The 55,282-nt window shown below is 53.8% G+C and carries 61 protein-coding genes, 3 tRNA genes and 2 pseudogenes (2 of these 66 only partly in view); 32 read left to right on the forward strand and 34 right to left on the reverse strand.

Going from position 1 to position 55,282, the window contains the following annotated elements; genetic code table 11:
* From fliR to fliF, 13 genes and pseudogenes are all read right to left on the reverse strand, one after another.
* A pseudogene (gene fliR, locus AC0TOY_RS09650) lies at positions 1–658 on the reverse strand (flagellar biosynthetic protein FliR) (its annotated part extends 135 nt beyond the left edge of the window); the annotation flags it as partial.
* 7 nt (positions 659–665) lie between these two features.
* Positions 666–935, reverse strand: coding sequence for a flagellar biosynthesis protein FliQ (gene fliQ / locus AC0TOY_RS09655; protein WP_008500315.1), 270 nt, complete (start codon positions 933–935; stop codon positions 666–668).
* Between the two features lie 9 nt (positions 936–944).
* The gene (gene fliP, locus AC0TOY_RS09660) at positions 945–1,682 is read right to left on the reverse strand and encodes a flagellar type III secretion system pore protein FliP (RefSeq protein ID WP_024909733.1); all 738 of its coding nucleotides are present in this window, start codon (positions 1,680–1,682) and stop codon (positions 945–947) included.
* Entirely contained in the window at positions 1,682–2,056 is a 375-nt protein-coding gene (gene fliO, locus AC0TOY_RS09665) for a flagellar biosynthetic protein FliO (protein ID WP_032641435.1), read from the reverse strand. The genes fliP and fliO overlap by 1 nt, the downstream gene beginning before the upstream one ends.
* A gap of 2 nt (positions 2,057–2,058) precedes the next feature.
* A complete protein-coding gene (fliN, locus tag AC0TOY_RS09670; RefSeq protein ID WP_008500318.1) occupies positions 2,059–2,472 on the reverse strand; it encodes a flagellar motor switch protein FliN in 414 nt (137 codons plus the stop codon).
* On the reverse strand, positions 2,469–3,473 hold the full coding sequence (gene fliM, locus AC0TOY_RS09675) for a flagellar motor switch protein FliM (protein ID WP_023336184.1): 1,005 nt from the start codon (positions 3,471–3,473) through the stop codon (positions 2,469–2,471). Before fliM ends, fliN begins: the two co-directional genes overlap by 4 nt.
* Positions 3,474–3,477: 4 nt before the next feature.
* Positions 3,478–3,948 carry a flagellar basal body-associated protein FliL gene (fliL, locus tag AC0TOY_RS09680; protein ID WP_048990615.1) on the reverse strand — a complete coding sequence of 157 codons (471 nt, stop codon included), beginning with the start codon at positions 3,946–3,948 and terminating at the stop codon, positions 3,478–3,480.
* 106 nt (positions 3,949–4,054) lie between these two features.
* The gene (gene fliK / locus AC0TOY_RS09685) at positions 4,055–5,287 is read right to left on the reverse strand and encodes a flagellar hook length control protein FliK (protein ID WP_473721777.1); all 1,233 of its coding nucleotides are present in this window, start codon (positions 5,285–5,287) and stop codon (positions 4,055–4,057) included.
* Positions 5,284–5,727, reverse strand: coding sequence for a flagellar export protein FliJ (gene fliJ / locus AC0TOY_RS09690; protein WP_023312304.1), 444 nt, complete (start codon positions 5,725–5,727; stop codon positions 5,284–5,286). The genes fliK and fliJ overlap by 4 nt, the downstream gene beginning before the upstream one ends.
* Positions 5,728–5,748: 21 nt before the next feature.
* Positions 5,749–7,119, reverse strand: coding sequence for a flagellar protein export ATPase FliI (gene fliI / locus AC0TOY_RS09695; protein WP_008500325.1), 1,371 nt, complete (start codon positions 7,117–7,119; stop codon positions 5,749–5,751).
* Positions 7,119–7,826 carry a flagellar assembly protein FliH gene (gene fliH, locus AC0TOY_RS09700; RefSeq protein WP_024909763.1) on the reverse strand — a complete coding sequence of 236 codons (708 nt, stop codon included), beginning with the start codon at positions 7,824–7,826 and terminating at the stop codon, positions 7,119–7,121. Before fliH ends, fliI begins: the two co-directional genes overlap by 1 nt.
* Complete coding sequence (fliG, locus tag AC0TOY_RS09705; RefSeq protein ID WP_023312301.1) at positions 7,819–8,817, reverse strand: flagellar motor switch protein FliG; 999 nt, start codon at positions 8,815–8,817, stop codon at positions 7,819–7,821. Before fliG ends, fliH begins: the two co-directional genes overlap by 8 nt.
* A complete protein-coding gene (fliF, locus tag AC0TOY_RS09710; protein ID WP_024909764.1) occupies positions 8,810–10,489 on the reverse strand; it encodes a flagellar basal-body MS-ring/collar protein FliF in 1,680 nt (559 codons plus the stop codon). The genes fliG and fliF overlap by 8 nt, the downstream gene beginning before the upstream one ends.
* Positions 10,490–10,717: 228 nt before the next feature.
* On the opposite strand from fliF, the gene fliE reads away from it, so the two are divergent.
* A complete protein-coding gene (fliE, locus tag AC0TOY_RS09715; protein WP_008500329.1) occupies positions 10,718–11,032 on the forward strand; it encodes a flagellar hook-basal body complex protein FliE in 315 nt (104 codons plus the stop codon).
* 74 nt (positions 11,033–11,106) lie between these two features.
* Positions 11,107–11,520, forward strand: coding sequence for a lipoprotein YedD (gene yedD, locus AC0TOY_RS09720; RefSeq protein WP_024909765.1), 414 nt, complete (start codon positions 11,107–11,109; stop codon positions 11,518–11,520).
* A gap of 102 nt (positions 11,521–11,622) precedes the next feature.
* Here yedD and amyA read toward each other — a convergent pair whose 3' ends face one another.
* From amyA to fliD, 4 genes are read right to left on the reverse strand one after another with little or no spacing between them, the layout of a single operon-like run.
* Positions 11,623–13,110: an alpha-amylase gene (gene amyA / locus AC0TOY_RS09725; RefSeq protein ID WP_473721810.1), complete on the reverse strand. Its 1,488-nt coding sequence runs from the start codon at positions 13,108–13,110 to the stop codon at positions 11,623–11,625.
* A gap of 52 nt (positions 13,111–13,162) precedes the next feature.
* Entirely contained in the window at positions 13,163–13,537 is a 375-nt protein-coding gene (fliT, locus tag AC0TOY_RS09730) for a flagella biosynthesis regulatory protein FliT (RefSeq protein WP_024909767.1), read from the reverse strand.
* Between the two features lie 6 nt (positions 13,538–13,543).
* A complete protein-coding gene (fliS, locus tag AC0TOY_RS09735) occupies positions 13,544–13,948 on the reverse strand; it encodes a flagellar export chaperone FliS (RefSeq protein ID WP_023312296.1) in 405 nt (134 codons plus the stop codon).
* 21 nt (positions 13,949–13,969) lie between these two features.
* Positions 13,970–15,394 carry a flagellar filament capping protein FliD gene (fliD, locus tag AC0TOY_RS09740; protein WP_024909768.1) on the reverse strand — a complete coding sequence of 475 codons (1,425 nt, stop codon included), beginning with the start codon at positions 15,392–15,394 and terminating at the stop codon, positions 13,970–13,972.
* Positions 15,395–15,795: 401 nt separating this feature from the next.
* Between fliD and AC0TOY_RS09745 the strand changes: the two genes are divergently transcribed.
* The 9 genes from AC0TOY_RS09745 (at position 15,796) to sdiA (ending at position 23,706) form a co-directional block, all read left to right on the forward strand.
* The gene (locus AC0TOY_RS09745; RefSeq protein WP_023312294.1) at positions 15,796–16,620 is read left to right on the forward strand and encodes a flagellin N-terminal helical domain-containing protein; all 825 of its coding nucleotides are present in this window, start codon (positions 15,796–15,798) and stop codon (positions 16,618–16,620) included.
* 62 nt (positions 16,621–16,682) lie between these two features.
* Positions 16,683–17,888 carry a flagellin lysine-N-methylase gene (fliB, locus tag AC0TOY_RS09750; protein WP_032646306.1) on the forward strand — a complete coding sequence of 402 codons (1,206 nt, stop codon included), beginning with the start codon at positions 16,683–16,685 and terminating at the stop codon, positions 17,886–17,888.
* A 129-nt stretch (positions 17,889–18,017) separates the two neighbouring features.
* Entirely contained in the window at positions 18,018–18,737 is a 720-nt protein-coding gene (locus tag AC0TOY_RS09755; protein WP_014170714.1) for an RNA polymerase sigma factor FliA, read from the forward strand.
* Positions 18,738–18,791: 54 nt separating this feature from the next.
* On the forward strand, positions 18,792–19,343 hold the full coding sequence (gene fliZ / locus AC0TOY_RS09760) for a flagella biosynthesis regulatory protein FliZ (RefSeq protein ID WP_008500339.1): 552 nt from the start codon (positions 18,792–18,794) through the stop codon (positions 19,341–19,343).
* An 86-nt stretch (positions 19,344–19,429) separates the two neighbouring features.
* Positions 19,430–20,230, forward strand: a complete 801-nt coding sequence (gene tcyJ / locus AC0TOY_RS09765; RefSeq protein WP_473721778.1) for a cystine ABC transporter substrate-binding protein — start codon at positions 19,430–19,432, stop codon at positions 20,228–20,230.
* A gap of 106 nt (positions 20,231–20,336) precedes the next feature.
* Positions 20,337–21,323, forward strand: coding sequence for a D-cysteine desulfhydrase (dcyD, locus tag AC0TOY_RS09770; protein ID WP_032646305.1), 987 nt, complete (start codon positions 20,337–20,339; stop codon positions 21,321–21,323).
* Between the two features lie 21 nt (positions 21,324–21,344).
* Positions 21,345–22,013: a cystine ABC transporter permease gene (gene tcyL / locus AC0TOY_RS09775; RefSeq protein WP_014884380.1), complete on the forward strand. Its 669-nt coding sequence runs from the start codon at positions 21,345–21,347 to the stop codon at positions 22,011–22,013.
* Entirely contained in the window at positions 22,010–22,762 is a 753-nt protein-coding gene (tcyN, locus tag AC0TOY_RS09780) for an L-cystine ABC transporter ATP-binding protein TcyN (protein ID WP_008500343.1), read from the forward strand. The genes tcyL and tcyN overlap by 4 nt, the downstream gene beginning before the upstream one ends.
* Before the next feature lie 221 nt (positions 22,763–22,983).
* On the forward strand, positions 22,984–23,706 hold the full coding sequence (gene sdiA / locus AC0TOY_RS09785) for a transcriptional regulator SdiA (RefSeq protein ID WP_417927563.1): 723 nt from the start codon (positions 22,984–22,986) through the stop codon (positions 23,704–23,706).
* A 66-nt stretch (positions 23,707–23,772) separates the two neighbouring features.
* On the opposite strand, the gene AC0TOY_RS09790 is transcribed toward sdiA, so the two are convergent.
* Both AC0TOY_RS09790 and AC0TOY_RS09795 read right to left on the reverse strand, forming a co-directional pair.
* Complete coding sequence (locus AC0TOY_RS09790; RefSeq protein ID WP_008500345.1) at positions 23,773–23,997, reverse strand: DUF2594 family protein; 225 nt, start codon at positions 23,995–23,997, stop codon at positions 23,773–23,775.
* A 25-nt stretch (positions 23,998–24,022) separates the two neighbouring features.
* A pseudogene (locus AC0TOY_RS09795) lies at positions 24,023–24,091 on the reverse strand (hypothetical protein); the annotation flags it as partial.
* A 373-nt stretch (positions 24,092–24,464) separates the two neighbouring features.
* Here AC0TOY_RS09795 and uvrY point away from each other — a divergent pair.
* From uvrY to AC0TOY_RS09825, 6 genes are all read left to right on the forward strand, one after another.
* Positions 24,465–25,121 (forward strand): UvrY/SirA/GacA family response regulator transcription factor, encoded by a 657-nt coding sequence (gene uvrY / locus AC0TOY_RS09800; RefSeq protein WP_013096026.1) that lies wholly within the window; start codon positions 24,465–24,467, stop codon positions 25,119–25,121.
* Positions 25,118–26,950 (forward strand): excinuclease ABC subunit UvrC, encoded by a 1,833-nt coding sequence (uvrC, locus tag AC0TOY_RS09805; protein ID WP_048990602.1) that lies wholly within the window; start codon positions 25,118–25,120, stop codon positions 26,948–26,950. Before uvrY ends, uvrC begins: the two co-directional genes overlap by 4 nt.
* A gap of 56 nt (positions 26,951–27,006) precedes the next feature.
* Complete coding sequence (gene pgsA, locus AC0TOY_RS09810; RefSeq protein ID WP_023336158.1) at positions 27,007–27,555, forward strand: CDP-diacylglycerol--glycerol-3-phosphate 3-phosphatidyltransferase; 549 nt, start codon at positions 27,007–27,009, stop codon at positions 27,553–27,555.
* A gap of 152 nt (positions 27,556–27,707) precedes the next feature.
* A tRNA-Gly gene (locus AC0TOY_RS09815) sits at positions 27,708–27,783 on the forward strand.
* A gap of 46 nt (positions 27,784–27,829) precedes the next feature.
* Positions 27,830–27,903: transfer RNA gene (locus tag AC0TOY_RS09820), tRNA-Cys, on the forward strand.
* 11 nt (positions 27,904–27,914) lie between these two features.
* Positions 27,915–28,001 (forward strand) — tRNA-Leu (locus tag AC0TOY_RS09825).
* Positions 28,002–28,497: 496 nt separating this feature from the next.
* Here AC0TOY_RS09825 and AC0TOY_RS09830 read toward each other — a convergent pair.
* Positions 28,498–29,127, reverse strand: a complete 630-nt coding sequence (locus AC0TOY_RS09830) for a hypothetical protein (protein WP_290093312.1) — start codon at positions 29,125–29,127, stop codon at positions 28,498–28,500.
* A 377-nt stretch (positions 29,128–29,504) separates the two neighbouring features.
* On the opposite strand from AC0TOY_RS09830, the gene AC0TOY_RS09835 reads away from it, so the two are divergent.
* Positions 29,505–30,182, forward strand: a complete 678-nt coding sequence (locus AC0TOY_RS09835) for a DUF2076 domain-containing protein (RefSeq protein WP_090419729.1) — start codon at positions 29,505–29,507, stop codon at positions 30,180–30,182.
* A gap of 118 nt (positions 30,183–30,300) precedes the next feature.
* On the opposite strand, the gene AC0TOY_RS09840 is transcribed toward AC0TOY_RS09835, so the two are convergent.
* From AC0TOY_RS09840 to AC0TOY_RS09875, 8 genes are all read right to left on the reverse strand, one after another.
* Positions 30,301–30,540 carry a hypothetical protein gene (locus AC0TOY_RS09840; RefSeq protein ID WP_024909775.1) on the reverse strand — a complete coding sequence of 80 codons (240 nt, stop codon included), beginning with the start codon at positions 30,538–30,540 and terminating at the stop codon, positions 30,301–30,303.
* Positions 30,537–31,016 carry a DUF2778 domain-containing protein gene (locus AC0TOY_RS09845; protein WP_473721779.1) on the reverse strand — a complete coding sequence of 160 codons (480 nt, stop codon included), beginning with the start codon at positions 31,014–31,016 and terminating at the stop codon, positions 30,537–30,539. Before AC0TOY_RS09845 ends, AC0TOY_RS09840 begins: the two co-directional genes overlap by 4 nt.
* Positions 31,013–31,504 carry an Hcp family type VI secretion system effector gene (locus AC0TOY_RS09850; protein WP_024909777.1) on the reverse strand — a complete coding sequence of 164 codons (492 nt, stop codon included), beginning with the start codon at positions 31,502–31,504 and terminating at the stop codon, positions 31,013–31,015. The genes AC0TOY_RS09845 and AC0TOY_RS09850 overlap by 4 nt, the downstream gene beginning before the upstream one ends.
* Before the next feature lie 154 nt (positions 31,505–31,658).
* Entirely contained in the window at positions 31,659–32,375 is a 717-nt protein-coding gene (locus AC0TOY_RS09855) for an ABC transporter ATP-binding protein (protein WP_032646253.1), read from the reverse strand.
* The gene (locus AC0TOY_RS09860) at positions 32,372–33,247 is read right to left on the reverse strand and encodes an ATP-binding cassette domain-containing protein (RefSeq protein ID WP_473721780.1); all 876 of its coding nucleotides are present in this window, start codon (positions 33,245–33,247) and stop codon (positions 32,372–32,374) included. The genes AC0TOY_RS09855 and AC0TOY_RS09860 overlap by 4 nt, the downstream gene beginning before the upstream one ends.
* Positions 33,244–34,518: a high-affinity branched-chain amino acid ABC transporter permease LivM gene (livM, locus tag AC0TOY_RS09865; protein ID WP_417927710.1), complete on the reverse strand. Its 1,275-nt coding sequence runs from the start codon at positions 34,516–34,518 to the stop codon at positions 33,244–33,246. The genes AC0TOY_RS09860 and livM overlap by 4 nt, the downstream gene beginning before the upstream one ends.
* A gap of 11 nt (positions 34,519–34,529) precedes the next feature.
* On the reverse strand, positions 34,530–35,444 hold the full coding sequence (locus AC0TOY_RS09870; RefSeq protein WP_032646250.1) for an ABC transporter permease subunit: 915 nt from the start codon (positions 35,442–35,444) through the stop codon (positions 34,530–34,532).
* A 99-nt stretch (positions 35,445–35,543) separates the two neighbouring features.
* Positions 35,544–36,665 (reverse strand): branched-chain amino acid ABC transporter substrate-binding protein, encoded by a 1,122-nt coding sequence (locus AC0TOY_RS09875; protein WP_023312277.1) that lies wholly within the window; start codon positions 36,663–36,665, stop codon positions 35,544–35,546.
* A 425-nt stretch (positions 36,666–37,090) separates the two neighbouring features.
* Between AC0TOY_RS09875 and AC0TOY_RS09880 the strand changes: the two genes are divergently transcribed.
* On the forward strand, positions 37,091–37,759 hold the full coding sequence (locus AC0TOY_RS09880; protein WP_032646248.1) for a YecA/YgfB family protein: 669 nt from the start codon (positions 37,091–37,093) through the stop codon (positions 37,757–37,759).
* A 34-nt stretch (positions 37,760–37,793) separates the two neighbouring features.
* Here AC0TOY_RS09880 and tyrP read toward each other — a convergent pair whose 3' ends face one another.
* A complete protein-coding gene (gene tyrP, locus AC0TOY_RS09885; protein WP_024909783.1) occupies positions 37,794–39,005 on the reverse strand; it encodes a tyrosine transporter TyrP in 1,212 nt (403 codons plus the stop codon).
* Between the two features lie 216 nt (positions 39,006–39,221).
* Between tyrP and AC0TOY_RS09890 the strand changes: the two genes are divergently transcribed.
* Positions 39,222–39,563 carry a hypothetical protein gene (locus AC0TOY_RS09890; RefSeq protein WP_032646247.1) on the forward strand — a complete coding sequence of 114 codons (342 nt, stop codon included), beginning with the start codon at positions 39,222–39,224 and terminating at the stop codon, positions 39,561–39,563.
* 36 nt (positions 39,564–39,599) lie between these two features.
* Here AC0TOY_RS09890 and ftnA read toward each other — a convergent pair whose 3' ends face one another.
* Both ftnA and yecR read right to left on the reverse strand, forming a co-directional pair.
* Complete coding sequence (ftnA, locus tag AC0TOY_RS09895) at positions 39,600–40,097, reverse strand: non-heme ferritin (RefSeq protein WP_157189386.1); 498 nt, start codon at positions 40,095–40,097, stop codon at positions 39,600–39,602.
* 204 nt (positions 40,098–40,301) lie between these two features.
* Positions 40,302–40,640, reverse strand: coding sequence for a YecR family lipoprotein (yecR, locus tag AC0TOY_RS09900; RefSeq protein WP_024909785.1), 339 nt, complete (start codon positions 40,638–40,640; stop codon positions 40,302–40,304).
* Between the two features lie 234 nt (positions 40,641–40,874).
* On the opposite strand from yecR, the gene azuC reads away from it, so the two are divergent.
* Positions 40,875–40,958 (forward strand): stress response protein AzuC, encoded by an 84-nt coding sequence (gene azuC / locus AC0TOY_RS09905; RefSeq protein ID WP_014884364.1) that lies wholly within the window; start codon positions 40,875–40,877, stop codon positions 40,956–40,958.
* A gap of 107 nt (positions 40,959–41,065) precedes the next feature.
* Positions 41,066–41,317, forward strand: a complete 252-nt coding sequence (locus tag AC0TOY_RS09910; RefSeq protein ID WP_008500405.1) for a DUF2766 family protein — start codon at positions 41,066–41,068, stop codon at positions 41,315–41,317.
* Positions 41,318–41,359: 42 nt separating this feature from the next.
* Here AC0TOY_RS09910 and AC0TOY_RS09915 read toward each other — a convergent pair whose 3' ends face one another.
* Together AC0TOY_RS09915 and AC0TOY_RS09920 are read right to left on the reverse strand one after the other, a co-directional pair.
* Complete coding sequence (locus AC0TOY_RS09915; protein ID WP_473721781.1) at positions 41,360–42,703, reverse strand: anaerobic C4-dicarboxylate transporter; 1,344 nt, start codon at positions 42,701–42,703, stop codon at positions 41,360–41,362.
* A gap of 157 nt (positions 42,704–42,860) precedes the next feature.
* Positions 42,861–43,364 (reverse strand): non-heme ferritin-like protein, encoded by a 504-nt coding sequence (locus AC0TOY_RS09920; RefSeq protein WP_024909786.1) that lies wholly within the window; start codon positions 43,362–43,364, stop codon positions 42,861–42,863.
* Between the two features lie 787 nt (positions 43,365–44,151).
* Here AC0TOY_RS09920 and araF point away from each other — a divergent pair.
* The 5 genes from araF to otsA all read left to right on the forward strand — a co-directional run bounded on the left by araF (position 44,152) and on the right by otsA (position 50,107).
* Positions 44,152–45,141, forward strand: a complete 990-nt coding sequence (araF, locus tag AC0TOY_RS09925) for an arabinose ABC transporter substrate-binding protein AraF (RefSeq protein WP_024909787.1) — start codon at positions 44,152–44,154, stop codon at positions 45,139–45,141.
* Positions 45,142–45,212: 71 nt separating this feature from the next.
* The gene (araG, locus tag AC0TOY_RS09930) at positions 45,213–46,727 is read left to right on the forward strand and encodes an L-arabinose ABC transporter ATP-binding protein AraG (protein ID WP_048992264.1); all 1,515 of its coding nucleotides are present in this window, start codon (positions 45,213–45,215) and stop codon (positions 46,725–46,727) included.
* Between the two features lie 11 nt (positions 46,728–46,738).
* A complete protein-coding gene (gene araH / locus AC0TOY_RS09935) occupies positions 46,739–47,728 on the forward strand; it encodes an L-arabinose ABC transporter permease AraH (protein ID WP_193745657.1) in 990 nt (329 codons plus the stop codon).
* Between the two features lie 176 nt (positions 47,729–47,904).
* Entirely contained in the window at positions 47,905–48,708 is an 804-nt protein-coding gene (gene otsB / locus AC0TOY_RS09940; RefSeq protein ID WP_024909666.1) for a trehalose-phosphatase, read from the forward strand.
* Positions 48,683–50,107 (forward strand): alpha,alpha-trehalose-phosphate synthase, encoded by a 1,425-nt coding sequence (otsA, locus tag AC0TOY_RS09945; protein WP_048992259.1) that lies wholly within the window; start codon positions 48,683–48,685, stop codon positions 50,105–50,107. The genes otsB and otsA overlap by 26 nt, the downstream gene beginning before the upstream one ends.
* 15 nt (positions 50,108–50,122) lie before the next feature.
* Here the strand turns inward: otsA and uspC are convergent, their stop codons facing one another.
* Positions 50,123–50,551 (reverse strand): universal stress protein UspC, encoded by a 429-nt coding sequence (gene uspC, locus AC0TOY_RS09950; protein ID WP_024909668.1) that lies wholly within the window; start codon positions 50,549–50,551, stop codon positions 50,123–50,125.
* Between the two features lie 795 nt (positions 50,552–51,346).
* On the opposite strand from uspC, the gene flhD reads away from it, so the two are divergent.
* The 5 genes from flhD to cheA all read left to right on the forward strand — a co-directional run.
* On the forward strand, positions 51,347–51,697 hold the full coding sequence (flhD, locus tag AC0TOY_RS09955; protein ID WP_023336137.1) for a flagellar transcriptional regulator FlhD: 351 nt from the start codon (positions 51,347–51,349) through the stop codon (positions 51,695–51,697).
* Positions 51,698–51,699: 2 nt separating this feature from the next.
* Complete coding sequence (gene flhC / locus AC0TOY_RS09960; RefSeq protein ID WP_008500416.1) at positions 51,700–52,278, forward strand: flagellar transcriptional regulator FlhC; 579 nt, start codon at positions 51,700–51,702, stop codon at positions 52,276–52,278.
* A gap of 123 nt (positions 52,279–52,401) precedes the next feature.
* On the forward strand, positions 52,402–53,289 hold the full coding sequence (gene motA, locus AC0TOY_RS09965; protein ID WP_008500417.1) for a flagellar motor stator protein MotA: 888 nt from the start codon (positions 52,402–52,404) through the stop codon (positions 53,287–53,289).
* Positions 53,286–54,215, forward strand: coding sequence for a flagellar motor protein MotB (gene motB / locus AC0TOY_RS09970; protein ID WP_024909669.1), 930 nt, complete (start codon positions 53,286–53,288; stop codon positions 54,213–54,215). The genes motA and motB overlap by 4 nt, the downstream gene beginning before the upstream one ends.
* A gap of 4 nt (positions 54,216–54,219) precedes the next feature.
* Positions 54,220–55,282 carry the 5' portion of a chemotaxis protein CheA gene (cheA, locus tag AC0TOY_RS09975; RefSeq protein ID WP_148769755.1) on the forward strand. It continues 974 nt past the right edge of the window, so 1,063 of the gene's 2,037 nt are visible here — the first part of the coding sequence; the start codon lies at positions 54,220–54,222; the stop codon falls past the right edge of the window.

Below are 55,282 nucleotides of genomic sequence, written 5' to 3' on the forward strand. Positions count from 1 at the left end.
GCGGAAAACCAATGACAAACACCGAAAGCTGCGGCGCCATTCGGTTCAGTAAACCTAATGCCAGGTTGACGGTCAGCAGCAGGGTGATGATCGGCAGCGCCAGCATCAGCCCGTTCAGGAAGATCAGCCCCGCCGCGCGGGTGAGCGCCAGGAAAGCGTTGCTGTTCACCGGATTTTCGCCAATCGGCAGCGTATGGAACGTATCCACCAGCATGGAGATAAGCCACAGATGGCCGTTGAACGACAGGAACAGCAGCATGGCGAGCAGATCGATAATGCGCGCCAGCACGGGCATGTTGAGATGACTACCGGGATCAACAAACGTGGCGAACGATAACCCCATCTGCAGGCCGATCAGTTCCCCTGCGGTACGCACTGCGGCGAAGGCGAGCTGCATGGTAAAGCCGACGGCGACGCCAATCATCACCTGCTGCAGGGCGACCCACACCGCGTTCGCCGAGAAGATCGGAATATCCACAGGGGGGAGAGAGGGCGCGACGATAATGGAGATGATAATGCCCAGCCCCACCTTGACGCGCTTGGGTATCGATTTCTCGCTAAGAATGGGGGCGGTAGAGATCAGCGCCATGATGCGCAGCATCGGCCAGAAATAGACGCCGAGCCACTGAACCCACTGGTCGCTGGTGAAATGCAGCATCGTCAGGTCAGCCGATGATGTACGGCAGATTGGTAAACAGGTTGCGCATATAGTCCAGCAACAGGTTCAGCATCCACGGCCCGGCCACGATAATCGCCACGAAAACGGCGATGATTTTCGGGATGAATGACAGCGTCATTTCGTTAATCTGCGTGGCGGCCTGCAGAATGCTGATAATCAGACCGGTAACCAGCGCGACAAGCAGCAGTGGAGCGGCAACGGCAATCGCGATTTTCATCGCCTCCGTGCCCATCATCATGACCGATTCGGGTGTCATTGCCGTTCCTTAACTGTAGAAACTCTGCGCCAGCGAGCTGACCAGCAGCTGCCAGCCGTCGACCAGCACAAAAAGCATGATCTTAAAGGGCAGGGCAATGGTCGCGGGCGGCACCATCATCATCCCGAGCGCCATCAGGACGCTGGCGATCACCAGGTCGATAATCAGGAACGGAATAAAGATGGTAAAGCCAATCTGGAACGCGGTTTTCAGCTCGCTGGTGACATAGGCAGGCAGAAGAATACGCATTGGCACTGATTCCGGTCCCTGCAGCTCGCCGGTGTTGGACAGACGGGCAAAGAGGGCAAGGTCGGCTTCACGCGTCTGGCGCAGCATAAATTCTCGCAGCGGCTGCGCGCCTTTATCCAGCGCCTCCTGCATGGAGATTTTATCTTCGCTGAACGGCTGGTAGGCGTCGGTATAAATCTTATCGATCACCGGCGACATTATGAAGAAGGTCAAAAACAGTGCCAGCCCAAGCAGAACCTGGTTTGGCGGTGCGGAAGGGGTGCCCAGCGCGTTTCGCAGCAGACCAAAGACGATGATGATGCGGGTGAAGCTGGTCATCATCAGCAGGATGGCCGGAATAAACGTCAGCGAGGTGATGAACACCAGCGTCTGGACCGGAAGGGACCAGCTTTGTCCGCCGCCCGCGAGAGGGGTGGAGACCAGACCGGGCAGCTGTGCATAAACCGCAGGAGCAAACAGGCCAACGCCCGCAAGCGTCAGGGATAACAAACGGCGCATCAGGATCTCCCGGAACGCTTAAGCAAACTCTTCATGACGGACTGAAAATCCGCAGGGGCGTCTGCACGCTCGTCCACCACAGCAGGGGCGGGCGGCAGTTTATGCAATACGCTGATGTTTGAGGCCGTTACGCCCAGAACCAGACGCGCGTCGTCCACCTCGACGATGACCACGCGTTCGCGTGGCCCCAGCGTGGTGCTGGCGCTGACCTTCAGGCCGCGGGCACCGGCGGTTTTACCCGCCAGGCCAAAGCGCTTCGCCAGCCAGGCGGCGATAAGAATAAAGGCAATAATACCGAACAACGCCCCGCTCACCTGGAGCAGAGGCGAGCCGGGAACGGCAGAAGGTTGCGATAGTGTTGCCTGGGTTTTCATGCTTAACGGCTCAGACGACGCATACGTTCAGACGGGGTAATGATGTCGGTGATACGTACGCCGTATTTATCGGCCACCACCACCACTTCACCCTGAGCAATCAGATAGCCGTTGATCAGAATATCCAGCGGCTCACCGGCCAGACCGTCAAGGGCTACCACGGAGCCCTGCGTCAGGCGCAGTAGCTCTTTAATAGTCATGCGGGTGCGTCCCAGTTCAACGGTCAGCTTAACCGGGATATCCATAATCAGGTCGATGTCCTGCAGCGTGCCGCTGACATCACCGCCGCCGAGCTGCTGGAATACGGCATCCGCTGCGCTTTTGGCCGGGGTCGCTTTTTGCTCGTTTAACGCGTCAGCCCACAGATCGTCCAGTGCTCCGCTGTTTTCATCGGACGGATTGTTCATGTCACTCATTTGGGCTGTTCCTCATTCAGCGAATTCAAAATCGGGTTGATCAAGTGCTCAACGCGTAACGCATACTGACCGTTAATCGTGCCGTACTGGCTTGTCAGCACGGGGACACCATCCACATGGGCAATAATGCGGTCGGGTTTTTCTATCGGCAAAACATCACCGGGTTGTAATTTCAGGATCTGAGATAACCGCAGCGGGATATCGGCGAAGCTCGCCACCAGCTCAAGCTGCGAATGCTGGACCTGGCGGACCAGGTTCTCACGCCAGTTCTGGTCCTCGTTGCGGGAGTTCTCCAGCGGCGGGTTAACCAGCAGCTCGCGCAGTGGTTCGATCATGCTGAACGGTAGGCAGATGTTGAACTCGCCGGTCAGGTTACCGATCTCTACGTGGAACGGGGTGTTAACGACGATATCGTTCGGGGAGGTGGTGATATTGGTAAATTTCACCTGCATCTCAGAACGGACGTACTCCACTTCCAGCGGGTTAATCGCTTTCCACGCGTCGCTGTAGGACTCCAGCGCCAGCTTCAGCATGCGGTTAATGACGCGCTGTTCGGTGTGGGTGAATTCACGACCTTCTACTTTGGTCGGGAAACGCCCGTCGCCGCCGAACAGGTTATCCACCGCGATGAACACCAGGCTTGGGGAAAACACCACCAGACCGGTGCCGCGCAGCGGCTTCAGATGAATCAGGTTAAGGTTGGTTGGCACCGGCAGGTTGCGGGCAAACTCATGATACGGCTGAATGCGGATCGCACCGACCGTGATATCCGGGCTACGACGCAGCAGGTTAAACAGCCCCATACGGAACTGACGTGCAAAACGTTCGTTAATGATCTCCAGCGCCTGCAGACGTTCACGTACCACGCGACGCTGGGTATTCGGGTCATAGGGACGAATATCGCTATCGCCGCCAATACCCGGTTTAGGATCATCATTGTTATCGCTGTCGCCGTTGAGCAGCGCATCGATTTCTGCCTGAGAAAGAATACTGTCGCCCATGTCGTTACCGCAGAATGAATGCTGTATACAGAACGTCAGTGACTTCCTGCTTAGGTTGGCCGTTTACCAGCGGGATCGCCAGCGTTTGTTTAATGGCGTCGACCAGCTTTTGCTTACCCACATCGGTGGCCAGCGTCGAAGCGTCCTGACGAGAGAACAGCAGCAGAAGGCGGCTGCGCACTTCCGGAAGGTAATCGTTCAGACGTGAACGAGTGGCTTCATCTTTCAGGCGCAGCGTAATGCCAACATAAAGCACACGATCCGCATCACCCAGATTGACGGTGAAGGTATCCAGCGGGAAGAAAACTGGAGCCGGCGGAGGCGGCGCTTCAGCTTTGGCTGCAGCGGTGGTAGGTTTCTGCTGCATACGCCAGTAACTATAGCCCGCGGTGGCGCAGGCGGCGAGCGTGATCAACACCAGCAGCGGGATCCAGATGGAGCGCTTACTTTTTTTGGTGATAGCGGAGTCAGTCATCTGATACGAGCTTCCTGTTTCGGTACAGCTTAATAAGGTGATTATCCCGTGTCCTGCTGTCGTCAAAGCGTGGAAAAGACGGGGATAATCACGCTACCTCTGGCGTTTAGGCGAAGATGTCTACGGCACTGTTACCGCGTGCGGCGGATTGCAGGGCAGCAGGAACAGGCAGTAGTTCATCGCTCTCTTCATTAAAACCGCCGGCGTTGCCGGAACGCGAAGCCTGGTGCTGCTGCTGGGATGAGGACTGCTGCTGCCCGGCAAAGCTCTCGCTGCTGACGCTGCTCTGCGCAAGCTGAATGCCGTTCTCCGCCAGTGAGGTCCGCAGTACCGGCAGCGCGGCTTCCAGCGCCGCACGAACATGGCTGTGCGCAGAGACCATCTGCAGCTGCGCCTGGTTATCATCCAGCTTAAGCGAAATTTGCACCTGACCCAGATCTTCCGGGTGCAGACGCAGCTCGGCTGTCTGCTGGCCCTGTTTAGTGAACAGGGTGATGTGCTGGCTCAGGGATTGCTGCCATTCGTGGGTGCCCAGAGGCTGGCTTAACACCGGCGCGGTGGCGACGGTAGCGGCCGTCTGACTGGTCGCATGGCTGGACATAATCGGTGCCAGGGTAGCCGTTGGGGAGGCTGAGGAGGAGGAACTGGCGAGCTCCTGCTTCTCTGCCGCCGCGGCCAGGGCCGGGGTTGTCGGCGCGTTGCCCGACAGGGCAGGTTCGTTATTTTTCACCTGGCTCTGATAAGGCGTAGAATTCTGCGCTTTATCATGGCTTCCCGCAGGCGCGTTCAGGGACGGTTGGTCCGCACCATTGTGCGAAAGCGTCGCGGAATTCAGCGTTGCGGTGGCCGAAACGCCGTCACTGCCCGCCACGCGAGAGGCGGTAGTTTGCTGGTGCGGCAGCATCGCCATCAGGGCGCTCAATCCGGCCAGTTCTTCTTCGCTCAGCTCGCTTTTACCGTCATCCTTGCTGTTTGCCGCATTGAGCGTCTTCAGTGCGTCACCTTTGGACAGCGGAACCAGCCCGGAAACCAGCGTATCAAGCGAGGTGATGGGCGACGTTTCATTGCCATTCAGCGCGGTTTGGCGCGAGAGCAGGTCGGCAATTTTGGCCTGCAGGGTGGTATCCCCTTTGGCGTCCTGAGCCTCTTTTGACAGCTTACTGCCGGCGGCTTTCAGGTCAGCCAGGGTCAGCGGCGCATCTTTGCCCTTGCCCGTTGCGTCCGACAGGGCGCCCGCCAGCAGAGAGAGAAAGTCCTGTGCACCGTCGGTGCCTTTCCCTGTTTGCGTGCCGCCTGACAGGTCGCTGTCGCTCATCAGCAGTTGTTGCAGTGTGATCATTCCGGTTTCCTCATTGATGCGCGCTGGGCAAACTCATCCATTTTCTTCTGATCCAGACGGTTTTCCGCCAGGGTCGTTGCCGCGATCTGTCGGTCCTGTAAAGTCTGCCAGGCCTGCAGCCGCTGCTTCTTCTCACGCCAGAAATTCAGCGCGGTATCGACTTTCTGGGTCCACTGGTTAAGCTGCTGGCGATGCTGATCTATCGCCTTCTCCAGCGTCTGGATAAACTGCTGATAGTTAATCCAGCGCTGGCTTCCAATGCCCTGTGTCATATCGGTATTGAGGTTGGTGCGATATTCATGCTGATAGTCGATCAACATCTTCAACTGTTCTTCAGCCTGCTGGCACCCGCGTCGCATTGCGCCAAGCTGCAATGCGGCATCATCAACTTCTTTTTCAGCCAGATCTTTCAGCGTTGATAACGCGCTGTTTTGCGCCATGACCTTCGCCCTCCACCTGTGTTACACCTGCGGGAAAATCAGCTCCAGTGCCTGAATTGAATCTTCCCAGTCGGCGCGTTCAAAAATGCCTTGTTGCAAAAATGCCTCCAGCTGCGGCCACAGGGTAATCGCTTTGTCGAGCATCGGGTCGCTGCCTTTGGCATACGCCCCCACGCTGACCAGATCGCGGTTGCGCTGGAAGCTGGAGAGGAGTTGTTTAAAGTTACGCACGCGGGCGTAATGCTTCTCGGTTATCAGCGCCGTCATTGCGCGGCTGATAGAGGCTTCAATATCAATGGCCGGATAGTGCCCGGCTTCGGCCAGACGACGCGACAGCACAATATGACCGTCAAGGATCGCGCGCGCGGAGTCGGCAATCGGGTCCTGCTGGTCATCGCCTTCGGTCAGTACCGTATAGAACGCGGTGATGGAGCCGCCGCCGCTGATGCCGTTCCCCGCGCGCTCAACGAGGGCAGGGAGTTTGGCGAAGACCGAAGGCGGGTAGCCTTTGGTCGCCGGTGGCTCACCGATGGCCAGCGCGATTTCACGCTGCGCCATCGCGTAGCGGGTCAGGGAATCCATGATCAGCAGCACGTGCTTGCCGCGGTCGCGGAAATCTTCGGCAATACGGGTGGCATACGCGGCACCCTGCATACGCAGCAGCGGCGACACGTCCGCCGGCGCGGCGATGACCACCGAGCGGGCGCGGCCTTCCGCTCCCAGAATGTTTTCAATGAAATCTTTAACTTCGCGACCACGTTCGCCGATCAGGCCTACAACGATCACATCAGCCTGCGTGTAGCGCGCCATCATGCCGAGCAGGACGGATTTACCCACGCCTGACCCGGCGAACAGGCCCATACGTTGCCCGCGTCCCACGGTCAGCAGGGCGTTAATCGGGCGCACGCCGGTGTCGAGCACATGCTCGATAGGGGTTCGCTGCAGGGGGTTAAACGGTTGGGTGATCAGCGCGCCGGTTTCGGTGGTGTCCGGGGAGGGCAGTCCGTCGAGCGGCTTCCCGCTGCCGTCCAGCACGCGGCCCAGCAGGGCAGGGCCAAGCGGCAGCTGCTTCCCGCTTTGCAGCCCGTCGCCAGACGTGTTTTTGGCATACACGCGCGCGCCGGGCAGAATGCCTTCCACCTCTTCAAGCGGCATCAGGAACAGGCGCTGGCCGTTGAACCCGACTACTTCGCTTTCCACTTCACGCGTTTCCAGACCGTCCTGACGCTCGATCACGCAGGTCGCGCCCAGCGGCAGCTGCAGGCCGGTGGCCTCCAGTACCAGACCGGTGGCGCGCGTCAGTCGCCCATAACGACGAACAGATGGCAGTTGCGCCATCTTCGTCTCAAAGTTGTCGAGCGTGGTGAGCCAGCGGGTGAGGCGCGCAGTCATCAGACGACTCCCGGTGCCGCCAGGCGGCACAGTTCCTGCCAGCGGGTGGCGACGCTGGCATCCAGGTCACCTTCATCGGCAGAGACTTTGCAGCCGCCGTGATGTAACGACGGGTCACCGCGCAGGCGCCAGCCGTGCAGGTTTAGCGTCGCGCCCAGGCTCTCTTCCACGCGCTGCAGATCGTCCGGATGGACGCGCAGCTGCGGCTTCCCGCTGAACAGCGGCTCCTGCTGAAGCAGACCCTGAATTTGTTTGATAAGCGCCGTGTTATCCACCACGGGCGTCTGGCCGATCACCTGACGCGCGGCTTCCAGCGCCATCTGCATCAGTCGCGAGGCAATCACGCTGTCCAGCGCGTCCAGCGTGTGCTGAAACTCGCTGACCAGCTGCTGCATGCGGGCATGGATCGGCGCCTGCTGCTGGCGCGCCTGATCGATACCGTGCTCTAACCCTTTCGACAGACCTTCCTGGTACCCCAGCTCGTGGCCTTTCTGTCGGCCTTCGTTCAGACCGGCATTGTAGCCCTGCTCGTGCGCCTGCATTTGCAGCTGAGCCAGCATCTGTGCTTGCTGCTCTTCTTCGCTCAGCTCGGGCTGCTCGACGTCCGGGTCAAGCTCCTCGGTCGGGATCGCGGCTGGCGTGAACTCGGAGAGGGGAGGAGCCAGATCGTCCGGCGTCCAGCGCTTCCACGGCAGCTCATTAGACATAGGTGTCGTCTCCGCTGCCAATCACCATCTCGCCGGTTTCCGCCAGACGACGAACAATAAGCAGAATGGCTTTCTGTTCGTTTTCCACCTGAGACAGACGAACCGGGCCGCGGTTGGCAAGATCGTCGCGCAGGATATCGGCCGCACGCTGAGACATGTTGCGCAGGAATTTCTCGCGCAGCGGCTGCTCGGCGCCTTTGAGGGCGATAAGCAGCGACTCGGAATCCACTTCCTGGAGCAGGCGCTGGATGCTGCGGTCGTCCACTTCGACGAGGTTCTCGAACAGGAACATCTCGTCGATGATTTTCTGTGCCAGCTCGCCGTCGAATTCGCGAACCGCTGTAATGACCGCCTCTTCCTGCTGCGTTTTCATCAGGTTGATGATTTCCGCCGCCGTTCTCACGCCGCCCATTTTGCTGCGCTTGAGGTTCTGGCCGTCGAGCAGGTTGTTGAGCACCTCGGTCAGCTCCGCCAGCGCGGCAGGCTGGACGCCGCCGAAGGTGGCGATACGCAGCATCACGTCGTGACGCAGGCGCTCTTCGAACAGCGCCAGAATATCGGCCGCCTGACCACGTTTAAGGTGGACAAGGATGGTGGCGATAATCTGCGGGTGCTCGTCGCGAATAAGGTCGGCAGCACTCTGTGGTTCCATAAAGTTGAGCGTTTCGATACCGCTGGCGGTATCGCGGGTTTCCAGAATGTCTTCCAGCAGGCTGGAGGCACGCTCTTCGCCCAGCGCCTTGACCAGCACGGAACGGAGGTAGTCGTTGGCGTTGATGTTCAGCGCGGCAAACTGTTCGGCTTCCTGTTCAAACTCTGCCAGCACTTCAGTCAGCTGCTTGTTGGAGATCTGACGCACGTTGGCCATGGCCGCACTGAGAATTTGCACTTCTCGCTGGGAGAGGTGTTTAAACACCTCTGCCGCGCGATCTTCGCCAATGGTCATCAGCAGGATGACGCTTTTATCGGTGCCCGTAAGCGTATTACTCATGTTCGTTACCCATCCACTGGCGAATGACCAGCGCCACGACGCGCGGATCGTTATCTGACATTTCGCGAATGCGCTGGCTCATGACCTCAGCGCCCATGCGCTGGTTAGCACGACGCTGCTGCATCTGTTCATCTTTGCTGAGACGCACTTCAACCGCTTCTTCCGTTTCCTGACGCGCATTCATCTGCTCGCGAGCCGCTTTTTCGGCTTCAGCGCGGCGCTGGAGCTGCGGACGAACGCCCTTACGCCACAGCAGCCACGCGACAATCAGCACCAGCAGCCAGCGGCCTGCGGACATCAGTTGGTCGATAAACGCCTGCTGTTGCCAGAACGGCAGTTCACCGCCGGTCTCTTCAACCGAGTTGAACGGTGAGTTCACCACGTTGAGGGTATCGCCGCGCTTCTCGGAGTAACCCATCGCTTCACGGGTCAGGTTTTCAATCTGCTTCATCTGCTCGGCGGTCAGCGGCAACGGTTTGCCATCCGCCAGCGTTTTGTAGTTCACCACTACCGCAACGGAAAGACGCTGAATATCGCCCACGTTCAGTTTAGTGTGGCGAATCGTCCGGTCCACTTCATAGTTCGTGGTTTCGTTACGACTGCTGGTACGCGGACCGGCGTTACTGGCCGTTGAGGTGGTCTGCTGATTATTTTGCTGACCGTTCTGCTGATTGGCCGGAGGCGTAGAGATCGGCGCCGCGTTAGCCGGGGCCGGCTGGTTAGACAACGCACCCGGCACGCCGCCTGGGTATGCACCGCCGACCTGCTCGTTCGAATTGATCTGGCGTGAACGCATGACCGCCTGAGCCGCATCGCCGTTCGGGCTGTATTGTTCTTCAGTTTGTTCTTTATTCGCGAAGTCGATCTGCGCGGTAACCTGCGCGTGCACGTTGCTGTTACCCACAACCGGGCCGAGGATCGCTTCAATACGACGCTGGAGACGGCTTTCGACATCGGCGGCATATTTCAGCTGCGCGTCATTGAGATCGCGACCGGCGGTATTGGATTGCGTCAGCAGGTGACCGCTCTGGTCAACCAGCGTTACGTTACCCGGCGGCAGACCGGCGACGGCGCTGGAGACGAGATGCGTCACCGCGCTGATTTGCCCTTCGTCCAGCGCGCGGCCAGGTTCGAGGTTCACGGTAACGGAAGCCGAAGGTGATTTCTGTTCACGGACAAATAAAGAAGGTTTAGGCATCGCCAGGTGCACGCGGGCACTCTTCACCGGGCCTAATGTTTCAATGGTGCGGGCCAGTTCACCTTCCAGCGCACGCTGGTAGTTCACCTGCTCGCTGAACTGGCTGATACCGAATTTTTCCTGATCCAGCAGCTCAAAACCCACCGCGCCGCCCTTCGGCAGCCCCTGCTGAGCCAGACGCAGACGCAGTTCGTGCACCTTATCTGCCGGTACCTCAAGCGCACCGCCATTATCGGCAAAGCGATAAGGGATGTTCATCTGGGTAAGCTGGGTGACGATGGCGCCGCCATCCTGATCGGAAAGGTTACTGTAGAGTGTCCGGTAATCAGGGCTTTTCGCCCACAGGACCATCGCTACAAGGATCGCAATTGCGGCAGCGCCTGCCACGATCAACGGGATTTTAGGATTCGCGCGAAGGCGGTTCATCCACTCGAGTGATTTATTCTGCGGCGCTGTCGATGCTGTTGCACTCATTGCGCACCTCTTAAATCCTGGTGGTTTACGTTATTCGTGTAGAGAAACAAAACTGACTCCCGGGTCGGCAAACACGACAAAAGTTCCATATTGATGGCCCTGCCATTATTTGATGATTCGTGATTTTCTATGGGTCAAATAACCTGGTTTTTTCATGCTATTTACCGCCATTATCTTATTGACAAGCTGTTAGTCTTGACCGCGTAAAAAACCATCCAGGGGAAAGTCATGGCTATACAGGGCATTGAAGGGGTAATCAGTCAGTTGCAGGCAACGGCGATGACGGCCCGTAATCAGAATGTGGCAGATCAGCAGCCGAGCATCAGCTTCGCAGGGCAACTGCATGCCGCTCTTGACCGTATCAGTGATACCCAGACCGCAGCGCGCACTCAGGCAGAAAAGTTCACCCTCGGTGAGCCGGGCGTGGCGCTGAATGATGTGATGACCGATTTGCAAAAAGCCTCGGTTTCCCTGCAGATGGGGATCCAGGTGCGTAACAAGCTGGTGTCGGCCTATCAAGAGGTCATGGGGATGCAGGTTTAAGACCTGGCGATCTTCGCTGGCAGCCGCAGCGCTTTAATGCCACAATATTTTTTTCTTCGAATGCAGGAAAGATGATGAAAAAAATAGCAATTGCTGGCGCGCTGCTGGCACTGACCGGGTGCGTTCAGGTCGATAACTATAACGACGTGATTAAGCATCCTGTCCCGGCGCATCTGGCGGGGTACTGGCAGTCGAAAGGGCCGCAGAGCAACATGGTCAGCCCGAATGCGATTGCCACGCTGGTGGTGACGGAGGAGGGCGATACGCTGGACTGCCGTCAGTGGCAGCGCGTGATTGCCGTGCCGGGTAAAATCATGCTGCGTTCAGACAGTTATTACAACGTGACGCGTAAGCTCGATATCTATCCGCTGGAGCGCGATGGCTTGACGCTTGAGTACGACGGGCTGGAGCTGCAGAAGGTCGATCGCCCAACGGTTGAGTGTGCCGATTACCTGAGCAAGAATCCGCTGGCGAGTAAACTGCCCTAAAGGTAAACGCAAAACGGCAACCTCGTTGCCGTTTTTGGTGTTTGCGCCCTCTCCCTGTGGGAGAGGGACGGGGTGAGGGCATCAGGCCGCACGTTTCCCGTTCTACAGCGCATCCTCTATTACCCACACGCTCACGCTTCCGCCTTTGCAGGTAAAAGTGCCTTCGCCATCCGCCGCCGTAGTGATGGTTTCTTCGCGATTGCCGAGAAAATCCCGCCACGTTTTGTTGCCGTAGTTTTCCCCAAGACAAATCACTTTTTCACCATCGTCCCCGTTTGACATCACCACCACGCAGCCGGGATCGTCATCCGTGCCGCTGCGGCTGAAGGCAATGCAGTTAGGATGGTCGAAAAACAGCGTCTGCACGCCGTGGGCAAAACGCTGACGCGCGAGGATCAGCTCGTGAAGCTGCTCAATGACCGGCATATCAATATGGTACGTTTCACCGTCTCCTCCCGTGTCGTCATAGCTGGCGCCGAAGAGGTCCGGATAAAAGACGCTTGGCACGCCATTTTCCCGCAGCAGGATCAGCGCATACGCCAGCGGTTTAAACCAGGCTTCGACCGGCGCTTCGAGCGCCTGCAGAGGCTGGGTGTCATGGTTCGCGACGAGGGTGACCGCATGAAACGGATCGGCTTCCACCAGGGTACCGGTGAAGATTTGGCTCATGTCGTAATCCCGACCCTGACGTGACGCCTCGTGGAATTTCATCTGCAGGGGAGCATCAAACAGCATGGTTTTGCCTTCGACCTGGTCAATATAGGCCTGAAGTTTATCCACCTCGTGGGACCAGTATTCCGCCACGATAAACAGCGGCTGGTCGGCGACCTCCTGGACGTGCTCAATCCACTCTTTGTAAAACCAGGCGGGAATATGCTTAACGGCGTCCAGACGAAAACCGTCGCAGCGCGTCTGTTCCATGACCCAACGGGCCCAGTATTTGATCTCCTCGGTGACGGCGTGATTGCGAAAGTCGATATTTTCGCCCATCAGGTAATCGAAGTTACCCATCTCATCATCAACCTGATCGTTCCAGCCTTCGCCGGTGTAGTCGTTGACGATTTGAAAGATACCGTCTTCATCAGGGTTTTCAATGTGGTCGACGCCGCTGAAGCATTTGTAATCCCAGATGAACTGTGAATACTGCCCGGCGCGGGCGGGGAAGGTGTAGCGAGTCCAGGCTTCGCACTCAATGATCTCGTCATCGATTTGCGTGCGGTCCTGTTCGTTTACGCGCTGAACGCGGACAGATTCCTTCTCATCTGCACCCATTTTGTGGTTGACTACCACGTCCAGCAGCACGGCAATGTCGTTGCTTTTGAGGGCGTTAATGGCCTCCAGCAGCTGCGCTTTGTCGCCGTATTTCGTGGCAATACTGCCTTTCTGGTCAAACTCGCCGAGATCGAACAGGTCGTAAGAGTCATAGCCGACAGAATACCCGCCGGACGCACCTTTGTAGGCGGGCGGCAGCCAGATCATGTTGATGCCGATTTCGTTAAGATTGGGAGCTAACGCCGTGACCTCTCGCCACAATTCACCGCCAGCAGGGTAATACCAGTGAAAACATTGTAACAGGGTGGGGTTTTTCATCATCCTTGCTCCAGAAGCCGGTTGGCAGACTTCTGGAGTATGGATGAAGAAATCATAGTTGTGTGTCGCGGGTAAAACTTTCTGGATAAAGAATATTCCCTGACAGCTTTCCATAGGTAGAAGTGATGGATTGCTGTTTACCGGTTTGATCAATCAGACTGCGCAGTTCGTCCATGCGGACTTTCAACAGTGCCTTTAGCGCATTCTCATTTTCAAGGATCATTTCCAGCAGCGCACGCGCTTGCTCAACCTGAGCCGGAGGGCATGACATGATGGGCGTTTGCGAAATCTTTTCCACCAGTTGTACGTAATGCATTTCCTGCTCGATAAGCGCATCCCATTGACCAGAATGTGCGAGATTTAGCATAGCAATGCTCTGAGCATGTAGCGCCTGCCAGTGGCTAAGCGCTGCGCTGGGATTATTCATCAAAAATTATCCTGATATAGAGGACGCATTGGGGCCGATTTGCTTCCACGCATCCGCAATGTTGTTTAATAAACCCTCGACTTCAACAATTGCGTCTACGTCATTACTGACATTCGCCAGTAACAAACGTCGAACCATATATTCGTACAAGGAGGCAAGGTTACCGGACAACTCGCTCTCAACCTCCATGTTCAGTCCTGCTTTTAAACCGTTGTCGATGATGTTGATGGCTTTGGATAAGGCTTCGCCTTTTTCGCGAATTTGTCCGGCTTCCATGAACAAACGCGCGCGAACAAGGGCGCTATGCGCCCCGTCGAACAACATGACAATCAGCTGGTGTGGACTGGCATTCATGACTGCGCTTTCGACTCCTATCTGCTGATAGGATTGAACACCAGAGGTCTTATACATATCCACTCCTGAAGGCTACGACTACTTTTGTGAGAACTGTTGGGTCAGGTAGTTGGCTGTACTGGTCATTTTGGTGACTAATACGTCCAGACTGGTGAACTGGGTTTTGTAACGTGCCATGGTGGCTTCAATTTGAGCATCCATGGCATCGTAACGTTCGCCCAGCGTTTTCAGCGTTTTGTTGATCCCGTCTTTCGCGTTCTGGATCACCCCGGCGCTGCCGGTACTGGTGCTGAGCATGGTGGTCAGCGTGTTGTTCATCTGGGTCGCCATGCCGGTTTTCTTTCCGTCACCGACAAAATACTGCTGTACGGCGTTCGGGTTGTCGGTCAGCGCTTTTTTCAGCTTATCGGTGTCGACTTTCAGGTTACCGACGGTACCGTCCGCGCCTTTCACCGGGTCCTGGGTAATCCCCAACTGGGCCATGATCTGAATGGAGCCGGTCTGCACTTCGGTCAGCAGGCCGCGCAGCTGAGACTGAACCCCACGCACGTTCGCATCACCGACCAGCGCGCCGTTGCTGGTAGACTGGCTGCCGGAGCCTGCATCGACCGGAACATACTTCGTCAGGCTGTTAATGGTAGACTGCAGCGAGTTATACGCTGTGACCCAGTCAGTGATCGCCTTCTGGTTCGCATCCGTTGCGCGTGAAACCTCAAGGGTTTCGTCTGCCGTGCTTTGCGCTTTAACGCTGAAGGTGACCCCAGGCAGCGCATCGGTAATGGTATTTGACTGGCGCTCGATCGAGATGTTGTTCACCACCACAATCGCGTTCTGTGCGGCGGTATTCACCGTCAGCGCGCCCGTTTTGGTGGTTGAATCGTAGCCAATGGCGCTTTGCAGCTTGGCGTCGCCGGTAACGCTTACCGTCATCGCACCATCGGTACCGGTGGTTTTTGACGACAGCATCAGGCGGTAATCACCGTCTTTCGCTTTAATGACGCTGGCGGTGACGTTGCCGTTCGCTTTATTAATGGCGCTCGCGATCCCGGCCAGAGACGTATCGCCATCTGCCAGGGTGACCTCTAAAGGCGTTGTGGTACCCGGCTGGGTGATGGTGATTTTACGCGTTGTACCTGTCGTATCGCCCAGCAGATCCGTGTTGTTAGCATAGGAGCCGGTAGTGAGTGCCTGTGCTTTCGCAACCTGGTTGACGTTGACAACAAAGGAACCCACGGACGCGTCAGCCGTTGTGGTGGCAGTAAAGGCCGTGTTGGTGCTGCTAACGGACGTTGAGTTCCAGGTGGTTGCTTTACCCAGTGCAGCGGTCGCAGTCTGCAGCGATGTCATGGCGCTCTGCAGCTTGCCGTAAGCACTTAGCTGTGCGTTATACGTTGATTGCTGGGAAGTAATCGTCGTCAGCTTGGTTTTCTCTGCCGCTTCCAACTGATTATATAAATCCCCGAGTCCTGCAGAACCTATCCCGAGGTTACTGATAGTAGCCATGCATATTTTCCTTAAAATACGAAAGTAGTTCAGGACTCTTATCGGCCTCTCAAGGTAAAAGTTTACGATGGCGAGAAAAAAATAATCCAAAGAATAGACGCGTCCTGGCGGGGTAAATGAAAGGATTGCACTTTAGGGTCATTATCACTGCATTGAAAACACGAATAAGTGTGTGCCTTTTTTGTCATCTCTTTGTGCATTTAAAAAGCGTAAATAATAAGCCTCTGGCGGACCTTAATTGATTTTTTAAAAATAAAATCATTAATAATCATACGCTTGTAATTTTTTCAAAATTGATTCTAAAGTCTTTTGGGGACCCGTCGATAACCTTGTTGACGGTGAGAGACGCTGTGAGTGTTAGGCACCGGACCTAAAACCCAATTTTTGAAGGAAACAAAATTATGGCAGTTATCAATACTAACCTGTTGTCCCTGACCACTCAGAACAACCTGAACAAATCTCAGTCTTCTCTGGGCACTGCTATCGAGCGTCTGTCTTCCGGTCTGCGTATTAACAGCGCGAAAGACGATGCTGCTGGCCAGGCGATTGCAAACCGCATGACCGCTCAGATCAAAGGGATGACCCAGGCTGCACGTAACGCCAACGACGGTATCTCCATGGCGCAGACTGCTGAAGGTTCTCTGAACGAAATCAACAACAACTTGCAGCGCGTTCGTGAACTGGCTGTTCAGGCAAGCAACGGCACCAACAGCGCATCTGACCTGGCTTCTCTGCAGGATGAAGTTACCGCTCGTCTGGCTGAAATCGACCGTGTTGCGGGCAAAACTGACTTCAACGGCATCAAACTGCTGGACGGCACTGCAGGTACTGCTGGTGTGGTTAAAATTCAGGTTGGCGTTAACGACGGCGACACCATCAACCTGGATCTGAGCGGCGCTAAAGCTGACTCTACTACTCTGGGCGTGAACGCTATCGACCTGAAAGCAATGACCGCTACTGACCTGAACACCATCGACAAAGCTATCGCTACCGTTGATAAAGCACGTTCTGGTCTGGGTGCTGTGCAGAACCGCTTCACTTCTGCAATCAACAACCTGAACAACACCTCTAACAACCTGTCTGCTGCTCAGTCCCGTATCCAGGACGCTGACTACGCAACTGAAGTTTCCAACATGTCCCGCGCGCAGATCCTGCAGCAGGCTGGTACTTCTGTTCTGTCTCAGGCAAACCAGGTTCCACAGACCGTTCTGTCTCTGCTGCGTTAATATTACGCGTGAAACCCCGCTTCGGCGGGGTTTTTTTATCTCTGCTATTTGAGAATCCGCCTGTGAAACAAATCAGTGTCACTCAACCAAAGCTGGTCGCAGATTTTTCATGTGTCGGTGGGGAATGCCGTGAACATTGTTGTCAGGGCTGGACCATCGCGTTTGATAAATCCTCCGTTAACCGTTACCTGAACAGCAAAAATGCCGCCATTCGTCATACGGCGAAAACGGCGATAAAAGTTACCAAAAAACAGTATGGCAACTGGGGCGAAGTGATTTTCCATACGGAAAGTAAAAACTGCCCGTTTATGGATACTGAAAAACTCTGTTCTATTCATAGCGCCATGGGCGCGCAGGCGTTAAGCCCAACCTGTTCGTCGTTTCCACGAACAAACCGGGTCTATAAAAATGAAATCGAAAAATCGCTGAACCTCTCGTGTCCGGAAGTGACCCGACTTCTGTTGAACGATCGGGAGTCTATGTCGATGATGGAATCTGTCATTGTCCAGCAGGACGTCAATACTGCGCCAATGATTGATTTAAAAGCAAAGGTCATCAATCTCTTCTGCCAGAACCTTTTCAGCGTTGAAGCGGTCTGCGTTGAAGAGCAGGTTTACGCCGTGGTGAAATTCCTCATGGTGGCTGAAAAGCTCGAGAATCTCGAAGAGAATATCGGCACGCTTGAAACGGTTTATTTCTCGCTGGTTAACGAACTGGTGAGCGGTAAAATCAAAACGGAACTGGGCGGGTTTAATCAGAACTACAGCCTGAAATTCGCGTTAATTTCGCTTATTCAGAGCTACTTTACGAAGAAAGCGACCGCTCGCGGCGGCGCGGTATTAAACCGCTATTTTACTCAGCTTTATCAACAGTTCGAATCTGTCGGTGATGCCGTACCGGCAGAGAAGGTCATGGAGAACATCGAGTCCGTCTGGCGCGATGTGGCGGGCAGTTACCTGGCGACCAATGACCATTTATTTAAGAACTTTTTTAAATACAAACTCTGGGAGCAGGGCTTCCCACAGAACAATGGCCGCAGCATGTTGAATAATCTTTATTTAATCGTTGCGGAGTTCTATTTCCTGAAAACGTTACTTGCCGGTCAGGCTCTCGTGGCGGGAAAAATTGAACAAGATAATATTATTGATGTTATTTACAGCTTCCACTCCCTTAGCCAGCATAATCAGGAAGCGGGAAAGCTCTTTCATCAACATATAGATAGCGTCAAACTGGGCGACGATCTTTCATTGTTACAACTGTTAATTTAGGCAGAAAAGTTGCCCCTGTTGTGGGCAACCTCAGAATAACCTCATTTTATCCCCCTTTTTCATCCAATTGAACGCCCTGCAGAATCGGATAATCATGCCGATAACTCAACTAACGCAGGGCTGTTTATCGTGAATTCACTCTATACCGCTGAAGGTGTAATGGATAAACACTCGCTGTGGCAGCGTTATGTCCCGCTGGTGCGTCACGAAGCATTGCGCCTCCAGGTGCGCTTGCCGGCGAGCGTGGAACTCGACGATCTGCTACAGGCGGGCGGTATCGGGTTATTGAATGCAGTTGACCGATACGACGCTCTGCAAGGAACGGCATTTACGACTTACGCAGTTCAGCGTATTCGTGGTGCGATGCTGGACGAGCTGCGCAGCCGCGACTGGGTGCCGCGCAGTGTTCGCCGCAACGCGCGCGAAGTGGCGCATGCGATGGGGCAGCTGGAACAGGAACTGGGACGTAACGCAACGGAAACCGAAGTGGCGGAACGTCTTGGCATTGCTGTTGAAGAGTATCGTCAGATGTTGCTCGATACCAATAATAGCCAACTCTTCTCTTATGACGAGTGGCGCGAAGAGCATGGCGATAGCATCGAGCTGGTGACGGATGAGCACCAGCAAGAAAACCCGTTACACCATTTAATGGAAGGGAATTTACGCCAGCGCGTCATGGAGGCTATTGAAGCTCTGCCTGAACGCGAACAGCTGGTATTGACCCTTTATTACCAGGAAGAGCTTAACCTCAAAGAGATTGGCGCTGTTCTGGAGGTGGGAGAGTCGCGGGTGAGCCAGCTGCACAGCCAGGCCATTAAACGCTTACGAACCAAGCTGGGTAAGTTATAGGTGATTGATTCACCTGAAAAATGCCGCACAACGTATTGACAACCAGGAGTTATCATGACGGTGCAGCAATCTAAAAGACGGCCTTTAAGCCGCTACCTGAAAGACTTTAAACACAGCCAGACGCATTGCGCCCACTGTAACAAGTTACTCGATCGTATCACGCTGGTTCGCCGGGGCGAAATCGTCAATAAGATTGCGATTTCGCGTCTCGACACGTTGATGGACGAAGCAGCATGGCTCGAAGAGCAAAAAGAGTGGGTGGCGCTTTGCCGTTTCTGTGGGGATCTCCACTGCAAAGAGCAAAGCGACTTCTTCGACATCATCGGCTTCAAGCAATTCCTGTTTGAACAAACGGAGATGAGCCACGGCACCGTTCGCGAATATGTGGTTCGTCTGCGTCGCCTTGGGCAACATCTGACCGTAAACAATATTTCTCGCGATCTGCTGAAAACCGGTTATCTGGATGAAAATCTGGAGCCGTGGCTGCCTGCGACCAGCACCAATAACTACCGAATTGCGCTGCGCAAGTATGCGCAATACAAGGTACAAATGCCGGGTGCCATAAAGCAGAAAGCCCACGCCGGAACAACTTCTGATATATATTAAAAAAGAATAAGATGTAGCGCAGTCGCCTTTGACGTTGCAGGCGATTTCTCTACACTACGTAAAAATTCCACTATATCGGGGTATTTATGAAATTTGCACTTCTGGGTCGTCAGGCGCTGATGGGTGTTATGGCCGTTGCGCTGGTTGTGGGCATGAGCGTGAAAACGTTCGCCGCAGAAAACCTGCTGAATAAAGTAAAAGAGCGCGGTACGCTGCTGGTTGGGCTGGAAGGAACGTATCCTCCGTTCAGCTTCCAGGGCGATGACGGTAAGCTGACCGGTTTCGAAGTGGAGTTTGCTGAAGAGCTGGCGAAGCACCTCGGCGTTAAAGCGTCACTGAAACCGACCAAATGGGACGGTATGCTGGCGTCGCTGGATTCCAAACGTATTGATGTGGTGATTAATCAGGTGACCATTTCTGACGAGCGTAAGAAGAAGTATGACTTCTCTACGCCGTACACCGTGTCCGGTATTCAGGCGCTGGTGAAGAAAGGCAACGAAGGCGGGATTAAAACTGCCGCAGACCTGAAAGGGAAGAAAGTCGGTGTTGGTCTGGGGACTAACTACGAAGAGTGGCTGCGCCAGAACGTGCAGGGCGTGGATATCCGCACCTATGATGATGACCCGACGAAATACCAGGATCTGCGCGTGGGCCGTATCGACGCCATTCTGGTTGACCGCCTGGCAGCGCTGGATCTGGTGAAGAAAACCAACAACACCCTGGCGGTAGCGGGTGATGCGTTCTCTCGTCAGGAATCAGGCGTGGCCGTGCGTAAAGGTAACGAAGACCTGGTCAAAGCGATTGATTCCGCGATTGCTGACATGCAAAAAGACGGAAGCCTGAAAGCGCTCTCCGAGAAGTGGTTCGGTGCAGACGTCACGAAATAAGTTTCTGACGTAAAAAAAGGCGCTTTTAAAAGCGCCTTTTTTATTTCTTTCGCGTCTGCGTGCATAATGAAAAATATCACATTTTGTCAGAGTTACCGGAGAACCCATGTCACTACAGAATTTAACGCGCTTTCCTCGCCTGGAGTTTATCGGCGCGCCGACGCCGCTGGAGTACCTGCCGCGATTTTCTGATTATTTAGGGCGCGATATTTTTATTAAGCGTGATGACGTGACGCCCATGGCGATGGGGGGCAATAAGCTGCGTAAGCTGGAGTTTCTGGCGGCGGACGCCCTGCGCGAGGGCGCGGATACGCTCATCACTGCCGGGGCTATCCAGTCCAACCACGTTCGTCAGACGGCGGCAGTGGCGGCAAAGCTCGGACTCCATTGCGTGGCATTGCTGGAAAACCCGATTGGCACGCGGGCAGAAAACTATCTCACCAACGGTAACCGTCTGCTGCTGGACCTGTTTAATGTACAGGTCGAAATGGTGGATGCATTGACCGACCCGACCGCCCAGCTCGATGAGCTGGCGACGCGTCTGGAAGCGCAGGGTTTCCGCCCCTACGTTATCCCTGTTGGCGGTTCGAATGCGCTGGGCGCGCTGGGGTATGTGGAAAGTGCGCTGGAAATTGCCCAACAGTGCGAGGGCGCGGTGGGCCTCTCCTCCGTGGTGGTCGCGTCCGGCAGTGCAGGCACGCATGCCGGGCTGGCGGTAGGGCTGGAGCAACTGCTGCCGGACGTCGAGCTGATTGGCGTGACGGTGTCCCGTAGCGTCGCGGATCAGAAGCCGAAAGTGGTGACTTTACAGCAGGCGGTCGCCGCGCAACTGGAGCTGAAGGCAAAGGCCGATATTCTGCTCTGGGATGACTATTTTGCGCCGGGTTACGGCACGCCGAACGAAGAGGGCATGGAAGCGGTGAAACTGCTGGCCCGCCTCGAGGGGATACTGCTCGATCCGGTGTATACCGGCAAAGCGATGGCCGGACTGATTGATGGCATTGCGCAGAAACGCTTTAAGGATGAAGGGCCGATTTTATTTGTCCATACAGGCGGGGCGCCTGCGCTGTTTGCCTACCATCCTCATGTCTAAAAGTCAGGTCGAAAAATAATAATGCAAGAAAGTATTCAACTGGTTATTGATTCTCTGCCGTATCTGCTGAAAGGTGCGGTATTTACGTTACAGCTCAGTATCGGCGGGATGTTCTTCGGGCTGGTACTGGGATTTGTGCTGGCCTTAATGCGCATGTCACCCATCCTGCCGGTGCGCTGGCTGGCGCGTTTTTATATCTCCGTCTTTCGCGGTACGCCGCTTATCGCCCAGCTCTTTATGATCTACTACGGCTTACCGCAGTTTGGTATCGAGCTGGATCCGATTCCCGCAGCGATGATCGGTCTGTCGCTCAATACTGCGGCGTATACCTCTGAAACCCTGCGTGCGGCCATCTCCTCCATTGACAAAGGCCAGTGGGAAGCGGCGGCCAGTATTGGGATGACGCCATGGCAGACGCTTCGCCGGGCCATTCTGCCGCAGGCGGCGCGCGTGGCGCTTCCACCGCTGAGCAACAGCTTCATCAGTCTGGTGAAAGATACTTCCCTGGCGGCAACGATTCAGGTACCGGAGCTGTTCCGTCAGGCACAGCTCATCACCTCCCGTACGCTTGAAGTTTTTACCATGTATCTGGCTGCCTCGCTGATTTACTGGGTGATGGCGACGGTGCTGTCTGCCCTGCAAAACTATTTCGAAAACCAGCTTAATCGCCAGGAGCGTGATCCAAAATGAGTGCTATCGACGTCAAAAACCTGGTGAAAAAATTCCACGGTCAAACGGTGCTCCACGGGATCGATCTTGAAGTCGAGCAGGGCGAAGTGGTGGCAATCATTGGGCCGAGCGGCTCAGGGAAAACCACGCTGCTGCGCAGCATTAACCTGCTTGAACAGCCGGAAGGCGGTACCATTCGGGTCGGGGAGATAACGATTGATACCGGGAAATCTATCAGCCAGCAGAAAGGGTTGATTCGCCGTCTGCGCCAGCATGTCGGCTTCGTTTTCCAGAACTTCAACCTCTTCCCGCACCGTACGGTGCTGGAGAACATTATTGAAGGGCCGGTTATCGTTAAAGGTGAGCCTAAAGAGGAAGCGACGGCGCGCGCTCGCGAGCTGCTGGCCAAAGTCGGGCTGGCGGGGAAAGAGACCAGCTATCCGCGGCGTCTGTCGGGAGGGCAACAGCAGCGCGTGGCGATAGCGCGCGCGCTGGCGATGCGCCCGGACGTGATCCTGTTTGATGAACCGACTTCAGCGCTCGATCCAGAACTGGTGGGTGAGGTGCTGAACACCATTCGCCAGCTGGCGCAGGAAAAACGGACGATGGTGATCGTGACGCATGAGATGAGCTTTGCCCGCGATGTTGCTGACAGAGCCATCTTCATGGATCAGGGGCGGATTGTGGAGCAGGGGCCGGCGAAAAGCTTATTCGCCAACCCTCAACAGCCGCGAACCCGTCAGTTCCTTGAAAAATTCCTTATGCAGTAGCATTTTTGCACGCATTTGCTCCAGAAAATTACCCTGGAGCAAATTATTCTCCCTCTTTCTGAAGGCCTCTGTTTTTTTATTCCATCCAGCTCGGGTAAACCTTATCGATAGTAAAGTTAATTGTGCTATTGCCGATATTTTGTGGTTAGAAAAAAGTTTTCTGTGTTAGCTTATATTCACCATAATAATGATTATCTGTTCAGAGGCTTCATTTAGTAAGTATGAAGGATTTAGACTTTTTCACCTGGCGACGGGATTGCTCCCTCCGGTTTCAGGAGTTGACCTGTGCCGCCGAGGTATATCAGGAGCTGGAGCGACAAACTCAGGCGCTGGAATTTGATTATTACGCGCTCTGCGTGCGCCATCCCGTGCCATTTACCCGCCCTAAGATCTCCCTGCAAACCACTTACCCCAAGCTGTGGATGGCGCAATATCAATCCGCGAACTATTTCGCGATCGATCCGGTTTTAAAAGCGGAGAATTTCATTCAGGGGCATCTCCCCTGGACAGACGCATTATTCGCTGAGGCGCAGGAATTATGGCATTGCGCCCAGGACCACGGTTTACGCGCGGGAATAACGCAGTGCCTGATGCTGCCGAATCATGCGCTCGGCTTCCTCTCTGTTTCTCGTACACGTGTACAGGAAGGGCCATTATCCCATGAGGAAATAGAACTGCGGTTGCAAATGCTGGTGCAAATGGCCTTAACCTCTCTGATGCGTTTTGACCATGAGATGGTCATGCCACCCGAAATGAAATTCAGCAAGCGCGAACGTGAAATTCTGAAATGGACTGCGGAAGGGAAGACGTCAGCGGAAATAGCGATCATTCTCTCGATCTCAGAGAATACCGTTAACTTCCATCAGAAGAATATGCAGAAGAAATTTAACGCGCCCAATAAGACCCAGATCGCATGCTACGCGGCGGCAACGGGACTGATCTGACCCCGTAAAACGTTCTGCGTGACAGACGAGCGAACGGCTGAATGCACTGCATCCAGCCGTTTTTTGTTACTGGCGGTACGCTTGCTTGATTTGTTTAACGGTGTTAGCAAATACCGCTGATTCAGCCTGGTCTTCCATCTCCGCGATTTGTTTTTCCATTTTAATGATCACACGACCGGCATCAGCCTGGCCCATCGCCTGCAGCATCAGCGTCAGCAGTGCTTTCAGGCAGTTTACTTCCTGTGCCAGTTCCTGGTTATTCTCCGCAGTGGCAAATTCAGGTGTGCTCATTTATTTTCCTCATTATTAAACGGCGCTAAAGCGCGACGACGAAAGTCAAGGCGGCGGAGTATACCACAAGCTGAAGCAAAAAATGCAGCGGTTGTTTTTCGTACTTTTACGTGGATGTTTAATTGCGTAAACAGAACGTACCGGTAAACTGAAGCGCTGTTACAGGCTATTAATTGCTTATGCCCGGCTCGCTTGCCGTTAATTATTGTTACAAAAATTTGAGATCTGTTTTTTTTGCAGGGAAAGCCTGCAAGTTTTTTGTAACTTTTTGAATACAGATGATTAAAAAAAGCCGCAAGAGCCCTAAAAACACGGCCTCTCTTTCCACCGCCTGTACAGGCTAATTTCCAAAAACGAGAGCAAAATCGAATAGCCGGTTTTTTAACGTTTTAATCTTGTCAGGAAAACCGTTAATATAAACCAAATTATCACTCAGTAGCGTTATCCCTATTCTGGAGACATTTCCTTTGATCAACGTCCTTCTTGTTGATGACCACGAACTGGTGCGCGCAGGGATACGACGCATTCTTGAAGATATTAAAGGTATTAAAGTTGCCGGTGAGGCATGCTGTGGTGAAGATGCGGTAAAATGGTGCCGTACTAACTCCGCCGATGTGGTGCTGATGGATATGAACATGCCCGGTATCGGTGGTCTTGAGGCAACACGCAAAATCGCGCGTACCTTTGTAGACACCAAAGTCATCATGCTGACCGTGCATACCGAAAATCCACTGCCCGCGAAAGTGATGCAGGCGGGGGCCGCGGGTTACCTGAGTAAAGGTGCTGCACCGCAGGAAGTCGTCAATGCTATCCGTTCCGTGTTTGCCGGACAGCGTTATATTGCGTCCGACATCGCTCAGCAGATGGCGCTGAGTCAGATTGAGCCCGAGAAAACCGAATCACCGTTTGCCAGTTTGTCCGAGCGTGAATTGCAGATTATGCTGATGATCACCAAAGGTCAGAAGGTGAATGAGATCTCGGAACAGCTGAATCTCAGCCCGAAAACGGTAAACAGCTATCGTTATCGGATGTTCAGTAAACTGAACATTCATGGTGACGTCGAACTGACGCATCTGGCCATCCGACATGGTTTGTGTAATGCGGAGACGTTGTTAAGTCAGTGAGTGATGTGTTCGATTCAAAAGCATTTCTGAAAACCGTAACCAGCCAGCCTGGCGTCTATCGCATGTATGACGCTGGCGGTACGGTTATCTATGTGGGGAAGGCTAAAGATCTTAAAAAACGTCTCTCCAGCTATTTTCGCAGCAATCTGGCCTCCCGTAAGACCGAAGCGCTGGTCTCACTCATTCAGAATATTGATGTTACCGTCACGCATACAGAGACAGAAGCGCTGCTGCTTGAGCACAACTATATTAAGCTCTACCAGCCGCGCTATAACGTCCTGTTGCGGGACGATAAATCCTACCCGTTTATCTTTCTAAGCGGCGACACCCATCCTCGCCTCGCCATGCATCGCGGGGCAAAACATGCGAAGGGTGAATATTTCGGGCCGTTCCCTAACGGTTATGCCGTGCGTGAAACGCTGGCGCTGCTGCAAAAAATCTTCCCGATCCGCCAGTGTGAAAACAGCGTTTACCGTAACCGCTCGCGCCCGTGCCTGCAGTACCAGATTGGCCGCTGCCTGGGACCGTGCGTGGCCGGACTGGTGAGTGAAGAAGAGTATGCCCAGCAGGTGGAGTACGTGCGCCTGTTCCTGGCCGGTAAAGACGATCAGGTCTTAACGCAGCTGATCGCGCGGATGGAAAAAGCCAGCGCTGCTCTGGAGTTCGAAGAGGCCGCGCGTATCCGCGACCAGATTCAGGCGGTGCGCAGAGTCACGGAGAAACAGTTTGTCTCAAATACCGGTGACGATCTTGATGTCATCGGCGTCGCCTTTGACGCCGGGATGGCCTGCGTGCATGTGCTGTTCATACGTCAGGGCAAAGTGCTCGGCAGCCGCAGCTATTTTCCGAAGGTCCCTGGCGGTACCGAGCTGGGTGAAGTGGTGGAAACCTTTGTCGGCCAGTTCTATCTGCAGGGGAGCCAGATGCGCACGTTGCCTTCTGAGATCCTGCTCGATTTTAATCTTGATGATAAAACCCTGCTGGCCGATTCGCTCTCTGAACTGGCGGGCCGCCGGGTGAATGTTCAAACCAAACCGCGCGGCGATCGTGCGCGTTATCTCAAGCTGGCGCGAACCAACGCGGCGACGGCACTCACCACTAAGCTGTCGCAGCAGTCGACGGTGCACCAGCGTTTAACGGCCCTGGCGGCGCTGCTGAAGCTTCCGGAAGTGAAGCGGATGGAGTGTTTCGACATCAGTCATACGATGGGGGAACAGACGGTAGCGTCCTGCGTGGTGTTTGATGCGAATGGCCCACTGCGCGCCGAGTATCGCCGCTATAACATCACCGGGATCACGCCGGGTGATGACTATGCGGCGATGAATCAGGTGCTGCGTCGTCGCTATGGTAAAGCCATAGAGGAGAGCAAAATCCCGGATGTGATCCTGATTGACGGCGGGAAAGGGCAGCTCGGCCAGGCGAAAGCAGTATTTGAGTCGCTTGATGTCAGCTGGGATAAAAACCATCCGCTGCTGCTGGGTGTCGCAAAAGGGGCCGATCGTAAGGCCGGGCTGGAGACATTGTTCTTCGAGCCGGAAGGTGAGGGCTTCAGTCTGCCACCGGACTCCCCGGCGCTGCACGTCATCCAGCATATTCGCGATGAATCGCACGATCACGCCATCAGCGGTCACCGCAAAAAACGGGCGAAGGTGAAAAACACCAGTTCACTGGAGACGATCGAAGGCGTGGGGCCAAAACGTCGTCAGATGCTGCTGAAGTATATGGGCGGATTGCAAGGATTACTCAACGCCAGCATGGAGGAAATTGCAAAAGTGCCGGGTATTTCGCAAGGGCTGGCAGAAAAGATCTACTACTCGTTGAAACATTGAGGGCTCTGTAGCAACATAGAGCTAAATTTTACTGACAACAAATAGTTACCGTCACTATGCAATATAATATCCCTACGTTGCTCACTCTTTTTCGTGTTGTACTCATCCCGTTCTTTGTGCTGGCGTTTTACCTGCCGGTTGTCTGGGCACCTTTTGCCTGCGCATTGCTCTTCCTGATCGCAGCGGTAACAGACTGGTTTGATGGCTATCTGGCGCGCCGCTGGAATCAAAGCACCCGTTTCGGTGCCTTCCTCGATCCGGTGGCGGACAAAGTGATGGTCGCTATCGCCATGGTGCTGGTGGCCGAGCACTATCATACCTGGTGGGTAACGCTGCCTGCGGCAACCATGATCGGCCGTGAGATCATCATCTCTGCACTGCGCGAGTGGATGGCGGAGCTGGGGAAACGCAGCAGCGTAGCGGTCTCGTGGATAGGTAAAGTCAAAACGACGGCGCAGATGGCCGCGCTGGTCTGGATGCTCTGGCGTCCGAACGCCTGGGTTGAGTGGGCGGGGATTGGCCTCCTGTGGGTGGCGGCAGTGCTGACGCTGTGGTCCATGCTGCAATATTTGAACGCTGCGCGCGGGGATTTGCTTGATCAGTGATCGTTTCGCCGTAAATTTCAGCAAACGATTCGGGGATGTAAAAAATAACGTTGACTCATAACGTCATATCAGTAGAATGCAACGCATCGAACGGCGGCACAGCCAGTCGGACGATAATGAAATCAAGTGGTTAGACAGTTACTTGATGACATGCGGGAATAGCTCAGTTGGTAGAGCACGACCTTGCCAAGGTCGGGGTCGCGAGTTCGAGTCTCGTTTCCCGCTCCAAATTAAAGACATGCGCAGTAGCGGGTGTCAGCTTTAAAGATTTAACGGCGCGTTAGCAAAGCGGTTATGTAGCGGATTGCAAATCCGTCTAGTCCGGTTCGACTCCGGAACGCGCCTCCACTTTCTTCCCTGGCCGGATGGTGGAATCGGTAGACACAAGGGATTTAAAATCCCTCGGCGTTCGCGCTGTGTGGGTTCAAGTCCCACTCCGGCTACCATGGGAAAAGTAGAATAAAATCAATGATAAGCAGTGTCGTATAAACCACCGAAAGGTGGTTTTTTATTGTCTATTTTTCACCATTCATCTTCGACACAAGAAGAGGGCATTACTGCCCCGCGATCATCAACCAAACGCGCACCACGCGATAAGTTACCAGCTGATTTCATCCCATCCGATGCTTTTCCGTCATCTCATTATGGTAGGAAGCAGTTAAGCCTGACCCTCTAACGCCAGGCCCACCAATCGGTGGGCTTTTTGATGGAGTATGAGCAATTGAGGTCTTCAACGTTCGTCAAAAACCTTGAGTATCGCAATTCGGTATATAAAGTAACCAAGGACAATGAGAGCACCAGACGCTGCACCCCAGATAAAACGGGATTCGTCTTTTGAAAATGAAAAGAAATAAATACAGGACAATAGGCCCGCAGAAGCAATTCCCATTCCCAACCCGCGCAAAATTCGGGATGCTATTAACTTGATAATGTCCTGAGTGTTCATAACCCACCAAAAAAGTATTTACATACTTCGTTAAATTCATGCTTGTCTACATCTGCTACGCTGCATGCGTCAAGAAAAGGTTTCAATTTTTCTTCAACAAGAAAATACAGAAGATCCAAATCCCCCATACTCTTAAGTCGGTAGTAGAGTACAGGGTTCTGGTTTTCAAGCTTTCTAGCCGTATAGATAGCTCTCGATGTTTCTGCGCCAATCGTGAGAGCGCTTCCGATGACCACGCCAGGGGCGAACGAGGTCATAATGCGTGACGATACGGCAGCATCTAGTTTTACTCCGGTTAGCTCCGCGAATATGAATTTACCAACCATTACGCCGGTAAAATTTTGTGCAATCCCCTGAATATTATCCATGTTAACTTTTGACATGAACTCTCTGATAACAGCGTTAACTATTTTTTGAGTTTCCTGAGTAACCGATATTCCTCGTTTGAACATGTTCGCCATCCTCACACGATCATCAAAATTAGCATGGCGATGAGCCGTGTCTATGAAGTCATAACCGAGGTAATACATGCTAACCGGAAAAGAGAGCATTCCCTGCGCTACAGAAACCTGGAAGCCGGAATCGCCAGCATCCAGACTCTTCAGCCAGGATTTCGCGCTGTCCATTTCTAACCTTCCTTATAGTTTTAAAATCCCTCGGCGTTCGCGCTGTGTGGGTTCAAGTCCCACTCCGGCTACCATGGGAAAACAAAGAATAATCAAAGCAATAAGCAGTGTCGTGAAACCACCGAAAGGTGGTTTTTTTGTGCCTCCAGTTTAGCGCGAAGTGAGCGTATCTCATCGTCATCACGATCGTGCTGTGCCCGAGAATTTGCTGCCATACCAGAACGTTAAGCCTAATTCTCTAATATCAAGCCCGGAAAGCAGGGCGATTTTCAGGTAACCTGCAACCAATCTTAAACAAACATTTCACTCCCCAGACACAGATTTCCGCCGCTGATAAACTGGTGGGTATCCACCCTGGAGAGCGGAAGGTTATTGTCATGCAATATGAAGAACAGCAGCTTATCAACGGCCTTTTCGAGCGTCTGAAACAGGCCGGACAACAAAACAGCCAACGGGACGCAGATGCAGAGCGTCAGATCGCCGAATTCGTCAGACAGCAGCCTGCGGCCCCCTACTATATGGCGCAATCGATTTTGATTCAGGAAGCGGCGCTGAAACGCCTGCAGGCCCGCGTTCTGGAGCTTGAAAGCGAATTAGCCGCGCAAAAAAGCAAACCCTCGACGGGCGGCAGTTTCCTCGGCGGCCTGTTTGGTGGTGGGAAAAGTAACCCGCAGCCTGACAACAGCTGGAATGCCCAGCCGCAACAGCCACCGGCGCAGGATTACTCACGGGCGCCAGCGCCGGCTACTCGCGGCGGCGGTTTTATGGCTGGCGCACTCCAGACAGCCGCTGGCGTGGCCGGTGGCATCGCGCTGGCCGAGATGCTTACCAGCATGTTCCATCAGTCGCGGCCGGAAGAGATCGTGAACATTATCGAAGAACCGACAATGCCTGTCGGTGGTGAACCGTTGGTCGGTAATCAATACGGCGACGTTAATAACGTCTCTGACACCCGTTTCCTCAACCAGAACGATCCGTTCGGCAATAATAACGACACCTGGCAGAACGACGATGTAGATGACGACTATAGCAATGACGACGACAGTTTTATTTAACGACGTTATCGTGAAACCACAGAAATGAAGTGAACCCCGAAAGTTGGGTATCCAACTTTCGGGGTTTTGCGTTTCCGAGTCAAAAAAGCCTTCGAGGCTAAGCCTGAAGGCTCATAAGTCACATTCTTTTTACTGCTTTTCTTACTAACAAACCTGTAAGTACTGCCGGAAGCAATCCAAACAAAGAGGCGATATCGACTAACGTATCCTCCAGTGCTTCTATCCCGTATGTGCCGAAATGATTCATCACGGCATAAGCCCATTCGGCAGGTATCAAAATAAAAAGCCAGCGCGTGTATAAAAGAAAACTGATAAGACCGATTGCAAGGCTTAAGGTGATTTCTATAAAAGTCCTCATGTTACTGTTATTGTCCCGTAAGCTTTAAAGCTCGTGCAAGGTACTGACATCATAGTTGTTTTCATAAGAGCTTCGAACAAGTAATCAAAGTCACTCAGATGAAGAAGGGTTATACAGCCTTCGCTTAACCCTCTTGGTCCTATAGGATGGAGGCGGAAATGGCCACGCCGGACACCTTCAACAAATACTTGATCATCTATCTGCCAGTCATCTTTGTATAAGGCAAACCATTTTGAGCGATCGGTACCATAAATATTTTTCAGGGCAAAATCACTTAGTCCTCCGAGCCTGCCTCCGCTCTGTCGGTTCACGATGAAGTAACGTCCAGGCGGGATCGGCCCGATTTCTGGTTTGCTTGCCATAGTCGGATTGTTTCTGCCATAGAGTTGGCCTGAGAATGCCGGAAAGTTTCCTACCCCCGGAACGGTAAGAATAGATGACAGTAAGCCATTCAATGCATAGCGAGCAATAATCATGCTGTAACCCGAATATTCCAGCCGTCAGTAAACTGGATATTCCCGTCGCAGTGCTTCCATGTGATTTTCTCATAACGCAGTTCTATCGCCTCAAGGTGATTGTGTTTTTCCATTGAGGGATTTTTGACGTTATGCATTACAGGCGTGATCCCTACGATTTTCACATTTTCTAAAAGCATGTTGAAATACTCAACTTCCTGCCCTGCATCGTTGATACGGTACCATTTGATTTCAGCTGACTTTAGGGTCTGGCCAGTTGCTACAGCCCGGTAAAGGTAAGGCGAGGATGAATCAAACTCTTTTTCGATTGTTAGTGGGGAGTGGACGCGGGTACCGGTTAGTTTCCCCGTATTGCCATCGGTTGGAATGTGTAAACCATGGCCAAACGATAAAACCTCAATGCTACCTTCACGGTGCTGAACATCTACAGAACCTGTGATATTCGCACCTCCGTCATCTTTGAGCCATAAATATGCGGGTATAGCCATTCTGAACGCTCCTTTTCAGTGAGTTTGACGTTATTGTCAGAGACTAATAAATCAACAAACTCAGGCCTTCTCAAGGTATTGCGTGCTATACTTTTCGTGAATATCTCATTGTTATTTATATGAAATTATTTCTAATGGTTCCTTAGGTTTCAAATCACACCCCGCCCAAATACGCCTTCCTCACCTCCTGATTCCCCAGCAGCTCCTCACCGCTGCCGCTCAGCCGGATCTGCCCGTTAACCATTACATACCCGCGGTCAGACAGCTTCAATGCGTGGTGCGCATTCTGCTCCACCAGAAAGATGGTCATACCGCTGCGGGCCAGCTCGCGCAGCGTCTGGAAGATCTGCTTCACCACAATCGGGGCTAAGCCCAGGCTCGGTTCATCCAGCAGCAGCAGCTTCGGACGGCTCATCAGCGCCCGGGCGATCGCCAGCATCTGCTGTTCCCCGCCGGACATGGTCATCGCGCGCTGTTTACGCCGCTCTTTAAGACGAGGGAAAAGGTCAAACATGGTTTGCATATCTTCAGCGGCAAACTGGCTGCCGATGGGAATGGTCCCCATCAGCAGGTTCTCTTCAACGGTCATATCCGGGAAGATTCGTCTGCCTTCCGGCGCCTGAGCAATGCCGCCGGACGCAACGTAGTGGGTGGATTTATGGCTGATATCTTCACCACCGAAAAGGATCTGTCCGTTGCGGATACGAGGCTGACCAAAGATGGACATCAGCAATGTCGATTTACCCGCGCCGTTTGCGCCAATCAGCGCCACGGTTTCCCCCTTATTCACCTCAAGAGAGACCTGCTTCAGCGCCTGAATGACGCCGTAAAACACATCCACCTCGCGAAAAGCCAGCAGCGGTTCGCTCATAGGGATACCTCGCTTTCGTCCGTGCCCAGATAGGCGGCAATGACCTTTTCGTCATGCTGGATCTGCTCGGGTTTTCCTCTGGCAATCACATCGCCGTGGTCGAGCACGATAATGTCGTCCGAAATCTCCATCACCATCCCCATATCATGCTCAATCAGTAATACCGTGATGTCATGGTGATCCCGCAGAAAGCGAATAATGCTGCTCAGCTTATGCGTTTCAACCGGGTTCAGCCCTGCGGCGGGTTCATCCAGACAGATCATTTCTGGCCCGGTGCACATTGCCCGCGCAATTTCCAGACGCCGCTGCTGGCCGTACGACATCTCTCCCGCCAGTCGATTGGCGCACTCCACCAGATCCACCACTTCCAGCCAGTAAAAGGCTCTGTCCAGGGCGTCGCTTTCCGCCCGCCGGTAGGACGGCGTATTCAGGATCCCGGCGAGCAGATTGCGGTTCACCCGCATATGCTGCGCCACCAGCAGATTTTCCACGACCGACATCTCGCGAAAAAGACGGATATTTTGAAACGTGCGCGCCAGCCCGGCCCGGTTGACCAGGTGGGTTCCGCCGAACATTTTGTAGAACAGACGCTGCCCGAGCTGAGCGGGGTTAATCCAGTCGCCGGGCTGGAATTTTTGCCCGAGTACCTGAATGACGTTGGTCGTTTTATGGCGGGTATTAAATAAAATGTTGCCGCCAGAGGCTCTGTAGAACCCCGTCAGGCAGTTAAAGACGGTGGTTTTTCCCGCCCCGTTTGGCCCAATCAGGGCGGTAATGGAGCCGCGCTGCACCTCCAGGTTGACGTCGTTTAGCGCCTTAATCCCGCCAAAATGCATCATCAGATGTTCAACGCGTAATATCGTTTCGTTCATGGCGCGACGCCCTTACGCACGGCAAACCCGCTGCGGTTAATGCGGATCAAACCGCGTGGACGCCAGATCATCATCACCACCATCAGCATGCCAAACAGCAGGACGCGGTACTCGGCAAAACTGCGCAGCAGTTCCGGCGTGACCGTGAGCACAAAGGCGGCCAGCACCACGCCCAGCGTCGAGCCCATACCGCCCAGCACCACAATGGCGAGGATCAGTGCCGATTCAAAGAAGGTAAAGGAGGTTGGATTCACGAACCCCTGATAGGTGGCGAAGAACACCCCGGCAATGCCCGCGGTCGACGCACCCAGCGTAAAGGCGGAAAGCTTCACCAGAACATGGTTCAACCCCATTGAGCGGCATGCAATTTCGTCTTCACGCAGGGCTTCCCACGCCCGGCCAATCGGCATGCGCGTCAGGCGGTGCTTGATGTAGAGCACCAGCATCACCACCAGAAAGAGCACCGCGTAGATAAAGATAAACTTCATGTTCGGGTTGTAGGTCAGGTGGAAAAACTCGTGGAAGGGCACGCCGCCTTCTTTCGCCCGTCGTCCAAATTCCAGACCGAAAAAGGTGGGGGGAGGGGCCGACACGCCGTTGGGTCCGCCGGTGAAGGTCAGCCAGTTGTTCAGTATCAGGCGAATAATCTCTCCGAACCCGAGGGTGACGATGGCCAGATAGTCACCGTGCATGCGCAGTACCGGGAAACCGAGCAGGGCGCCTGCGGCGGCGGCCATGATTGCCGCCAGCGGCAGCATACTCCAGAAGCCTAAGCCGAGATACTGGTACCCCAGCGCCAGACCGTACGCCCCAATCGCGTAGAACGCGACATATCCCAGATCCAGCAGACCGGCCAGGCCCACGACGATGTTCAGTCCCAGACCGAGAAGCACGTAGATCAGCCCGAGAATGGCGACGGTCAGCACATATTTAGTGGCGACAAACGGAAAGCAAATCGCAAGGGTAATCACCAGAGGAATAATCCAGCGCATGCGGCTTTTGTATTCCGGTGGCCGGACATATACGCCCGCGCTATCGGCCTCGAAGCGCGCCTGGAAACGGGCCCCCGGGGCGGTACCTAAAAAGGCGCTCAACAGAAAGCGTCCGAGCATGACGATGCCAACCATCCAGGCCAGTCGCTGCCCGGCGAAGTTAAAGCTGTACCCGTCCAGCACCACGCCCGCGATGGGGCCGAAGATAATCAGCGCAATCAGCCCGGAAAAAATCGCGTCCAGAATGCAGCGTTTAAGTGAAAAACCGTGTGATGTCATCATTCTCTGCCTCACACTTTGGCCACAATCGGGCGTCCAAGCAGGCCCTGAGGACGGAAAATAAGGATCATGACCAGCAGGCCGAACGAGAAGACATCTTTATAGTCCGAGTTCACCATGCCCGAGAACTGCGCTTCCGCCACGCCCAGGATAAGGCCACCGAGCATCGCGCCGGGAAGGGAGCCGATGCCGCCGAGTACTGCTGCAGTAAAAGCTTTAATGCCGATCACGAACCCGACGTAGAAATCAAAGGTGCCGTAGTTCATGGTGATCAGCACCCCCGCCAGGCCCGCCATCGCCGCGCCGATGACAAAGACCAGCGAAATAATCCGGTCGGTATTAATGCCCAGAATGGAGGCCATTTTGCGATCCTGCTGGACCGCACGGCACATCCGCCCCAGCCGGGTACGGTTGATTATCCAGGTGAGCACCAGCATGCCGGCAAACGAGGCAACCAGGATAAACACTTTGGTGTAGGTTATCTGCACGAACCCTTCGCCCAGATGCAGGCGAATAACGCCGTCCAGCATGGTTGGCACCCCTTGCTGGCGCGGGCCCTGGCTCAGCTGGGCGTAGTTTTGCAGGATAAGCGACATTCCGATGGCGGAGATCAGCGGCGCCAGGCGGGTGGAGTTGCGCAGCGGTTTGTAGGCGATACGCTCGATAGTCCAGCCGTACACCCCGGTGACCACAATGGTGAACACCAGCGTGCCGAGGATCAGCAGCGGGAAGGACTGCAGGCCGAAGAACGAGAGCAGCGCCAGGCCAATGGCGCAGAGATAGGCGGAAATCATATACACTTCGCCGTGGGCGAAATTGATCATCCCGATAATGCCGTACACCATGGTGTAGCCGATGGCGATCAGGCCGTAGACGGAACCCAGCGTTAAGCCATTAATTAACTGTTGCAGGAAGAATGTACTCATCTTAGCGCGCTCGTTTTATAGGCTGCGCGAGCCGCGCAGCCTGATGTTTATTACGCGCCGACGGGCGAGCCCGTCGACGTTGAGCGTGACTCCGTCCCGTTACTGAACTTCCTTATATTTCCCTTTGTCGTCCCACTGGTAAACCACGTAGTCAGAGACCTTCAGATCGCCTTTGCTGTCCCAGGCTTTTTTGCCCATCACCGTGTCGACGGAATTGGCCTTTAGCCACTCGCTGGCTTTGGCGGAGTCCTTGCCGCCGGTGGCCTTGAAGGCCGCGGCAATGGCCTGTACGGAGGCATAGGAGTAGAGGGTGTAACCTTCCGGCTCGAATTTACCGGCGCGGAATTTCTCTATAACCGCTTTGCCGTCCGGGATCAGGCGCGGGTCTTTACCGAAGGTCATGTAAATGCCATTGGTATACTGCGGGCCGCCCGCGGCGGTCACCATCTCCTCGTTGACGATGCAGTCCCCGGAGAAGAATTTTGCCTGTACGCCCTGCTCACGCATCTGGCGAACCAGCGGACCGGCTTCCGGGTGACAGCCACCGAAGAACACGACGTCCGGTTTTTGCGCGCCGATCTTGGTGACCAGCGCGTTAAAGTCTTTTTCACCGCGGGATAACCCCTCGTACATCACATCCTGAACCCCGCGTTTCGCCAGTGCCGCTTTGGTGGCGTCAGCCAGACCCTGACCATAGGTGTCTTTGTCGTGAATGATCACCACACGTTTGGCTTTCAGCTTGTCGATGATAAAGTCGCTGGCAACCTGACCCTGCTGGTCGTCGCGGCCGCACATGCGGAACATATCGCTCATGCCGCGTTCGGTGATCAGCGGGTTAGTTGAGCCGGGGGTAATCGCAATAATGCCTGCGTCGCTATACACCTCGGATGCGGGCATGGTGGAAGAGGAGCAGAAATGGCCGACCACGGCGTTGACTTTATCCTGGTCAACTAAACGGTTGGCGACGGCCACGGCCTGCTTGGGCTCGCAGGCATCATCCCCCTGAACCAGTTTGATTTTCTCACCGTTAATGCCGCCTGCGGCATTAATGTCTTCAGCGGCCTGCGTAGCGCCGTGCCAGTACTGATCGCCATAGGTGGCGTTCGGACCCGTGAACGGTCCGGCCACGCCAATCACAATATCTGCCCGGGCGGAAAACGCCGTCACCAGGCAACCGGCCAACACAAGAGAAAGAGGAGTTCTGATAAATTTCAGCGACATTATTATGTTCCTTAGCAAAGAGGTTTTTGCACCACGGCGTAAACCCGAACGCCCGACGGCGCAGCCAATCCGAAACACGAGCAAGAACAAAATGCACTAAACGAACAAGATACAGACGGCATCCTGCATATTACGGCGAGATTTCCCTGCGCAGGGACGCGCGAAGAACGTTAAGCAAAAACGTTGCCAGAATGGTTAACCCATTGACGAGCATGCGACATGTTTGAGTATAGAGCGCCGCGTTATGCCGCCTTGCGGGAGGAGAAGAAATTACAGCGGAGATCACATATCGTTAACAATAAAGCCCATAAGTTGTGCAAAGCTCACGGTTTGCACGTTTTTGCAGCAATAAAGACCTAAACTTCAGCCCGGAGAGGGGTGAGATATGTGTTAGGATCGTTTCCTTTTTTGCAGGAGTATCAGCGATGACTGAAGGCCCATTGAATGAAAGCGAAATGGCGTGGCTTGAAGAGACGTTAATGTCTTACGGTCATGATGACGCGTCCGTAATTGACGTGTCCGAACTGGACGGCATGCTTACCGCAGTGCTTTCCGGTCCTGTTGTCGTTGAGCCAGATGCCTGGCTGGTGGCGGTTTGGGGTGGCGAGAAGTACATTCCGCGCTGGAAAAACGATCGGGAAATGAACCGTTTTATCGATCTCTGCTTTAAGCACATGAACGATATTGCCGAACGCCTGAGTGAATACCCGGATCAGTTCGAACCGATGTTTGGCTATAACGACGTTGACGGTGAGAGCTATACCGTAGTGGAAGAGTGGTGCTACGGCTATATGCGCGGCGTGGCGCTGACGGACTGGTCAGCCTTGCCGGAAGCCCTGAAGGCCGATCTTGAAGTGATTGCGCTGCACGGAACGGAAGAGAACAGCGAAAAGCTGGATGAACTGTCCGAAGAGGAGTACATCGCCAGCATCGAGAGCATCCAGCCTGCGGCACTGCGTTTATATCAATACTGGGTAAACAACCCGCAGCAGCCGGAAGCGAAGAAGCCGATTGTGAACGGCACAAAGGTCGGGCGTAACGATCCGTGTCCTTGCGGCAGCGGGAAGAAGTTTAAGAGCTGCTGTTTGCACTGATAAAAAAGGGGCTGATGACAGCCCCTTTTTTTATTTAACCCACTTCCGGCAGCATCCCGGCTGCAATCAACACCTGCACCAGAATAATCACCACCCCGCAGCCAAACACAACGCACAGCAGCGGTTTTCCGCCCGCCACGCGATACCCTTGCTGAGGATGCTGCTGACGGCTTTTCCATGCCAGCAGGGAAGGGAGGAGGAGGGCAAGGATCGACAGCGCTACCCCTGCGTACCCCAGCGCCATCACAAATCCGCGCGGATAAAACAGCGCGAACGCCAGCGGCGGCAGGAAGGTGATTGCGCCCGTCTGTAACCGTCCGGCCGCGGTATTGCGGCGCTGGAACAGGTCGGCCAGATAATCAAACAGGCCGAGCGCCACGCCCAGGAACGAAGTTGCCAGCGCCAGGTCGGCAAACAGGTGTACCGCCAGCTCCACGTGTGGGGAGGTGACGACCTCGCGCAGTGCCAGCAGAAAACCGTTCAGGCCAGCGTGTTGCGCCATCAGCCCAATAAAGGTTGAAGAGTCAATGCTGCCCAGCGTCACCAGCTGCCAGAAAATATAGGCAATCAGCGGGATCGCGCTGCCGATAACAAAGACGCGGCGCAGTTTTCGGATATCGCCGTTCATATAGCTGACGATGCTCGGCACGCTGCCGTGGAAGCCAAACGAGGTGAAAATGACCGGGATCGCGGAGAGCGCCAGCCCTTTTTCCAGCGGCAGCGTCAGCAGGTTAACCTTGTGCACGTGCGGCGCCAGCAGCACCAGCATGACAATCAGGAAGAGAATTTTAGCGCTGAACAGAAAACGGTTAAACAGATCGACCAGGGATGTGCCCACGCAGACCACGCCGCCGCCGATGAGCGCAAAGAAGATGGCGCCCGTCGCAGGGGTAATGTCAGAGCCAAACCAGTCGTTGACGCTGGAGGCGATGAGCTCTCCGGCGCCGCTGATATAGGCGGCGGTCAGGGCATACATCAGGAACATCATGCTAAAGCCGGTTATCCACTGGCCGTAGCGTCCGAGATAGCGCGCCGCAAGCGAACCCAGACCGGTGTCGGCGGGTACGTGCTGGTAAACCTCAAGCAGCAACAGTGCTGTGTAACACATCAGCGCCCAGAGCGTTCCCAGCAGCAGCAGGGTCATGCCAAATCCCACGCCCGCGGCTGCCAGAGGCATTGCCAGCATTCCTGCGCCAATTGTCGTTCCGGCGACGATAAAAATACTTCCCAGAGTTCTGTTTTTCACGCTTTCCTCTACAACGCTTCTTAACCGCGACAAAATCTGCGGCGCAGAGTAAGGGAAAAGCCGTTACTCGTCAAATCACCGTTACAATTAGTGTAAAAAATTATTTACGTATTAATGACCCAGGCCTGTGCCTACCTCATAAGGGCAATACTGCTGCGCGACATTCCGGCGTAACGTAAACAATAAATACAAATTATCAAATTAAGTGAGGGTTTTATGGCAGGGGAAAATCCCTTTACCGCGGCATGGAGCCGGGGAGGTAACCTGTTGTGCCATGGTCACTGGATAATCAGCTGGCAGAATCAGCCCCTGAACCTTCCCGAGTCCCGTCGCGAAAAGGATATGGGCACCTGGGCAATCTATTCGGTTATTGATCCTGAAGATGAAACCTTTGCACAAGGCTTACAGGAAGATGAGTGGATCATCGAGAATGTCGACTGGTTAACGGATCTGTTTTTCGAGGTGGGTATTCCGCTGGAGACGTCCAGCTACCGCTATTTTTACCAGGCCGTGAATCCCCATGACTGGCGTTGCACCAGCTGTGCGGGGTGTATGTAAATTAACGCGGTGCCGGAAACCGGCACCGCGCTGAAATTAATTCTGCATATCAAGAGTGGAGAGTTCTTTATCAATAAAGTAAAGACCTTCGCCGGATTTCCCGACCAGAGATAATTTATCCAGCACGGATTTAAACAGTTTCTCTTCTTCGTGTTGCTCAGCGACGTACCACTGCAGGAAATTAAAGGTTGGATAATCCTGGCTGGTCATCGCGGCATGAACCAGTTCGTTAATTTTCTGCGTGATAAGCTGCTCGTGCTCGTAGGTGGCGCGGAACAGTTCATCAAGAGAATTATACTCAGCGAACGGTGATGCCACGGTTTCAATGCGCGGCAGGCTGCCCGTATCTGTCAGATAATCAAACAGACGCTGCATGTGGGTCATCTCTTCCTGAGCGTGACGACGCAGAAACGCGGCAGCGCCCTCGAAACTGTGGTAGCTGCACCAGGCGCTCATCTGCTGGTAGAGCAGGGATGAAAAAAGCTCAAGGTTCATTTGTGCGTTGAGCTTGTCGATCATTTCAGTTTTCAGCATGGTGACGCTCCGGATTATTATTTCTGGTTCACAATGAGCGACACTATAATTTGTTATTTAATTATTTGCAAAACGTAAAATTTTTATTTTATTTATTAAAAATACGAATGGGAATAAAACGCATTGGCGATTTTTATAACTTATTAATGAGAATTGTTTTTGTTCGTAATGAAATAAACTGCCAGCATGCGCTGGCAGCTTCGATTAATACCACGGATTAGTTGACTTAGGATTAACGGCGTAACCCATACATTTATACTGGATAGTCACGCTCTCGTTCAGGCACAAAGAGCCGCTGGTCAGAGTGCAGGTTTTAATGGGCTGACCATAGGCTGAGGCAGTGGCATACCCCATGCTCTGACACGCTTTTGCCGCCGTGCCGTTATTCACATACTCATCGGAATACGCATTTTGCAGCGCAGCCTGGCCGTAGTCGAGGCGGACGATGCCGTTCGGCGCGTCGAGGCTGCTGACTTCAGCCTGGCGGTTAATAGTACATCCCGCGAGCAGCAGGATTGTGCCGGCTACAATGACTCTTTTCATGATTCGCTCTGAGTGGATGGAAATACGTTATCGTACCCGCAGATGCCCGCTGCAATGGCTGGAATAGCCGGACAATCTGCCCTCACTCTTCGCAACGGGTCCGCGGTGAGCGCTTTCAGGCCATGCTCTGATATAAATGTGATGCGCATCACAAAAGTGTTGATTTTTGTGATGGTGGTCATATTATAGGCGCGTTGATAATAAAGTTGTATAACAAGTTAATGGAGCATCATCGTGAAACTGCGCAAAATCCTGAAAAGTATGTGGGCCAATTACTGCCGCACCTTCAAAGACGTGCCGCCGGGCGCCATGTTCTGATAAAAAAACCTGCTTCGGCGGGTTTTTTTATACCTGCAGGCGATGAAGGGGAGATGCCAGGGGTGTGTTTTGCTACTATGGCGGCCTTTAAATAAGGAGAAAACCCCATGTCACAAAACCTGAGCGCCGATCAGGAACTGGTCTCTGACGTTGTCGCCTGTCAGCTGGTTATCAAACAAATCCTTGATGTTCTGGACGTGATTGCGCCGGTTGAAGTGCGCGAGAAGATGTCTACGCAGCTGAAAAACATCGATTTCGCCAGCCACCCCGCTGCCGCTGACCCGGTTACGCTTCGTGCGATCCAGAAAGCCATCGCGCTGATTGAACTGCGATTCACGCCGCAGGGTGAATCCCACTAAAACCGGGAAATGGGCGACGGCATGTGTCGCCCCTTGATACGGTCAGAAGAACGTCTGGACCAGCAGGTAGCTCGCCGCGCACGCGCAGCTTACCCCAATCAGCCCTGGCAGAATAAAGCTGTGGTTGATGATAAATTTGCCGATGCGGGTGGTGCCTGAACGGTCAAAGCCGATGCAGGCCAAATCACTTGGATAGGTCGGCAGGACGAAATAGCCGTATGACGCAGGGAAAAAGGCGATCAGCATTTTCGGGTCGATGCCGAGCATGAGGCCCATAGGCGCAACGGCCGTCAGCGCAGCCGCCTGGCTGTTCACCAGTTTTGACACCAGAAACAGCACAATAGCATACGTCCACGGGTGGCTTTTCACGACGCCTTCCAGCGCCAGCTTTAACTCGTCGAGATGCGCCTGGAAAAAGGTATCGCTCATCCACGCCACGCCGAACACCGAGAAGATCGCGACCATACCGGCCTTAAACACCGCGCCGTTGGAAATCGCCGACGCGTTGACCTTACAGGCCATTAGCATCACGGCCCCTGCAATTAACATCATCATCTGAATAACAAGGTTCATCGACAGCGCCGTCATTTTGCCTTTCAGCTCAAAGGCGGGGCGCAGCTCAGGGAGCGCACCCAGCAAAACAACTACGGCAATACCGGCAAAGAAAATCCACGTGGACCAGTAGGCCTGTTTAGGGAAACGCTGATTCATTAACGTCTCCGTTCCACCGTAGATAAACTCGCGCTGCTTAGGATCTTTCAGCTTTTCCTGAAACTCCACGTCATCCGCCAAATCTTTTCCGCGGCGTAAACTCCACAGGGCAGCAATAGCTACGCCGAAAAGTGAAGCGGGAACCGACACGGCGAGAATTTCCAGGATCCCCCACGCGTGGCCGATGCCATGCTGGGCCGCCAGGATGGACACCAGCGACACCACGGCAACGGACACGGGGGAGGCGGTAATCGCCATCTGCGACGCGACCGATGCCACGGCCATAGGGCGCTCGGGGCGGATTCCTTTTTTCAGGGCGATATCCGCAATGATGGGGAACATGGTATAGACCACATGCCCGGTGCCGCACAGAAAGGTCAGCATCCAGGTGGTGAATGGAGCGAGCAGGGTGATGTGCTGTGGGTGTTTGCGCAGCAGACGTTCAGCAAACTGCATCATGACGTTGAGGCCACCCGCAGTCTGCAGCGTAGCGGCACAACCAATCACCGCGAGGATGGTCAGCATAACGTCTACCGGCGGCTTACCCGGTTGCAGACCAAAGACAAAACATAAAATAAAAAGACCAATACCGCTGATTAACCCGAGCCCCATACCGCCGAAACGCGTACCCGTCAGCAGGCAGAGGAGAATGACAACAAACTCAATGGTGATCATGATGCTCCCTCGTCAATGATTATGTAACTAAATAAATCATCACACGTTGTGTGGTTAATCATTGGGAGCCAGATCTGATTTGTTAAATTTCAGCAAAAGCAGAAGGTTGGAGACGTGAAGGGAGCCTGCTCCTCCGGATGGGAGCAGGCCAAAAAACTCAGTGGTGCTGCACCGCCACGATGTCGAGCAGATGACGGTCGGTTTGCTCAGGACATAAACCCGCCTGCTGCGCATTATGGATCTCATCCGCCAGCGTCTTCAGCAGCAGGCCATCCTGCTGCTGCTCTTTATCCATATCGCGTAAGAATCTGAGCGTCGTAATATCCTGCTGCGCTTTGGCTTCATCGGCCAGTTTGTTGAGGGTGCTGCAGCGTTGTTCATACTCTTCAAGCGTCTTCTGAAACAGTTCTTCCAGGCAAGAGTAATTTTCATTGATCCCATCAAGGGCTTTAACGACAGGATTTGCCCCTGCGGCTTTCAGGAAGTTAAAGACACGCATCATATGGGTGACGTTACTTTGCGCCTGAGAGCGAAAGAATGTGGCAGATCCCGTGAGGCTATTCTCGGCACACCACGCACTTAAGTGAAGGTGCAGATTCGAGGCGTAGAACTCAAGGTTCATCTGCGCGTTAAGTTTTTGCATCATCGTTTGGGTAGCCATACTCATATCCTTATTGACTGTGGGACGTGATGTCCGTTGCTTAACCTGAGCGTCAGGCAAATATGAAGAAAAGAGCAGAAATACACATTCTGCCGTGACCGAAGTCGACCGAAATTCACTTCCTGTGTTCGATATAAATAAGCATACCCTTGTCTTTGGTCTAAGAAAACTCTTAATTGGGCTGTATTTACCATACATTACAAAGTTTAATATAGTACAGAAATGCAATCAGCTCGCCATGAATTGAATATAGTTTAATGCTCTAATAATTAACAGTTTTTATTGCAGAGATACACTGTTACTCTTTCGAAAATATTAAGTTGGAATAATACTCCGTGAAAAAGAGAAATACGGATTAATCGTTTCGAATATATGATGTGCTAATAAAATTGCGCTAAATCAAATTCTGCGGAATAACCGTGTTCAGGTGCCTGGTGCATTTTTGATGAAAAACATCTTGAACCCCTTTAACACCGGATGACGTTTAGTCCACTGAGGGGTATCAGGGATTTCTTAGCTAATCTTATGGATAATTCTGCTTAACCCACTTTCATTTGTCTGACAAATCCTGCCTTTTTTATGTCATTTTTCGCTGAATTTATGTACGCAATTACTGTAATTCTGCGGTGTGATGGGGCTCTCTTATGGATGATTAATTTCCCGCTAAAACTATCACCAGCAATAACGCTTATGACGAGGTAAGCGCTAATGCCTTGTTTTAAGTCCGATTAAATAAGAAGCACGCACATATTCCCTACAGAAAAGAATGCTAAAGCTGGAGTTTACCATGCACAAATTTACTAAAGCGCTGGCGGCCATCGGTCTGGCTGCCGTTATGTCACAATCCGCTATCGCTGAGAATTTAAAACTCGGTTTTTTGGTAAAACAGCCCGAAGAGCCCTGGTTCCAGACTGAGTGGAAATTCGCCGATAAAGCCGGGAAAGATTTAGGTTTTGAAGTGATTAAAATCGCCGTGCCTGACGGTGAGAAAACCCTGAACGCCATCGACAGCCTGGCGGCCAGCGGTGCGAAAGGTTTCGTTATCTGTACTCCGGATCCAAAGCTCGGTTCGGCCATCGCGGCGAAAGCGCGCGGTTACGATATGAAGGTCATCGCGGTTGACGATCAGTTCGTTAACGCCAAAGGCAAGCCGATGGACAGCGTCCCGCTGGTGATGATGGCGGCGACCAAAATCGGCGAACGCCAGGGGCAGGAACTCTATAAAGAGATGCAAAAGCGCGGCTGGGATGTCAAAGAGACTGCGGTGATGGCCATTACCGCAGACGAGCTGGACACCGCACGTCGCCGTACTTCCGGTTCAATGGACGCGCTGAAAGCGGCCGGTTTCCCGGAAAAACAGATCTACAAAGTCCCAACCAAATCTAACGATATCCCGGGCGCTTTCGACGCCGCGAACTCTATGCTGGTTCAGCATCCGGAGGTCAAACACTGGCTGGTGGTCGGCATGAACGACAACACCGTGCTGGGTGGGGTACGCGCGACGGAAGGCCAGGGCTTTAAAGCGCCTGACGTGATCGGGATTGGCATCAACGGCGTTGACGCCGTCAGCGAGCTGTCCAAAGCGCAGGCTACCGGCTTCTACGGTTCTCTGCTGCCAAGCCCGGACGTTCACGGCTATAAATCCAGTGAGATGCTCTACAACTGGGTCACCAAAGGGGCTGAGCCGCCGAAATTTACCGAAGTGACCGACGTGGTGCTGATTACCCGCGACAACTTCAAAGAGGAGCTGGCGAAAAAAGGACTGGGCGGGAAGTAATACGCGGTGATTGTGCCCCTCATCCTTCGTGAGGGGCCAGACGTACACACTACAGGAATCACGGAGACGTTATGCGACAGTCTGATCCGTATCTCTCTTTTCGCGGTATCGGGAAAACTTTCCCCGGTGTTAACGCGCTGACCGATATCAGCTTCGACTGCTATGCCGGCCAGGTTCACGCCCTGATGGGGGAAAACGGTGCGGGAAAATCCACGCTGTTGAAGATCCTCAGCGGTAACTACGCGCCCACTACCGGCTCGCTGGCCATACGCGGTGAAGAGGTGGCGTTTGCCGATACCACGGCGGCGCTCAATGCCGGGGTGGCGATCATCTACCAGGAGCTGCACCTCATTCCTGAGATGACCGTGGCGGAAAACATCTATTTGGGACAGCTCCCGCACAAAGGCGGCGTGGTAAATCGTTCGCTACTTAATTATGAAGCGGGGCTGCAGCTTAAGCATCTGGGCCTGGACGTCGATCCCCAGACGCCGCTGAAATACCTCTCCATCGGCCAGTGGCAGATGGTTGAAATTGCCAAGGCGCTGGCGCGTAACGCCAGAATTATTGCCTTCGACGAACCTACCAGTTCGCTCTCTAAGCGTGAAATCGAAAATCTGTTCCGCGTGATCCGCGAATTGCGTCAGGAAGGCCGCACGATTTTGTATGTCTCGCACCGTATGGAAGAGATATTTGCCCTGAGCGACGCCATCACCGTCTTTAAAGATGGACGCTATGTGCGCACCTTTACCGACATGGCGCAGGTGAACCATGACCAGCTGGTTCAGGCGATGGTCGGACGCGATCTGGGCGATATTTATCACTGGCAACCGCGCCCGTACGGCCCGGAACGCCTGCGCCTGGATAACGTCAAAGCGCCGGGCGTCAGAACACCGATCTCGTTATCCGTACGCAGCGGTGAAATCGTCGGCCTGTTTGGTCTGGTGGGGGCGGGGCGCAGCGAATTGATGAAAGGTCTGTTCGGCGGTACCCGTATTACCGATGGTCAGGTCTCTATTGACGGCGAACGGGTAGATATCCAGAAACCGGCCCACGCGATCGGGGCGGGGATGATGCTCTGCCCGGAAGACCGGAAAGCGGAGGGGATTATTCCGGTGCACTCGGTGCGCGACAACATCAATATTTCTGCCCGTCGTAAGTTTATTCGCGCCGGTTGCCTGATAAACGATAGCTGGGAGTCGAGTAACGCCGACCACCATATTCGCTCGCTGAATATCAAAACGCCGGGTCCGGAACAGCTGATCATGAATCTGTCAGGCGGAAACCAGCAGAAGGCAATTTTAGGCCGCTGGCTGTCAGAAGATATGAAGGTCATTTTGCTGGACGAGCCGACGCGCGGTATCGATGTGGGGGCAAAACACGAGATTTATAACGTGATCTATGAGCTGGCAAAACGCGGCGTGGCGGTGCTCTTCGCCTCCAGCGATCTGCCGGAGGTGCTTGGCGTGGCCGACCGCATTGTGGTGATGCGTGAAGGCGAAATTGCCGGCGAATTACTTCATGAACAGGCGAATGAACAACAGGCGTTGAACCTCGCCATGCCTAAAGTTAGCCAGGCTGTCGCCTGAGTAAGGAGTTAATGATGTCCTCTGTTACTACATCCGGAGTGCCGAAGTCGAAGTCGGCGCTGAGTATTGGACGTATCTGGGATCAGTACGGCATGCTGGTTGTTTTTGCCGCACTGTTCCTTGCCTGCGCGATCTTTGTCCCCAATTTTGCCACCTTCATTAATATGAAGGGGCTGGGGCTGGCCATTTCCATGTCCGGGATGGTGGCCTGCGGGATGCTGTTCTGCCTGGCCTCCGGCGATTTTGACCTGTCGGTGGCGTCGGTGATTGCCTGTGCGGGCGTCACGACGGCCGTGGTGATCAACATGACGGAGAGCCTGTGGATTGGCGTCTTAGCCGGTCTGTTACTCGGCGTCATCAGCGGTCTGGTGAACGGTTTTGTTATCGCGCGCCTGAAGATTAACGCCCTGATCACCACGCTTGCGACGATGCAAATTGTCCGCGGGCTGGCCTATATCATCTCCGACGGTAAAGCGGTGGGGATTGAAGACGAGCGCTTCTTCACGCTGGGTTATGCCAACTGGCTGGGGCTGCCCGCGCCTATCTGGCTGACCGTGGCCTGTCTGATCCTGTTCGGCTTCCTGCTCAACCGGACCACCTTTGGCCGTAATACGCTGGCGATTGGCGGTAATGAAGAGGCCGCCCGTCTGGCCGGGGTGCCGGTCGTACGCACCAAGATTATTATCTTTGTGCTCTCTGGGCTGGTTTCTGCCGCTGCGGGGATTATTCTGGCGTCGCGTATGACCAGCGGCCAGCCGATGACCTCTATCGGTTACGAGCTGATCGTCATTTCGGCCTGCGTGTTAGGGGGCGTTTCCCTCAAGGGTGGCATCGGAAAAATCTCATATGTGGTGGCCGGTATCCTGATTTTAGGGACGGTGGAGAACGCCATGAACCTGCTGAATATTTCGCCGTTCTCGCAGTACGTGGTTCGTGGTCTGATCCTGCTGGCAGCGGTGATTTTCGACCGTTACAAGCAAAAAGCGAAGCGTACCGTGTAACCCTTTCACCCGTCTTTTATTGCTCAACTTATAACCTTAGTTGACCCCTTAACCGCCCCGCCAGTAATACTGGCGGGGCGGTTGTCAAATGGCGAGCCACGTCACACTGTCTATACTTACATGGCTATGAAAGAGGTAAAGGCGTTTACCTCTCGTAAACCGTAAGGAGGAAAAGGGTGGCTGACACGTTAACCGCACCGCCTGTACTGCCCGGACACTATGCTTTCTTTTTTGATCTCGACGGCACGCTCGCCGGGATAAAACCGCACCCCGATCAGGTGTCTATTCCGGAGGCGGTGTTACAGGATTTGCATCAGCTCTCACTCATGAATGAGGGAGCACTGGCATTGATATCAGGGCGCTCAATGGCCGAGCTGGATCTGCTCGCCAGTCCATACCACTTTCCGCTAGCCGGTGTACACGGAGCGGAGCGCCGCGACATCCATGATCAAACGCATATCGTTTCACTCCCCGACGCACTCACGCAAACGCTCCATAAGCAGCTTTCTGACGCGCTGGAAGCGCTGCCTGGCACCGAGCTGGAAGCCAAAGGCATGGCCTTTGCCCTGCATTATCGTCAGGCACCGCAGCATGAGGAGGCCGTACTTGCGCTTGCTCAGAGGGTGGCAGATGCGCATCCACAGCTGGCGTTGCAGCCCGGCAAATGCGTGGTTGAGTTAAAACCGAAAGGGATTAATAAAGGCGCGGCCATCGCCGCGTTTATGGCGTCGCCGCCTTTCAAAGGGCGAACGCCCGTTTTTATTGGGGATGACCTGACCGACGAGGCCGGGTTTCGCGTGGTGAATCAGGCCGGAGGGATCGCCGTCAAGGTGGGGCCTGGTGACACTGTTGCCGAATGGCGACTGGCGGATGTCGCCAGCGTCTGGCAGTGGATATCTGACATCGCTAACCAGCAACAACAACAAATAGCGCAAAGCAAAGGGGGAAACCATTATGGGTCGCTTAGTCGTCGTCTCTAACCGAATCGCACCGCCTGACGATAAAAAAGCCAGTGCGGGTGGCCTGGCGGTAGGGGTATTAGGTGCCTTAAAAGCCGCTGGCGGGCTGTGGTTTGGCTGGAGTGGGGAAATCAGTGAAGAAGAGAAACCGCTCAAAAAGGTGACGCGCGGAAACATTACGTGGGCTTCATTTGCATTGAAAGAGAAAGACTACGACGAGTATTACTCGCAGTTCTCGAATGCCGTCCTGTGGCCCGCGTTTCACTATCGTCTTGACCTGGTCAAATTCCAGCGTGAATCCTTCGAAGGCTACTCGCGCGTGAATGCGCTGCTGGCGGATAAACTGCTGCCATTAATCGAAGAAGACGATATTTTATGGATCCACGATTATCACCTGTTGCCCTTCGCCAGAGAGCTGCGAAAAAGAGGGGTAAATAACCGGATTGGCTTCTTCCTGCACATCCCGTTCCCGACGCCGGAAATTTTTACCGCGCTCCCGCCGCATGAAGAGCTGCTGGAGGCGCTGTGTGATTACGATTTGCTGGGCTTCCAGACCGAAAATGACCGCCTCGCATTCCTTGACTCCGTGTCAGGTAAAGCGCGTCTGGTGACCAAAGGCGGGAAAACCCATACGGCGTGGGGGAAAACGTTCCACACCGAAGTGTATCCAATTGGGATTGAACCTGACGAAATCGCGGAGCAGGCTTCCGGCCCGCTGCCACCGAAGCTGGCGCAGCTTAAGAATGAACTCAAACACGTGAAAAATATCTTCTCGGTTGAGCGTCTTGATTATTCCAAAGGGCTGCCGGAACGCTTCCTGGCGTATGAAACGCTGCTGGATAAATATCCGCAGCATCACGGTAAAATCCGTTATACCCAGATCGCGCCGACGTCGCGCGGTGAGGTTCAGGCCTATCAGGACATTCGCCATCAGCTGGAGACAGAAGCAGGGCGCATTAATGGCCGCTACGGGCAGCTGGGCTGGACGCCGCTGTTTTACCTGAATCAGCACTTTGACCGTAAGATCCTGATGAAGGTCTTCCGCTATGCGGATGTTGGCCTGGTTACGCCGCTGCGCGACGGGATGAACCTCGTCGCGAAAGAGTATGTGGCGGCCCAGGATCCTGACGACCCGGGTGTTCTGGTGCTCTCCCAGTTTGCCGGCGCCGCAAATGAGCTCACGTCGGCGCTTATCGTTAACCCTTATGACAGGGACGACGTGGCAAACGCGCTGAATCGTGCCCTGACTATGCCGCTCACGGAACGTATTTCCCGTCATGCTGATATGATGGAGACGATCCGTAAGAACGACATTAACCACTGGCAGGCACGTTTTATTCAGGATCTCCGGGATATCACCCCGCAAAGTCATGAAGGCGATCTGCAAAAAAAGATCGCGACCTTCCCTAAACTCGCCTGATTTTCCACTTGGGGGTTAACTCCCCCCAAGTGGCACTAACAGCACATCAACCTGGCTCGATGCGACAATGGATTTCGCCGCACAGGCTGCGCGCGATAAAAAGCTGTGGTTATGATTCCCGCAAATCACTAAATCAATATGTTGTTTACGACACATGTCGAGAATATGGGCGTTAAGTTCACCGGTCGCAATAATTGTCTCATAAACCGGATATTGCGCCTTTTCCACCAGTTCGCGCAGAAATTGCTGCGTTTCTTCCTGAAGGACCTCACGAATATCCTCCAGCATGGGGGCGGCCAGCTGATTGTACATCTCTGGCTCTGCGGCGAGCGTGATGAGGCTGATGCGGGCATTGTGGGGTCTGGCAATGGAAACGGCCCGGGCGACGAGTTGATGGCTTTCTGGAGAAACTGCAACGGAAACAAGAAGATGGGAGTAACTCATGGCGCACTCCTTAGGTGTCTGTCAGACAGCGTTTGATCACCTTTACCGCGAATTCCCTGGTTCTGCAAGAGCTGATTACGACATTAGTGTGAAGCTTATCATAATTATTCATTAATTATTCTTATAAGAAGAATAACTGAAAAATGCGCCTAAATGAAAAAAATTAACAACTTAACGTAAATCACACAAATTCACGCTTTAACTGTTAAATCGTTTTGGCGCGTTACAAACTCATTTCGAATGATCACGTCCTGAAACATCTTTTTTGTGCTACCTGCATAACTATATGTTTTTTCACGGTAAGAAAAATGTTTCCCGGAGAGGGGTTTGTTGTAAATGTTTCAGCGTAGCGCTTACGGGGGTAGAAGCACGTTGCATGCCAGTTCGGATCGCCCGTCTGCATGAGTATTCGTCAATTAAGAATACAAAACAGTACTGATTGGTTAAAAAACAAACAAATTACAAGTCATACTGATGGATTTATGGGTCATATTCACTTAAATTGTGTGACGTGGATCACATTTTTTTTAAATTTGAGGGTGGCTGGATTGTATGTGACAAAACTGACGAGTAGAGTTTGCGTCGAATTAGGAAAAATCTTAGTTATTTGTAAGAAATGATAAAACATGTAAGAGACGCATTCGCGGTTTCTCTCTTACGCGTTTCAGTGAATACAAACCTAAATTCAACTATGCATTTAGCCTTTTCTTTTTTATACCGGGTGATTTCCCGGCGACATCACGGGGTGCGGTCTTTCCGCATAAAAATAATAGTTGGTTATTCGGGATGGGAACAATGCATACATCCGAGTTGCTAAAACATATCTATGACATTAATTTGTCGTATTTACTGCTCGCGCAGCGTTTGATTAGTCAGGACAAGGCGTCCGCGATGTTTCGTCTGGGTATTAACGAAGAGATGGCAACCATGCTGGGCGGTTTAACCCTCCCGCAGATGGTTAAACTGGCTGAAACGAATCAACTGGTTTGCCAGTTCCGTTTCGATGATTCGCAGACAATAACGCGTCTGACGCAGGATTCCCGTGTGGACGATCTTCAACAGATCCATACCGGTATTCTTCTCTCCACTCGCTTGCTTAACGAAATCAGCCAGCCTGATGACGCAGCCCGTAAGAAAAGGGCCTAGCAATGAGCGAGAAAAGCATTGTTCAGGAAGCGCGTGACATACAGTTGGCCATGGAGCTGATTACACTGGGTGCTCGTTTACAAATGCTGGAAAGCGAGACTCAGTTGAGCCGTGGCCGTCTCATCAAGCTGTACAAAGAGTTACGTGGTAGTCCCCCGCCGAAAGGCATGCTGCCGTTTTCTACCGACTGGTTTATGACGTGGGAGCAGAATATTCACGCTTCCATGTTCTGTAATGCCTGGCAGTATCTTCTCAAAACTGGTTTGTGTAGCGGCGTTGACGCCGTGATCAAAGCGTACAAACTTTACCTTGAACAATGCCCACAGCAGGAAGAAGGCCCTCTGCTGGCGCTGACCCGCGCATGGACGCTGGTGCGTTTTGTTGAGAGCGGAATGCTTGAGCTGTCGCGCTGCAACTGCTGCAACGGCAATTTTATTACCCACGCTCATCAGCCTGCAGGCAGCTTCGCCTGTAGTTTATGTCAGCCTCCATCCCGCGCAGTAAAAAGACGTAAACTTTCCCGGGATGCTGCCGATATTATTCCACAACTGCTGGATGAACAGATCGAACAAGCTGTTTAACCCGAACGTGTGGGAAAGATTCCAGCAGCGGTAAGCAATTACCGCTGCTTTTTTTTACCCCGCAAACGGTAAACGCTGCGAGCTGGACGTCCTTGCCATAGTCACTAGCGGAAGGATGATGTCGTGCTTATCTTATTAGGTTACCTGGTAGTTCTCGGTACAGTTTTCGGCGGTTACATGATGACCGGCGGGCACCTTGGAGCACTCTATCAACCGGCTGAACTTATTATCATCGGCGGTGCAGGGGTAGGGGCTTTTATCGTTGGCAACAACGGTAAATCGATCAAGGGCACGCTGAAAGCAATTCCGTTGCTGTTCCGTCGCTCGAAATACACCAAAAGCATGTATATGGATCTGCTGGCACTGCTCTATCGCCTGATGGCGAAGTCGCGTCAGCAGGGGATGTTCTCGCTTGAACGGGATATTGAAAACCCGAAAGAGAGCGAAATTTTTGCCAGCTATCCGCGCATTCTTGCTGACGCCATGATGCTGGACTTCATCGTCGACTATCTGCGACTCATCATCAGCGGCAACATGAATACCTTCGAAATCGAAGCGCTGATGGACGAAGAGATCGAAACTCACGAAAGCGAATCTGAAGTGCCGGCCAACAGCCTGGCGCTGGTCGGCGACTCGCTTCCGGCATTCGGTATCGTTGCTGCGGTAATGGGGGTAGTTCACGCTCTGGCCTCGGCAGACCGTCCGGCAGCCGAGCTCGGTGCGCTGATTGCCCATGCGATGGTGGGGACTTTCCTCGGTATTTTGCTGGCGTACGGCTTCATCTCTCCGCTGGCAAGCGTTCTGCGCCAGAAGAGCGCGGAAACCACCAAAATGATGCAGTGCGTGAAGATCACGCTGCTCTCTAACCTCAACGGTTACGCGCCACCGATCGCGGTTGAGTTTGGCCGTAAAACGCTTTACTCCAGTGAGCGTCCGTCGTTTATCGAGCTTGAAGAACACGTGCGTGCGGTGAAAAACCCAAACCAACAGACGACAACTGAGGACGCATGAAAAACCAGTCCCATCCGATCGTCATCGTAAAAAAACGCAAGCACAAGGGCGGCGGGCATGGCGCACACGGCTCGTGGAAAATTGCGTACGCCGACTTTATGACAGCAATGATGGCGTTCTTTCTGGTGATGTGGCTGATCTCCATCTCCAGCCCAAAAGAACTGATCCAGATTGCCGAATATTTCCGCACACCGCTGGCAACGGCGGTGGCCGGTGGGCCGCGTATTTCTAACAGCGAAAGCCCGATCCCGGGCGGCGGCGATGATTACACCCAGCAGAAGGGTGAGGTGAAAAAAGAGCCGAACATCGACGAGCTAAAAAGAAAGATGGAGCAGGCGCGTCTGAAGAAACTGCGTGGCGATCTCGATCAGCTGATTGAGGCGGATCCGAAGCTGCGCGCGCTGCGCCCACATCTGAAGATCGACCTGGTGCAGGAAGGGCTGCGTATTCAGATTATCGACAGCCAGAACCGCCCAATGTTTAAAACCGGCAGTGCGGAAGTCGAACCGTACATGCGCGACATTCTGCGCGGTATTGCACCGGTGCTGAACGGCATTCCTAACCGAATCAGCCTGTCAGGACACACGGATGATTTCCCGTACGCCAATGGGGAGAAGGGATACAGCAACTGGGAGCTTTCTGCCGATCGTGCCAACGCCTCGCGTCGCGAGCTGGTGGCAGGTGGGCTTGATGATGGCAAGGTACTGCGCGTAGTCGGCATGGCCGCAACCATGCGCGTTTCCGACCGCGGGCCGGATGATGCCATCAACCGTCGTATCAGTCTTTTAGTGCTGAACCAGCAGGCGGAGCAGGCCATCCTGCATGAAAACGCCGAAAGTCAGAATGAGTCACTGGACGATTTAAAACAGCCTGGGGCCGTTCCTTCGGCTGCCGTTCCAACATCGCCACCAGCCAATCCGAGGTGATAGCGTGAGCATGGATATTAGCGATTTTTACCAGACATTCTTTGATGAAGCCGACGAATTGTTGGCCGATATGGAACAACACTTGCTCGACCTGGTGCCCGAAGCACCGGACTCCGAGCAGCTCAATGCCATCTTCCGTGCGGCGCACTCTATTAAAGGCGGAGCCGGAACGTTTGGATTTACCATCCTGCAGGAAACGACCCATTTAATGGAAAACCTGCTTGATGAAGCACGACGCGGTGAGATGCAGCTCAATACCGACATTATCAACCTGTTTTTGGAAACCAAAGATATTATGCAGGAACAGCTCGACGCCTATAAAAGTTCGGCAGAGCCTGATGCCGCCAGCTTTGAATACATCTGCAATGCGTTGCGCCAGCTCGCGCTGGAAGCAAAAGGTGAGGTTGCCGCAGCCGCTGTTCCGGCCGCGAAACTGAGCGTTGTCGATGCGGTTGCTGCCGACGAGGCCGCGCCAGCCGCTGCGCAGGCGGGCAAACTGCGCGTTGTGCTGTCGCGCCTGAAAGAGAATGAAGTTAACCTGCTGGAAGAAGAGCTGGGTAACCTGGCGAAATTAAGCAACGTGGTAAAAGGCAAAGACAGCCTGGCCGCGACGCTTGATGACGGGATTGGCCAGGACGATATCGTGGCGGTTCTGTGCTTTGTGATTGAAGCTGACCAGATCGCTTTCGAAACCGAAACGGCTGCGGTTGACGCCCCTGCGGCTGCGGAAGAGGTGGCTGTTGTCGCTCAGGCCGCGGCACCGGCTGTGACGCCTGCGGCCCCGGCGCTGAAGGCAGTACCAAAAGAGGCCGCTGCGCCTGGCCGTGGTGAAAAACCTGCCGCGCGCTCCAGCGAGTCAACCAGTATCCGCGTTGCCGTTGAGAAGGTTGACCAGTTGATTAACCTGGTGGGCGAACTGGTGATCACCCAGTCGATGCTGGCGCAACGTTCAAACGAACTCGACCCGGTCACCCATGGCGATCTGATCACCAGCATGGGCCAGCTGCAGCGTAACGCCCGTGACCTGCAGGAATCGGTCATGTCCATCCGTATGATGCCGATGGAAT

It is taken from the genome of Enterobacter sp. PL_is379, assembly GCF_055817355.1.

What these genes read in the sequence shown, in the direction of transcription:
- fliJ (WP_023312304.1), bottom strand. Translation starts at nt 5,727, where the DNA reads ATGGCGCAAAACAGCGCGTTATCAACGCTGAAAGATCTGGCTGAAAAA.
- tcyJ (WP_473721778.1), top strand. Translation starts at nt 19,430, where the DNA reads ATGAAATTTGCACTTCTGGGTCGTCAGGCGCTGATGGGTGTTATGGCC.
- fliF (WP_024909764.1), bottom strand. Translation starts at nt 10,489, where the DNA reads ATGAGTGCAACAGCATCGACAGCGCCGCAGAATAAATCACTCGAGTGG.
- AC0TOY_RS09910 (WP_008500405.1), top strand. Translation starts at nt 41,066, where the DNA reads ATGTCACAAAACCTGAGCGCCGATCAGGAACTGGTCTCTGACGTTGTC.
- AC0TOY_RS09745 (WP_023312294.1), top strand. Translation starts at nt 15,796, where the DNA reads ATGGCAGTTATCAATACTAACCTGTTGTCCCTGACCACTCAGAACAAC.
- AC0TOY_RS09890 (WP_032646247.1), top strand. Translation starts at nt 39,222, where the DNA reads ATGGCAGGGGAAAATCCCTTTACCGCGGCATGGAGCCGGGGAGGTAAC.
- pgsA (WP_023336158.1), top strand. Translation starts at nt 27,007, where the DNA reads ATGCAATATAATATCCCTACGTTGCTCACTCTTTTTCGTGTTGTACTC.
- ftnA (WP_157189386.1), bottom strand. Translation starts at nt 40,097, where the DNA reads ATGCTGAAAACTGAAATGATCGACAAGCTCAACGCACAAATGAACCTT.
- fliH (WP_024909763.1), bottom strand. Translation starts at nt 7,826, where the DNA reads ATGTCTAATGAGCTGCCGTGGAAGCGCTGGACGCCGGACGATCTGGCT.
- fliT (WP_024909767.1), bottom strand. Translation starts at nt 13,537, where the DNA reads ATGAATAATCCCAGCGCAGCGCTTAGCCACTGGCAGGCGCTACATGCT.
- motB (WP_024909669.1), top strand. Translation starts at nt 53,286, where the DNA reads ATGAAAAACCAGTCCCATCCGATCGTCATCGTAAAAAAACGCAAGCAC.
- fliI (WP_008500325.1), bottom strand. Translation starts at nt 7,119, where the DNA reads ATGACTGCGCGCCTCACCCGCTGGCTCACCACGCTCGACAACTTTGAG.
- fliG (WP_023312301.1), bottom strand. Translation starts at nt 8,817, where the DNA reads ATGAGTAATACGCTTACGGGCACCGATAAAAGCGTCATCCTGCTGATG.
- AC0TOY_RS09870 (WP_032646250.1), bottom strand. Translation starts at nt 35,444, where the DNA reads ATGAGTACATTCTTCCTGCAACAGTTAATTAATGGCTTAACGCTGGGT.
- fliL (WP_048990615.1), bottom strand. Translation starts at nt 3,948, where the DNA reads ATGACTGACTCCGCTATCACCAAAAAAAGTAAGCGCTCCATCTGGATC.
- fliK (WP_473721777.1), bottom strand. Translation starts at nt 5,287, where the DNA reads ATGATCACACTGCAACAACTGCTGATGAGCGACAGCGACCTGTCAGGC.
- AC0TOY_RS09845 (WP_473721779.1), bottom strand. Translation starts at nt 31,016, where the DNA reads ATGATTATTGCTCGCTATGCATTGAATGGCTTACTGTCATCTATTCTT.
- AC0TOY_RS09840 (WP_024909775.1), bottom strand. Translation starts at nt 30,540, where the DNA reads ATGAGGACTTTTATAGAAATCACCTTAAGCCTTGCAATCGGTCTTATC.
- dcyD (WP_032646305.1), top strand. Translation starts at nt 20,337, where the DNA reads ATGTCACTACAGAATTTAACGCGCTTTCCTCGCCTGGAGTTTATCGGC.
- AC0TOY_RS09850 (WP_024909777.1), bottom strand. Translation starts at nt 31,504, where the DNA reads ATGGCTATACCCGCATATTTATGGCTCAAAGATGACGGAGGTGCGAAT.
- fliQ (WP_008500315.1), bottom strand. Translation starts at nt 935, where the DNA reads ATGACACCCGAATCGGTCATGATGATGGGCACGGAGGCGATGAAAATC.
- fliN (WP_008500318.1), bottom strand. Translation starts at nt 2,472, where the DNA reads ATGAGTGACATGAACAATCCGTCCGATGAAAACAGCGGAGCACTGGAC.
- araG (WP_048992264.1), top strand. Translation starts at nt 45,213, where the DNA reads ATGCGACAGTCTGATCCGTATCTCTCTTTTCGCGGTATCGGGAAAACT.
- yedD (WP_024909765.1), top strand. Translation starts at nt 11,107, where the DNA reads ATGAAAAAAATAGCAATTGCTGGCGCGCTGCTGGCACTGACCGGGTGC.
- AC0TOY_RS09790 (WP_008500345.1), bottom strand. Translation starts at nt 23,997, where the DNA reads ATGAGCACACCTGAATTTGCCACTGCGGAGAATAACCAGGAACTGGCA.
- uspC (WP_024909668.1), bottom strand. Translation starts at nt 50,551, where the DNA reads ATGAGTTACTCCCATCTTCTTGTTTCCGTTGCAGTTTCTCCAGAAAGC.
- fliD (WP_024909768.1), bottom strand. Translation starts at nt 15,394, where the DNA reads ATGGCTACTATCAGTAACCTCGGGATAGGTTCTGCAGGACTCGGGGAT.
- fliP (WP_024909733.1), bottom strand. Translation starts at nt 1,682, where the DNA reads ATGCGCCGTTTGTTATCCCTGACGCTTGCGGGCGTTGGCCTGTTTGCT.
- AC0TOY_RS09880 (WP_032646248.1), top strand. Translation starts at nt 37,091, where the DNA reads ATGACTGAAGGCCCATTGAATGAAAGCGAAATGGCGTGGCTTGAAGAG.
- flhC (WP_008500416.1), top strand. Translation starts at nt 51,700, where the DNA reads ATGAGCGAGAAAAGCATTGTTCAGGAAGCGCGTGACATACAGTTGGCC.
- fliZ (WP_008500339.1), top strand. Translation starts at nt 18,792, where the DNA reads ATGACGGTGCAGCAATCTAAAAGACGGCCTTTAAGCCGCTACCTGAAA.
- flhD (WP_023336137.1), top strand. Translation starts at nt 51,347, where the DNA reads ATGCATACATCCGAGTTGCTAAAACATATCTATGACATTAATTTGTCG.
- amyA (WP_473721810.1), bottom strand. Translation starts at nt 13,110, where the DNA reads ATGAAAAACCCCACCCTGTTACAATGTTTTCACTGGTATTACCCTGCT.
- araF (WP_024909787.1), top strand. Translation starts at nt 44,152, where the DNA reads ATGCACAAATTTACTAAAGCGCTGGCGGCCATCGGTCTGGCTGCCGTT.
- fliO (WP_032641435.1), bottom strand. Translation starts at nt 2,056, where the DNA reads ATGAAAACCCAGGCAACACTATCGCAACCTTCTGCCGTTCCCGGCTCG.
- AC0TOY_RS09830 (WP_290093312.1), bottom strand. Translation starts at nt 29,127, where the DNA reads ATGGACAGCGCGAAATCCTGGCTGAAGAGTCTGGATGCTGGCGATTCC.
- sdiA (WP_417927563.1), top strand. Translation starts at nt 22,984, where the DNA reads ATGAAGGATTTAGACTTTTTCACCTGGCGACGGGATTGCTCCCTCCGG.
- AC0TOY_RS09860 (WP_473721780.1), bottom strand. Translation starts at nt 33,247, where the DNA reads ATGAACGAAACGATATTACGCGTTGAACATCTGATGATGCATTTTGGC.
- fliM (WP_023336184.1), bottom strand. Translation starts at nt 3,473, where the DNA reads ATGGGCGACAGTATTCTTTCTCAGGCAGAAATCGATGCGCTGCTCAAC.
- AC0TOY_RS09855 (WP_032646253.1), bottom strand. Translation starts at nt 32,375, where the DNA reads ATGAGCGAACCGCTGCTGGCTTTTCGCGAGGTGGATGTGTTTTACGGC.
- fliE (WP_008500329.1), top strand. Translation starts at nt 10,718, where the DNA reads ATGGCTATACAGGGCATTGAAGGGGTAATCAGTCAGTTGCAGGCAACG.
- tcyN (WP_008500343.1), top strand. Translation starts at nt 22,010, where the DNA reads ATGAGTGCTATCGACGTCAAAAACCTGGTGAAAAAATTCCACGGTCAA.
- AC0TOY_RS09915 (WP_473721781.1), bottom strand. Translation starts at nt 42,703, where the DNA reads ATGATCACCATTGAGTTTGTTGTCATTCTCCTCTGCCTGCTGACGGGT.
- AC0TOY_RS09875 (WP_023312277.1), bottom strand. Translation starts at nt 36,665, where the DNA reads ATGTCGCTGAAATTTATCAGAACTCCTCTTTCTCTTGTGTTGGCCGGT.
- araH (WP_193745657.1), top strand. Translation starts at nt 46,739, where the DNA reads ATGATGTCCTCTGTTACTACATCCGGAGTGCCGAAGTCGAAGTCGGCG.
- yecR (WP_024909785.1), bottom strand. Translation starts at nt 40,640, where the DNA reads ATGAAAAGAGTCATTGTAGCCGGCACAATCCTGCTGCTCGCGGGATGT.
- livM (WP_417927710.1), bottom strand. Translation starts at nt 34,518, where the DNA reads ATGACATCACACGGTTTTTCACTTAAACGCTGCATTCTGGACGCGATT.
- AC0TOY_RS09920 (WP_024909786.1), bottom strand. Translation starts at nt 43,364, where the DNA reads ATGGCTACCCAAACGATGATGCAAAAACTTAACGCGCAGATGAACCTT.
- otsA (WP_048992259.1), top strand. Translation starts at nt 48,683, where the DNA reads ATGGGTCGCTTAGTCGTCGTCTCTAACCGAATCGCACCGCCTGACGAT.
- tcyL (WP_014884380.1), top strand. Translation starts at nt 21,345, where the DNA reads ATGCAAGAAAGTATTCAACTGGTTATTGATTCTCTGCCGTATCTGCTG.
- fliS (WP_023312296.1), bottom strand. Translation starts at nt 13,948, where the DNA reads ATGTATAAGACCTCTGGTGTTCAATCCTATCAGCAGATAGGAGTCGAA.
- AC0TOY_RS09835 (WP_090419729.1), top strand. Translation starts at nt 29,505, where the DNA reads ATGCAATATGAAGAACAGCAGCTTATCAACGGCCTTTTCGAGCGTCTG.